54 protein-coding genes, 1 tRNA gene and 1 rRNA gene (2 of these 56 only partly in view) are annotated in these 57,223 nt (G+C 41.1%); 32 read left to right on the forward strand and 24 right to left on the reverse strand.

Going from position 1 to position 57,223, the window contains the following annotated elements; translation table 11 throughout:
- The 10 genes from LEP1GSC192_RS09045 to LEP1GSC192_RS09090 form a co-directional block, all read left to right on the forward strand.
- Nucleotides 1–283 carry the 3' end of a zinc-binding dehydrogenase gene (locus LEP1GSC192_RS09045; RefSeq protein WP_020769488.1) on the forward strand. Its footprint begins 746 nt before the window's first position, so 283 of the gene's 1,029 nt are visible here — the last part of the coding sequence; its start codon lies beyond the left edge, outside the window; its stop codon occupies nt 281–283.
- The gene (locus LEP1GSC192_RS09050; RefSeq protein WP_020769617.1) at nt 283–861 is read left to right on the forward strand and encodes an LEA type 2 family protein; all 579 of its coding nucleotides are present in this window, start codon (nt 283–285) and stop codon (nt 859–861) included. The genes LEP1GSC192_RS09045 and LEP1GSC192_RS09050 overlap by 1 nt, the downstream gene beginning before the upstream one ends.
- Nucleotides 851–1,180: a hypothetical protein gene (locus LEP1GSC192_RS09055; RefSeq protein WP_036089484.1), complete on the forward strand. Its 330-nt coding sequence runs from the start codon at nt 851–853 to the stop codon at nt 1,178–1,180. The genes LEP1GSC192_RS09050 and LEP1GSC192_RS09055 overlap by 11 nt, the downstream gene beginning before the upstream one ends.
- Nucleotides 1,180–1,671 carry a hypothetical protein gene (locus LEP1GSC192_RS09060; RefSeq protein ID WP_020769609.1) on the forward strand — a complete coding sequence of 164 codons (492 nt, stop codon included), beginning with the start codon at nt 1,180–1,182 and terminating at the stop codon, nt 1,669–1,671. Before LEP1GSC192_RS09055 ends, LEP1GSC192_RS09060 begins: the two co-directional genes overlap by 1 nt.
- A 103-nt stretch (nt 1,672–1,774) precedes the next feature.
- Entirely contained in the window at nt 1,775–2,716 is a 942-nt protein-coding gene (locus LEP1GSC192_RS09065; protein ID WP_020769695.1) for a DUF1175 family protein, read from the forward strand.
- A gap of 10 nt (nt 2,717–2,726) precedes the next feature.
- Complete coding sequence (locus tag LEP1GSC192_RS09070) at nt 2,727–7,343, forward strand: alpha-2-macroglobulin (RefSeq protein ID WP_020769832.1); 4,617 nt, start codon at nt 2,727–2,729, stop codon at nt 7,341–7,343.
- The gene (locus LEP1GSC192_RS09075; protein ID WP_369750131.1) at nt 7,333–7,995 is read left to right on the forward strand and encodes a YfaP family protein; all 663 of its coding nucleotides are present in this window, start codon (nt 7,333–7,335) and stop codon (nt 7,993–7,995) included. Before LEP1GSC192_RS09070 ends, LEP1GSC192_RS09075 begins: the two co-directional genes overlap by 11 nt.
- 1 nt (nt 7,996) lies before the next feature.
- Nucleotides 7,997–8,713 carry a DUF2135 domain-containing protein gene (locus LEP1GSC192_RS09080; protein WP_020769601.1) on the forward strand — a complete coding sequence of 239 codons (717 nt, stop codon included), beginning with the start codon at nt 7,997–7,999 and terminating at the stop codon, nt 8,711–8,713.
- 5 nt (nt 8,714–8,718) lie between these two features.
- Nucleotides 8,719–9,813, forward strand: a complete 1,095-nt coding sequence (locus LEP1GSC192_RS09085; protein ID WP_020769688.1) for a penicillin-binding transpeptidase domain-containing protein — start codon at nt 8,719–8,721, stop codon at nt 9,811–9,813.
- 1 nt (nt 9,814) lies between these two features.
- A complete protein-coding gene (locus LEP1GSC192_RS09090) occupies nt 9,815–11,614 on the forward strand; it encodes a hypothetical protein (RefSeq protein WP_020769818.1) in 1,800 nt (599 codons plus the stop codon).
- Between the two features lie 88 nt (nt 11,615–11,702).
- On the opposite strand, the gene LEP1GSC192_RS09095 is transcribed toward LEP1GSC192_RS09090, so the two are convergent.
- From LEP1GSC192_RS09095 to murA, 4 genes are read right to left on the reverse strand one after another with little or no spacing between them, the layout of a single operon-like run.
- Nucleotides 11,703–12,422 carry a hypothetical protein gene (locus tag LEP1GSC192_RS09095; RefSeq protein WP_020769599.1) on the reverse strand — a complete coding sequence of 240 codons (720 nt, stop codon included), beginning with the start codon at nt 12,420–12,422 and terminating at the stop codon, nt 11,703–11,705.
- Nucleotides 12,419–13,597 carry a SpoIID/LytB domain-containing protein gene (locus LEP1GSC192_RS09100; RefSeq protein WP_020769729.1) on the reverse strand — a complete coding sequence of 393 codons (1,179 nt, stop codon included), beginning with the start codon at nt 13,595–13,597 and terminating at the stop codon, nt 12,419–12,421. The genes LEP1GSC192_RS09095 and LEP1GSC192_RS09100 overlap by 4 nt, the downstream gene beginning before the upstream one ends.
- Nucleotides 13,594–14,247 (reverse strand): 4Fe-4S dicluster domain-containing protein, encoded by a 654-nt coding sequence (locus tag LEP1GSC192_RS09105; protein ID WP_020769768.1) that lies wholly within the window; start codon nt 14,245–14,247, stop codon nt 13,594–13,596. The genes LEP1GSC192_RS09100 and LEP1GSC192_RS09105 overlap by 4 nt, the downstream gene beginning before the upstream one ends.
- Nucleotides 14,244–15,542: a UDP-N-acetylglucosamine 1-carboxyvinyltransferase gene (murA, locus tag LEP1GSC192_RS09110; RefSeq protein WP_036089489.1), complete on the reverse strand. Its 1,299-nt coding sequence runs from the start codon at nt 15,540–15,542 to the stop codon at nt 14,244–14,246. The genes LEP1GSC192_RS09105 and murA overlap by 4 nt, the downstream gene beginning before the upstream one ends.
- A gap of 113 nt (nt 15,543–15,655) precedes the next feature.
- Between murA and lnt the strand changes: the two genes are divergently transcribed.
- Nucleotides 15,656–17,437: an apolipoprotein N-acyltransferase gene (lnt, locus tag LEP1GSC192_RS09115; protein ID WP_020769717.1), complete on the forward strand. Its 1,782-nt coding sequence runs from the start codon at nt 15,656–15,658 to the stop codon at nt 17,435–17,437.
- A 94-nt stretch (nt 17,438–17,531) separates the two neighbouring features.
- Here lnt and LEP1GSC192_RS09120 read toward each other — a convergent pair whose 3' ends face one another.
- The 3 genes from LEP1GSC192_RS09120 to LEP1GSC192_RS19945 all read right to left on the reverse strand — a co-directional run bounded on the left by LEP1GSC192_RS09120 (nt 17,532) and on the right by LEP1GSC192_RS19945 (nt 19,641).
- On the reverse strand, nt 17,532–18,683 hold the full coding sequence (locus LEP1GSC192_RS09120) for a hypothetical protein (RefSeq protein WP_020769435.1): 1,152 nt from the start codon (nt 18,681–18,683) through the stop codon (nt 17,532–17,534).
- 113 nt (nt 18,684–18,796) lie between these two features.
- On the reverse strand, nt 18,797–19,231 hold the full coding sequence (locus LEP1GSC192_RS09125; protein WP_020769562.1) for a hypothetical protein: 435 nt from the start codon (nt 19,229–19,231) through the stop codon (nt 18,797–18,799).
- Nucleotides 19,232–19,422: 191 nt separating this feature from the next.
- The gene (locus LEP1GSC192_RS19945) at nt 19,423–19,641 is read right to left on the reverse strand and encodes a hypothetical protein (protein ID WP_036089497.1); all 219 of its coding nucleotides are present in this window, start codon (nt 19,639–19,641) and stop codon (nt 19,423–19,425) included.
- Between LEP1GSC192_RS19945 and LEP1GSC192_RS09135 the strand changes: the two genes are divergently transcribed.
- The 4 genes from LEP1GSC192_RS09135 to LEP1GSC192_RS09150 all read left to right on the forward strand — a co-directional run bounded on the left by LEP1GSC192_RS09135 (nt 19,627) and on the right by LEP1GSC192_RS09150 (nt 22,607).
- Nucleotides 19,627–19,980 (forward strand): VOC family protein, encoded by a 354-nt coding sequence (locus LEP1GSC192_RS09135; RefSeq protein WP_232420994.1) that lies wholly within the window; start codon nt 19,627–19,629, stop codon nt 19,978–19,980. The two genes, LEP1GSC192_RS19945 and LEP1GSC192_RS09135, sit on opposite strands and share 15 nt — an antisense overlap.
- A 135-nt stretch (nt 19,981–20,115) precedes the next feature.
- Entirely contained in the window at nt 20,116–20,691 is a 576-nt protein-coding gene (locus tag LEP1GSC192_RS09140) for a hypothetical protein (RefSeq protein WP_020769567.1), read from the forward strand.
- Between the two features lie 67 nt (nt 20,692–20,758).
- Nucleotides 20,759–21,955, forward strand: a complete 1,197-nt coding sequence (locus LEP1GSC192_RS09145; RefSeq protein WP_020769587.1) for an NADP-dependent isocitrate dehydrogenase — start codon at nt 20,759–20,761, stop codon at nt 21,953–21,955.
- 19 nt (nt 21,956–21,974) lie between these two features.
- Nucleotides 21,975–22,607, forward strand: coding sequence for a hypothetical protein (locus LEP1GSC192_RS09150; RefSeq protein ID WP_020769709.1), 633 nt, complete (start codon nt 21,975–21,977; stop codon nt 22,605–22,607).
- Between the two features lie 49 nt (nt 22,608–22,656).
- On the opposite strand, the gene LEP1GSC192_RS09155 is transcribed toward LEP1GSC192_RS09150, so the two are convergent.
- Complete coding sequence (locus tag LEP1GSC192_RS09155; protein ID WP_020769875.1) at nt 22,657–23,502, reverse strand: response regulator; 846 nt, start codon at nt 23,500–23,502, stop codon at nt 22,657–22,659.
- Nucleotides 23,503–23,726: 224 nt separating this feature from the next.
- Nucleotides 23,727–24,911, reverse strand: coding sequence for a nucleoside triphosphate pyrophosphohydrolase (gene mazG, locus LEP1GSC192_RS09160; RefSeq protein ID WP_020769527.1), 1,185 nt, complete (start codon nt 24,909–24,911; stop codon nt 23,727–23,729).
- A 171-nt stretch (nt 24,912–25,082) separates the two neighbouring features.
- Here mazG and LEP1GSC192_RS09165 point away from each other — a divergent pair, with 171 nt between their 5' ends.
- Nucleotides 25,083–25,601, forward strand: coding sequence for a DUF6580 family putative transport protein (locus tag LEP1GSC192_RS09165; RefSeq protein ID WP_036089631.1), 519 nt, complete (start codon nt 25,083–25,085; stop codon nt 25,599–25,601).
- Between the two features lie 54 nt (nt 25,602–25,655).
- On the opposite strand, the gene LEP1GSC192_RS09170 is transcribed toward LEP1GSC192_RS09165, so the two are convergent.
- Complete coding sequence (locus tag LEP1GSC192_RS09170) at nt 25,656–26,909, reverse strand: LA_2444/LA_4059 family outer membrane protein (RefSeq protein ID WP_020769745.1); 1,254 nt, start codon at nt 26,907–26,909, stop codon at nt 25,656–25,658.
- A gap of 135 nt (nt 26,910–27,044) precedes the next feature.
- Between LEP1GSC192_RS09170 and LEP1GSC192_RS09175 the strand changes: the two genes are divergently transcribed.
- Together LEP1GSC192_RS09175 and LEP1GSC192_RS09180 are read left to right on the forward strand one after the other, a co-directional pair.
- Nucleotides 27,045–27,296: a hypothetical protein gene (locus LEP1GSC192_RS09175; RefSeq protein ID WP_020769563.1), complete on the forward strand. Its 252-nt coding sequence runs from the start codon at nt 27,045–27,047 to the stop codon at nt 27,294–27,296.
- 69 nt (nt 27,297–27,365) lie between these two features.
- On the forward strand, nt 27,366–27,926 hold the full coding sequence (locus tag LEP1GSC192_RS09180; RefSeq protein WP_198289311.1) for a TIGR00730 family Rossman fold protein: 561 nt from the start codon (nt 27,366–27,368) through the stop codon (nt 27,924–27,926).
- 1 nt (nt 27,927) lies between these two features.
- Here the strand turns inward: LEP1GSC192_RS09180 and LEP1GSC192_RS09185 are convergent, their stop codons facing one another.
- The 5 genes from LEP1GSC192_RS09185 to LEP1GSC192_RS09205 form a co-directional block, all read right to left on the reverse strand.
- Nucleotides 27,928–29,025: an ankyrin repeat domain-containing protein gene (locus tag LEP1GSC192_RS09185; protein WP_020769733.1), complete on the reverse strand. Its 1,098-nt coding sequence runs from the start codon at nt 29,023–29,025 to the stop codon at nt 27,928–27,930.
- Nucleotides 28,995–30,017: an AEC family transporter gene (locus tag LEP1GSC192_RS09190; RefSeq protein ID WP_020769650.1), complete on the reverse strand. Its 1,023-nt coding sequence runs from the start codon at nt 30,015–30,017 to the stop codon at nt 28,995–28,997. Before LEP1GSC192_RS09190 ends, LEP1GSC192_RS09185 begins: the two co-directional genes overlap by 31 nt.
- A 34-nt stretch (nt 30,018–30,051) precedes the next feature.
- Nucleotides 30,052–31,239 carry a M23 family metallopeptidase gene (locus LEP1GSC192_RS09195; RefSeq protein WP_020769683.1) on the reverse strand — a complete coding sequence of 396 codons (1,188 nt, stop codon included), beginning with the start codon at nt 31,237–31,239 and terminating at the stop codon, nt 30,052–30,054.
- Between the two features lie 33 nt (nt 31,240–31,272).
- A tRNA-Thr gene (locus tag LEP1GSC192_RS09200) sits at nt 31,273–31,344 on the reverse strand.
- Nucleotides 31,345–31,369: 25 nt separating this feature from the next.
- Nucleotides 31,370–32,002 (reverse strand): DUF2889 domain-containing protein, encoded by a 633-nt coding sequence (locus tag LEP1GSC192_RS09205; RefSeq protein WP_020769789.1) that lies wholly within the window; start codon nt 32,000–32,002, stop codon nt 31,370–31,372.
- A gap of 117 nt (nt 32,003–32,119) precedes the next feature.
- Here LEP1GSC192_RS09205 and LEP1GSC192_RS09210 point away from each other — a divergent pair, with 117 nt between their 5' ends.
- Nucleotides 32,120–32,917: an SDR family NAD(P)-dependent oxidoreductase gene (locus tag LEP1GSC192_RS09210; RefSeq protein ID WP_020769484.1), complete on the forward strand. Its 798-nt coding sequence runs from the start codon at nt 32,120–32,122 to the stop codon at nt 32,915–32,917.
- Between the two features lie 7 nt (nt 32,918–32,924).
- Here LEP1GSC192_RS09210 and LEP1GSC192_RS09215 read toward each other — a convergent pair whose 3' ends face one another.
- Entirely contained in the window at nt 32,925–34,241 is a 1,317-nt protein-coding gene (locus LEP1GSC192_RS09215) for an SUMF1/EgtB/PvdO family nonheme iron enzyme (protein ID WP_020769574.1), read from the reverse strand.
- A 101-nt stretch (nt 34,242–34,342) separates the two neighbouring features.
- The gene (locus tag LEP1GSC192_RS09220; protein ID WP_020769879.1) at nt 34,343–36,937 is read right to left on the reverse strand and encodes a response regulator; all 2,595 of its coding nucleotides are present in this window, start codon (nt 36,935–36,937) and stop codon (nt 34,343–34,345) included.
- Nucleotides 36,938–37,161: 224 nt separating this feature from the next.
- Here LEP1GSC192_RS09220 and LEP1GSC192_RS09225 point away from each other — a divergent pair, with 224 nt between their 5' ends.
- The 5 genes from LEP1GSC192_RS09225 to LEP1GSC192_RS09245 all read left to right on the forward strand — a co-directional run bounded on the left by LEP1GSC192_RS09225 (nt 37,162) and on the right by LEP1GSC192_RS09245 (nt 45,068).
- Nucleotides 37,162–37,866, forward strand: coding sequence for a 7-carboxy-7-deazaguanine synthase QueE (locus LEP1GSC192_RS09225; protein WP_020769454.1), 705 nt, complete (start codon nt 37,162–37,164; stop codon nt 37,864–37,866).
- 2 nt (nt 37,867–37,868) lie between these two features.
- A complete protein-coding gene (locus tag LEP1GSC192_RS09230; RefSeq protein ID WP_036089638.1) occupies nt 37,869–40,706 on the forward strand; it encodes a DEAD/DEAH box helicase in 2,838 nt (945 codons plus the stop codon).
- Nucleotides 40,707–40,826: 120 nt separating this feature from the next.
- Nucleotides 40,827–43,232 carry a phenylalanine--tRNA ligase subunit beta gene (pheT, locus tag LEP1GSC192_RS09235; RefSeq protein ID WP_020769648.1) on the forward strand — a complete coding sequence of 802 codons (2,406 nt, stop codon included), beginning with the start codon at nt 40,827–40,829 and terminating at the stop codon, nt 43,230–43,232.
- Between the two features lie 3 nt (nt 43,233–43,235).
- A complete protein-coding gene (locus tag LEP1GSC192_RS09240; RefSeq protein ID WP_020769824.1) occupies nt 43,236–43,793 on the forward strand; it encodes a gamma carbonic anhydrase family protein in 558 nt (185 codons plus the stop codon).
- A gap of 135 nt (nt 43,794–43,928) precedes the next feature.
- Entirely contained in the window at nt 43,929–45,068 is a 1,140-nt protein-coding gene (locus tag LEP1GSC192_RS09245; RefSeq protein WP_020769535.1) for a bacteriohemerythrin, read from the forward strand.
- 21 nt (nt 45,069–45,089) lie between these two features.
- On the opposite strand, the gene LEP1GSC192_RS09250 is transcribed toward LEP1GSC192_RS09245, so the two are convergent.
- From LEP1GSC192_RS09250 to LEP1GSC192_RS09265, 4 genes are all read right to left on the reverse strand, one after another.
- Nucleotides 45,090–45,728, reverse strand: a complete 639-nt coding sequence (locus LEP1GSC192_RS09250) for a hypothetical protein (RefSeq protein WP_020769639.1) — start codon at nt 45,726–45,728, stop codon at nt 45,090–45,092.
- Between the two features lie 30 nt (nt 45,729–45,758).
- Complete coding sequence (locus LEP1GSC192_RS09255) at nt 45,759–46,157, reverse strand: DUF3052 family protein (protein ID WP_020769686.1); 399 nt, start codon at nt 46,155–46,157, stop codon at nt 45,759–45,761.
- Between the two features lie 111 nt (nt 46,158–46,268).
- The gene (locus LEP1GSC192_RS09260) at nt 46,269–46,853 is read right to left on the reverse strand and encodes a cytochrome C oxidase subunit IV family protein (protein WP_020769881.1); all 585 of its coding nucleotides are present in this window, start codon (nt 46,851–46,853) and stop codon (nt 46,269–46,271) included.
- Nucleotides 46,854–46,948: 95 nt separating this feature from the next.
- Complete coding sequence (locus LEP1GSC192_RS09265) at nt 46,949–48,133, reverse strand: hypothetical protein (RefSeq protein ID WP_020769730.1); 1,185 nt, start codon at nt 48,131–48,133, stop codon at nt 46,949–46,951.
- Between the two features lie 86 nt (nt 48,134–48,219).
- Here LEP1GSC192_RS09265 and LEP1GSC192_RS09270 point away from each other — a divergent pair, with 86 nt between their 5' ends.
- The 3 genes from LEP1GSC192_RS09270 to LEP1GSC192_RS09280 all read left to right on the forward strand — a co-directional run bounded on the left by LEP1GSC192_RS09270 (nt 48,220) and on the right by LEP1GSC192_RS09280 (nt 50,675).
- A complete protein-coding gene (locus LEP1GSC192_RS09270; RefSeq protein WP_020769887.1) occupies nt 48,220–49,014 on the forward strand; it encodes a hypothetical protein in 795 nt (264 codons plus the stop codon).
- Nucleotides 49,015–49,404: 390 nt separating this feature from the next.
- Nucleotides 49,405–49,962 (forward strand): hypothetical protein, encoded by a 558-nt coding sequence (locus LEP1GSC192_RS09275; RefSeq protein WP_036089641.1) that lies wholly within the window; start codon nt 49,405–49,407, stop codon nt 49,960–49,962.
- A 137-nt stretch (nt 49,963–50,099) separates the two neighbouring features.
- Nucleotides 50,100–50,675, forward strand: coding sequence for a hypothetical protein (locus LEP1GSC192_RS09280; protein WP_020769795.1), 576 nt, complete (start codon nt 50,100–50,102; stop codon nt 50,673–50,675).
- Here the strand turns inward: LEP1GSC192_RS09280 and LEP1GSC192_RS09285 are convergent, their stop codons facing one another.
- Nucleotides 50,676–50,906: a hypothetical protein gene (locus LEP1GSC192_RS09285; protein WP_036089500.1), complete on the reverse strand. Its 231-nt coding sequence runs from the start codon at nt 50,904–50,906 to the stop codon at nt 50,676–50,678.
- Nucleotides 50,907–50,964: 58 nt separating this feature from the next.
- Nucleotides 50,965–52,317, reverse strand: a complete 1,353-nt coding sequence (locus LEP1GSC192_RS09290) for an MFS transporter (protein ID WP_036089503.1) — start codon at nt 52,315–52,317, stop codon at nt 50,965–50,967.
- A gap of 243 nt (nt 52,318–52,560) precedes the next feature.
- Here LEP1GSC192_RS09290 and LEP1GSC192_RS19470 point away from each other — a divergent pair, with 243 nt between their 5' ends.
- The 5 genes from LEP1GSC192_RS19470 to LEP1GSC192_RS09310 all read left to right on the forward strand — a co-directional run bounded on the left by LEP1GSC192_RS19470 (nt 52,561) and on the right by LEP1GSC192_RS09310 (nt 55,536).
- On the forward strand, nt 52,561–52,788 hold the full coding sequence (locus LEP1GSC192_RS19470) for a bacterioferritin-associated ferredoxin (protein ID WP_081603584.1): 228 nt from the start codon (nt 52,561–52,563) through the stop codon (nt 52,786–52,788).
- Entirely contained in the window at nt 52,785–53,453 is a 669-nt protein-coding gene (locus LEP1GSC192_RS09295) for a RibD family protein (RefSeq protein WP_020769490.1), read from the forward strand. Before LEP1GSC192_RS19470 ends, LEP1GSC192_RS09295 begins: the two co-directional genes overlap by 4 nt.
- Complete coding sequence (locus LEP1GSC192_RS09300; RefSeq protein WP_020769704.1) at nt 53,450–54,094, forward strand: biosynthetic peptidoglycan transglycosylase; 645 nt, start codon at nt 53,450–53,452, stop codon at nt 54,092–54,094. Before LEP1GSC192_RS09295 ends, LEP1GSC192_RS09300 begins: the two co-directional genes overlap by 4 nt.
- Nucleotides 54,095–54,224: 130 nt before the next feature.
- Nucleotides 54,225–54,341, forward strand: a 5S ribosomal RNA gene (rrf, locus tag LEP1GSC192_RS09305).
- A 655-nt stretch (nt 54,342–54,996) separates the two neighbouring features.
- Nucleotides 54,997–55,536, forward strand: a complete 540-nt coding sequence (locus LEP1GSC192_RS09310) for a hypothetical protein (RefSeq protein WP_020769784.1) — start codon at nt 54,997–54,999, stop codon at nt 55,534–55,536.
- A gap of 84 nt (nt 55,537–55,620) precedes the next feature.
- On the opposite strand, the gene gcvP is transcribed toward LEP1GSC192_RS09310, so the two are convergent.
- On the reverse strand, nt 55,621–57,223 hold the 3' portion of the coding sequence (gcvP, locus tag LEP1GSC192_RS09315) for an aminomethyl-transferring glycine dehydrogenase (protein ID WP_020769690.1). It continues 1,286 nt past the right edge of the window; 1,603 of the gene's 2,889 nt are visible here — the last part of the coding sequence; the start codon falls outside the window, past its right edge; it ends in the stop codon at nt 55,621–55,623.

Genomic DNA, 57,223 nt, shown 5'->3' on the forward strand with positions numbered 1-57,223 from the left:
GGTTTACGGTGCGTTGTCGGAAGAACCTATTTCTTATCATGCGGGGCTTGGGATTTTTCAGGACAAAAAGATAGAAGGTTATTGGCTTTCTTCTTGGATGCCGAAACAAAATCCGTTGAAGATCTGGAAGATCACCTCCGAGATCCGTTCCCTTTTAGGAAAAGAATTCCAGACTCAGATCGCCGCAAAATATCCACTTAAGGAAGCTGATAAAGCGATCCAAGAATATACCAACAACATGACCAGAGGAAAGGTCCTTATTTCCAACGGCTGGGAGCTTTAATGCGAATATTTGTCCAGCAAGCTAAAAGGCCGATATTCTTTCGGCTTTTGGCCTTGGTATTCGGGACCTTCTTCCTTTTCACCTCTTGCTTGGGAGATCTAAGGGAGAACGTCAAAAAACTACAAGCATGCAAGTTTAGGATCTTGGAAACTAAAACGGAACGGGTAGAAATTCTGCCTTTTCCACCTTCTCCCAAGATTTTAATGACTTCTACATTGGAGATAGAGAATCCGAACGATACTTCCGTTAAAATTTATCAGTTCGATCTTGGCGTTATCGCCTCGGGTACCGACGGTAAAGACGCGGAATTAGCCAGAGTCATTTCGGAAGAAGAAACGGAAGTTCCGGCTTTCTCCAAAACTGTGGTCCAACTGAAGATAGAAACAAGCTTTGAAAAAAGAGAGAACCAGGATAAACTATTACTCGGAATTTTAGTAGTCACGAACTTAGTCGCCGGAAAAGATCCGAATTTAAGAATGAAAGGAAGTGTGAGATACAAAACCGTTTTAGGAGAAGTAGATATTCCTTTGGATGAAAAAATACGATTATTACCCAAGAAGCCGGAGCATGAAATTTAGTTTTTTAAGTATTGGAACTGTCTGTAAAAACCTGATTTTACTTACAATTGTCCTATTGGGTTTGTCGAATTGTTCCGACGTAGACGAAGATTTTTATACATTTGGAGAAGCGGCAACTAAGATCATGGTAGCTTATGCCGCGAAAGATGCACAATGCGGATCGAACAGACAGATCACTTCCGTAGTACCCGGAAAACAAAGGAAAAAGGACGTGGATAATTGTGTTACTTCAGTCGCTTTCGAAAATTGTAGTTTTTGGACCCAGGCTGGGGATCCGGTCCCGTTTGCATGCAAGGCTATTGAATTCAGATTGAAGTGATGGGATGGGTAGCCAGACATTTTGATTATCTGATTTTTGCAGCACTGGCTTTGTCCGGTCTGTCTTATCTTTATATACTTCTTACCAGAAATAAAAAGTACGATTCCAAATCCGTTGTACGTTATGATATTCTTCCGGAAGAACCTATGAGTTTCGATCCGAACGAAAAACCCAAAAAAAAAGAACCTAAGGTAAATGTTCTAGAAGTTTTCGATTATAATGGAATTAAGATCATGCATGAGAACGGAATGTACACAGTAAATCATGCCGGAGAGATCCAAGTCTACGGTTCTTGGCAGGCTCTTCCTCCTAGATATCAGGCAATGGTCAAGGAGATGGACAAGTCTTCCGTAGGGCAAAAGAAAAAAGGAAATTATTATATGGAAGTCCTAAATGGAACTTATTATGTGATCTTTCCGGACGGCAAAAAACATAAGTATCCAAAATTCGAGGACATTCCCGAAAAGATCAGAAAAGCATTAGGTTATTGAATTTTTCCGATTCAGATTTGCCAACTAACCGTATTCTTATTTTATCAAAAAATTCTTTTCTATTTTTCTAAACTTGATAAAACGAAACGGTCTGGGCCATTCCTTGAAATTTCGGATCTACTATCTTCTGATATTCGCATTGTTGCATTGTAATTCTTATTTCGAATCCATTTTAGATCCGACCGAATTAAGAATGCCTGCGGATGGTAAATCGGTTGCCGTTTTAAAAATTTCGAATCCAATCTTCGGGGCAGAGGACCATTTTCTTTTGGAAGAGATAGATCCTAATGTACTCAAACTTCTCTCGAACGAAAAAAACAAAAATGAAGACGTCTTACGTGTGCAAGCGGGGAATGTCCCTGCAAATATTATGATCCGAACTAAAAAGGGTAAAACAGTTCAGATTTCCTTGTTCAGCCGAGATGGGGACTTTGACCAGGATGGTTTTCCGGATTCGGCAGAGCTTAGGACCGAATCAGATCGTCAGGCATTTCGGGACTGGTTTGTTAGGATCTCTTTATCCCAATATTTAAAGGAGAATTCCTCCTGGAATCTGAAGGAAAGGGATTGCAGCGGATTGATTCGTTTCGCATATAAGGAGTCTTTAAAGGCTCATACTCAAGACTGGCAGGCAAGGACCGGGATCTTATTGGATAAAAATTTACCGGATGTCCGGGAATTTCAGTACCCGGATATACCCTATATTGGTAAAAATTTATTTCGGATCGGAGAGGGCAAATTCGGAGAATTTGCAGACGCGGAAAGTTTGGAAAAGTTCCATACTTCTTTTGTTTCCAAAGAGTTGGAGTCGGGACTAGCGGGAGATATTCTCTTTTTCAGATCGGATCGTGGGGTCGGAACCAATTTCCATTCTATGATCTTGGTAGAAGGAGAAAGTAAAAATCCCCAGCTTTTATATCATACAGGTTCGGATCGAGGGATCAAATTGATCCGAGCAAAAGAATTGGAAAGAAGTGTGTTGTTTTCCCCGGAAAAGAATAACCGAAATTTTCTCGGGGTATATAGATTTCGGATTTTAGAATAGGAATTTCAGAATGAGAACTCGTGTATCGGATCGTAAAAAGATAATATTCTCTTTTCTTGCAATTTTGATCTCTGCATTAGGATTATTTTATGTGAAACCGAATTTGTTCGGTTCCGCCGCTTTTTATCTAGGAACGGACAGAAGTTTCGGCTCCGGTGAAAATGCGTATGTAAATCTGGAAGGAAATGGAACCGTAAATTACGAATTCAGAGTGTATAAGATTGCGGATCCGAAAGCCTTTCTGACCAAAAAAGTAAAAGAAAGATTGGTCCAAGAGAATAATGACGGAGCATTCGGAAATCCGATCGCACTTTTTACAAGGACCTTGGATAAATTCAGGAACGATTTCCGTAAAGTTGCCAGAAAGGAATTCAATTCCAATACAAGATCCGAGCTGAAAAAAACATTAGGGATCGATTATGAACAACCTACCGAACAAAAACCTCTAGCGATCCCTGCTATTCTAAAAGACCAAGAATTGGTCGCTACCTTCTCGATTCCGACCGTTACTTCCTTTTGGGCATATCGCCGGATACCGGTTCCAATCCGAGATAACGGTGTTTATCTTGTAGAAGGAGTTTCCGGATCTCAGTTGGCTTATACAATTCTGATCAAATCGGGCTTAAACTTTTTAGTTAAACAATCGGATTCGGAGACATTCGTTTATGTGGGCCGCAAAGATAGCGGGGAACCTGTTTCCGATGTGGATCTCACTCTTTTTAATTTGGAGAATGGCCAGGCATTCCAAACTGGAAAAACAAGTTCTGATGGAACGTATTTTTATAAAGGAAGAAGTCCCGTAAAAGGACTAGTCCTTGCTCATAAAAATGGAGAATATTCGGTATCCGATCCTGAATTTTACTCCAGTTCCTTTTATGGAGAAGGCGGGCCGAGAGCTTATATTTATACGGATCGTCCGGTGTATAGACCGGGAGATACGGTTTATTTCAAGGGAATTGTCCGGAATTTCTCCCAAGACGATTATAGGACTATTTCCGGTGCAGGCGTGATTTCTATTGCCAGTGAGCAGGGAGAAACTTCTATCCCAAGCGTTCCGATCAATATCTCCGGAGATAACGGGACTTTTTCGGGAGAATTCATTGTCCCTGAATCGGGGAATACTACTCTCGGAAATTATTCTCTTATATTAAATTTTCGTGATAAAACTTTTCAAACCGAATTTGCGGTAGAAGCGTATAAAAAACCTACCTTCCTTGTATCCGTATCCGTTCCTAAATCCAATTATTTACAAAGGGAAGAAGTAAACGCCCTTGTAAAAGCCAGATATTATTACGGCCAACCGGTTGCAGGACAAGAGGTTGCGTATAGAGTATTCCGCAGACCTAAATTCGATTATTCTCCTGTGGGAACGATCAACTTCGATGCTTCTTCCGATTATTTAGAACAATCGGGACAAAGTGATAAACAAGAATTGGTCTTGGATGGAAAAGGAAAGTTAGATTCCAAAGGACAATATTCTATCAGCTTTAAACCGGATAAATCGGATGCGGATTCCGTTTATACGATTATCGCTTCCGTTCAGTCCGAGGATATGACCTTGGATGGATCTGCTTCTTTCTCCGTGAATCGAAGCGCTTTCTTTGTTCGGATCTCTAAGGATAATTCAGTATACGAACCTGGAAAAGAAGCTAAACTAACGGTAAGTTTGATCGCCTACGATAAAACTTTAAGCGAAGCAGAACGCCAGAAGATGGTGGGAAATCGAAATGTGGATCTTATCCTTTATAATCGGGACATCCAATTCGTAAGAGAAGCAAATCGTTCTAAAATTTCCTCCTTGTCCGTAATGACTTCCGCTTCGGGTGTCGGGACGGCTTCTTTTACAATTCCTAAAAGAGGACAATTCGTTTTGGTCGCAGAGACCAAAGATCCGAATGGGAATTTGACTAAGTCCGAAACATTCTTTTGGGCTTCTTCCGTTTCCGACTCTATCGAAATTCCTTTCAAGGATATCACTCTCAAGCCTGGTAAGGATATTTATTCCGTGGGAGATACTGCGGAAATCCTGGTTTTAAGTCCAGTTTCCAACGGACATATGGTTTTGACCTTAGAAGGAAATCGTATCTTCAAAAAAGAAGTGGTGAAGATGAAAGGGAACGCTTTAAAATATGCGGTCCCGATCACTGCAGAGATGAGCCCGAACTTTACATTATCTGCGGTTCAGTTTTCCGGAAACGATGTTTATAAAAGCCAAGTAAGAGTGGTCGCTCCTCCCGAGCAGAAGTTCCTGAAAGTGGGGCTGGAACCCGGACGTAAGGTATATCGTCCTGGTGATAAAGCGGAGATCCGTCTGAAAACCACAGGCCTCGGAGGCAACGGAGTTTCTGCTGAGGTTTCTCTCGCGATCGTAGACGAGGCGATCTATCAGATCAAAGAGGAGAAGACCCCAAATATAGGGACCTTCTTCTATCATCCAAGAAGAAATAACGTGCAGACAACGTTGGCATCCGCATATAAGTTTTTCGGATATTCGGAAAATAAAAGATTAAAACTGGCCTTGGGTAAAAAAGGGGAATCGGTTTATTCCGCAATGAAAAACGAGGACCAAGCACGGGATCGCTTTAAAGATACGAGTTATTGGAATGCAAAAGTAAAAACCGGACCGGATGGAACTGCGACAGTTAGTTTTAATCTTCCGGATAACTTGACTTCTTGGAGGGTGACTGCGATTGCGATCACTCCTGATACGAAAGTAGGAAAAGGCCAAACCAGTTTTGTTACTAAAAAAGATCTGATGATCTTAGGTGGAATGCCAAGATTCATCATCAAAGGAGAAACCCAAAAAGTTTCTGCTACGATTTCCAACCAATCTCCAAGTAAACTTCCAATCAAAGTTACTATAAAAGCGGAAGGTGCAAAAATTTTAGGGAACTCCGAAACTACGATCCATTTGGAGCCTGGTCAAAACCAATCTTTACATTTCGATGTGCAAACTCTTGCGGACCCTAAGATCAAATCCGCAAAGATCAGTATTCTCGCTGCAGGATCCGGTTACCAAGATCTACTAAAATCCGAGATCCCACTCAAGACTTGGGGATTGCCTAAAACGATTTCGGATAGTTTAGGAATGGAAGAAGGAGAACATTCAGGAGTTCTAAACTTAGAGGCACCTAAGGAATTAGGAGATCCTCGTTTGGAGGTCCGACTCAGTCCCGCTTCCTTACCTGCTTTAAGACAATCCTTAGATTATCTTGCCGATTACCCTTATGGTTGTGTAGAACAAACCATGAGCAGATTCTACCCTCTATTATCCGCTCAGAAAGCCGGCTTCATCAATGAAAGGCTTAGGAAAGAACTTCCTAAGATGATAGATGTCGGATTAAAAAGAGTGTCGGAACTCCAACGCACAGATGGAGGATTTGGTTGGTTTGAAGGTGGGGTAGAAAGTGATGTTCTGATGTCCGCTTATGTTTACAGAGGATTGGCGGTTAGCCAGAAAAACGGTGCCAAGGTTTCTGCTCCGGTATTGAATAGAGCGAGAGCTTATTTGTACGATGTTTTGGGCAAAGGCGATCTTTCTCCGAATGCAAAAGCATATATAATTTTCTCCTTAAGTGAAGGAGGAAATGTTGAAGATTCTATCGTGGATGGTTTGGTGAAGTCTTCCGCCAAACTAAATCAATACGGACAGGCTTTACTTTCATTAATATTAGCTAATAAAGGTAAAAAGGCGGAAGCCTCTACCTGGTTCAAAAAAGGAGTGGAGTCGAGCGGATTCGGTAAAAAACCGTTCTTTAAACTCACTTCTTACGGTAAAAACCCTCGTTGGGAAGAAGATAGGATAGAAACAATCTCCACATTATTGAGTGCAGGAGTTCGCCTCGGAGAAGATAAGGTCATTCTTGCCAATATTGCTTCTTCTCTTTTATCCAATCGTATCGAGTTAGCTTGGAATAATTCAAGAGATACTTCGGCGGCTGTATTGGCATTGTCCGAATTTTTAGTCTCTATCCGTGAGTCAGAAACTCCTGCAAATGTGGAGGTTGTCTTGAACGGAACCAGTTTGAAAACTGTTACTCTTCCTCCGAACTCGGAGCAAGGAGAATTGTATAAGATCCCGATCCCTTCCGAGTTGATCCGTTCCGGACCGAACAAGGTGGAAGTTTTGAAGAAGGACGGGCCCGTTCTTTATGCGACTGCTTCCTTGTATTACACGGATCGAAGTAAAAAGATCCAAGCTTACACCAATGGTATCAAGGTAAAGCGCACCTATTATAAATTAAAAGTGGATTCGAACGATATCACTCCTGTGGAATCCAAAACGTTTCAACCGGGAGATCTGGTAATGGTAGAAGTTTCGGTCCAGAAAGAAGGCGACGCGGATTCTTACTTCCAAGTTGAAGATTCTCTATTGCCTGGATTCTCATTTTTACAAAGAGATGCGGAGTATTATGCGGGCGATCTCAAGATGGAATATCTAAGTCGCCAAGTTTATGACGATAAAGCCGTGTTCTTTGTCGGAGGTCCTACAAAAGAATTTAAGGTCCGATACTTTATTAGAGCAGAAGTAGGCGGGAAGTATAAGGTGATACCAGCCAGAGCGTCCTTAATGTATTATTCGGAAGTAACAGGAGCGAGTTCAGACGATGAAATTAATGTTCAATAATCTACTTTTAAGCGCTCTTTTACTTTTCGGATCCGCTACATTTGCGCAGACCGTGACGATAGATTCTCCTCACGGTGGATTCACGACGGAACGGATCCAAAATGTTTCCGGTTCCGTTAGCGGAAATCTGGAAAAGGCGACTATCGTGATCAACGGAATTCCTCAGTCGATCCGTTTACACGGGGGGAAATTTTCCTTAAGTACTGTGGTTGCTCCGGGAACAAATCTGATTGAAGTCAAAGCAGGCAATGCAAGCGATCGAGTTTCCTTTTTCGCAGCCGTTCCACCTAGAGATATCAAAGTTGTCCTTACCTGGGACACTGCGACAGATGTAGACCTTTGGGTTCTAGATCCTACCGGTGAAAAATGTTTTTATGCAAATCGCTCCACCAAGTCCGGGGGAAATTTGGATGTGGACGTAGTGGATGGATATGGGCCGGAAACCTTTACCATGTCCAAGGCGCTACCGGGGAATTATTCCGTTCAAGTTCAGTACTATGGTTCTTATGATAAGCCGGTAACAAGAGTCAATGTATACGTCGTTCTAAACGAAGGAAAGCCGAACGAAAAAAGAAAACAATTCCAGTTCGTGATGACCCGTTCCCAACAAGTGTACCATATTGCGAATTTTGAGATAGATCCGGAATCTTAAGATGCTATTTTTCGATCGGAATAGTTCTTATGGAAAATCGAGCAGAGGCCTCGGAACAAGTATCCTGGCTTCTCTCGTCTTTATATATTCTTTTTCCATAATGTATTTGGATGCGGAAACCGTTTCGATCGATTCTCCTCACGGAGGTTTTACTACGGAAAGGATCCAAAAAATTTCCGGAACCGTAACAGGGGCAAATCCTGAAAAAGTCACTGTCGTGATCAATGGGATCCCTCAGATGGTGCCATTGTATGCAGGAAAATTTTCTTTTAGCACCGTGGCTTCTCCCGGAGACAATCTAGTGGAGGTTCGTGCGGGTAAGGCTTATGATAAGGTAAGCTTTTTTGCAAAGGTTCCTCCTCGAGATATCAAAGTGGTTTTGACCTGGGATACTGCGAGTTATACGGATCTTTGGGTAATCGATCCTACCGGAGAGAAGTGTTACTGGGCCCACACTTCCACCAAGTCGGGAGGTAATCTTGTATATGATGATGCTACTTTTGCACCTCAGACTTTTACCATGTCCAAGGCCTTGCCCGGCAATTATGCAGTCCAAGCACAGTACTATGCTCCGTTTAACGCTCAGGTTACCAGAGCCAAAGTTTATGTAGTCCTTTATGAAGGGACTCCAAGAGAAAAAAGAAAACAATACCAATTCACAATGACCAAGGCCCAGCAAGTCTATCATCTGGGTAATTTTGAGATAGAGCCGGATTGACCAAAATGTACAGGAAGGTATACTATAAAATCGAGATTTTGTCCGCTTTGTTCCTTCTTTATGGGGCAAGTCTCGAGGCGGCTCCTAAATTTTCTTATTCTCATTTAGATGAGGCCGTAAAAGAATTCGAATCTAAAAATTCCGCATCTTCGGTGGTATTGATGGAAATGGATTCCGGAAAAGTGGAATATATCTATAGACCGGAGATCGCTATTTCTAAAAAATTGCCTCCCGGTTCTTCGGTAAAAACCTTCTCCGCTTTAACGTTATTAAAGTATAAAGACAAACTCGGATTTTCTCCCGAAAAAAAGATCTTATGTAAGGGTAGATTTTATCCTAAAGAAAATTTAACTCCCACTAAATCGGATCTAAACACATTTCATTTGCCTCAGGACGAAAATGGAAAAGAATATTTGAGATGTTCTTTGGCAAAAGGTCATGGAGAAATGGATCTGAGATCCGCTTTGGTGCAATCTTGTAACGTATATTTTCTAACGAGCGCCTCCTCGTATCCTGATCTGTTCTATTCGAAGTTGTACGAGGACTGGAGTTTAGGAAAATCCACAAGGTCCAGATTGGATCCTTATATAGAACCTTCTGATACAAATTTTATATCGATCAGTCCTCTCCGAAAAGTAGCTGCTTCTATCGGAGAAGGAGGGCTTCTCTTAAGTCCTTTAAAAATTTCACAGTTGTATTCTTCGATATGGAAAGAAGGACCGAGACTTTCCCCTTATTGGGGACAAGGAAAAGAACCTCTCCGATCCGAAGAAAATCCTTATGCGGGACAGGATTTGAGATGGATCACCTCCGTTCTATCAGAGGTCCCAAAATCCGGAACTTTAAAAGATTTGAATGTTCCTGAAAAAGGAAACTTGGAGATTCTGGGTGGCAAAACCGGGACTGGAACCAAATTTATGCATAAATATGAGACGCATGGATGGACAGTATTATCTTTTCGTAAAGATCGAAAATCGTATGTGCTGACCGTTTTTGTGGAAAATGGGTCAGGAGGAAATCAAGCTAAATATTTGGCTTCTATTCTTCTGGATAAGATCGATCCTAAAAGTAAAGATTCTGCAATAAAATCAGGTAGATAAAATGAGAACTTGCATCCAAATTTTCAAAACCAAAGTAATTCCTAAGATCAAGGGTCTTTTTTCTAAAGAATCATTGGAAACCTTTAAGACCGGATTTACGGAAAACGTATTGAAAGATCCTAAAGTAGGAGTTCCTACCGGAGCGGGCGTCTTGTTTTTAGCGATCGGCTTCTATCTTTCCTTTAAAGGGTATTCCATAGATTCGGCGATCAAAGATCCTGCTCTTCTCATTCCTAAAAAAGCAAACCTTCTAGTAGAAGTATACCGCCCGGAAGAATTTGTAGAAGATCTGGAAAAAACGAATTTAGGAAGAGAACTTTCCGAAGATGGAACTTTTCAGAAAATTCTCACTGTACCTGAACTTAGAAAGATCAGCTCCGTTTTATATTTATTGGAAGCAAAAGCAGGAGTAATGACGAAACCGTCCAGATTAGCGGCTTTATTCGACGGACCAGTTGCCGTAGCTACTTTTCCAAAATCCAATTTTTTACTCGTGGGTAAGGCAAGTGCAAGTTCCAAATTGGGAGTGAGTCTGATCACAGGATTTAAAGGGGAAAAGATCGTAGTTAAAGAAACTCCTAAAGAGGAGAAACCGCAAACTCCTCCACAAACGGAAGAAGGATACTATACTCCAACCGGTTCTGAGACCACTCATTCTGCGGATGATTTTGCCGATCAATTCGCAGCGGGTTCCGAAAAATTCGGAAACTTAGAAGCGTTTAAATATGAATTCGGTTCCGGAAAAATTTTAGCGATCGTCCTTGGAGATTTTATTATACTCACCGATTCGGAAGATCTATTGGAAAAATCTTTAGACCTAGCTTCTTCCGTAAATAATGATTCTTTGGGTAATCAAAGAGGTTTCGATACTCTTCGAAAGGAAGCTTCTAAAAAAGAAAACAAGGTACTGTTCTTTGCAGGAACTGATTCTTTAATCGCTCCGTTTCTAAAACCTTCCTTTGGGGATTCTGGAGCCGCTTTACTTTTAGGTTGGGAAACCGGAAAAAATCTAGAAGGAAAAGTTTATAAGATCGGTGGAGATAAAAACCAAGTAGTTAGTTCCGGTCCTGGGCTTTCCAAAGTAATCCCTCGAGAAACGAATTTAGTATTTTATTCGGAAGAATTAAAACCGTCCGAAGTTTGGAAATCTTTAGAAACCATTAGTGGAGAATGGGAAGAACTCGGAGAAGGCTTAAATGCATTCGGTAAAAATGCGGGGATCCATGAACAATACTTCGGCTCCGAAAAAGGAATCGCTTTCAGTTTTAACGGACTGGAATACAAGTCCGGAATGGTCTATCCAAGGTTCGGGATCTCTTTACCGGCTTCCGTTCCGGATGATAAACTTTTAAAAGCGATTTTCAAAGTGGGAAATCCGATCAAAGTTTCTTACCAAAATACAAACTTAGAATCTTACCCTTTGAGAAAAGGCGGCTTCTATACTCCTGCATCCTTGAAAGTGGGAAATTGGAAATATTTAGCTTCGGATAGAAAAAGTGCAGAAGAAACTGTTTCCTCCGGAAACGGGAATCGGCCTAACCAAGCAGATCTTTTCTCTTCCGGTCCTGCTAAAGAGTTAGCTTATTATCCTCATCATTTAGTGGTTCGTGTTCCAGGGATTTTGGAAGATCTCAAAAGTTTTTATTTATACGGAGCGGAAGGTTCTCCTGAATATACATCCAAAACGATCGAAAGAGATGTGCAGCCTATTTTAGATAAACTGAAAGTTTTTGAAAGATTGGTAGTCTCATTCGGTTCCGGAAAAGAAGGAGAAGACTGGGGGAAATTGAAGATCTTTTAAAATTTGTTCAGTAAACGCGTGTAGGAACTCCTACACGCGATAAATTTTACTTTGTTGGATTTCTTACAAGACAATCGACTTCCTAAAATTAATACCTGGACTTTACAAATTGTGAATATATATTTTGGATTTCTGGACTTTGAGTTTCCAAAAAGACCCGAAATCTTGCCTCTCCCTTAGTCTTTAAAAGCCACGAGCCCCAGAGAAAAAGTTTCTGGTATAAGATTTTCTTTTTAAATCCGCTTCTTGTGTGGATTTCCCTACTACATTCTTCGTCGAATTTTTCCCAACTCCAAGGAAACTTAAGATCTAAAGATGTGGGTTTAGGATTCGTAGGATACAAAGATTCACAATAAGATTCCTGCATCCAAAAGGAAGTTTCCGATCTGGATTCCGGGGCTAAAAAATGACAAATCTCATGTTTGATCACCGTATCTAAAATTCCCTTTTTCGCTAAACTTTCCGGATTTTGGAAAAAGAATTTATTACTTTCGGGAGAATAGAACGCAGCTAACGTTGAGGGTTGGCCCGAGTATTTTCGAAAAACTTCCGAGTTTTCTGAAACGAAGATCTGGGCGTTTTGCGGGATTCTTCTATCCAATCTTTCCGATTCGGCTCTGATCTCGGTTACGAATTTTTCGGCGAAAGTTTCAAGAAATCTTTCGGGATTTTTTCGTTTGTTCCTGTCGTCTAAAAAGTAAAATTCGAATCCTTCTATTTTTCTTTTTACCGCTTGGGCATTTGCGGGTTCTATTAAGAATATTATAAAAAATAAATATATTGCCGATACGGTAAAAATAGATCTCAAGGGATTTTCCTCAGTTCCGCGCCTGGAAAATAAAAATGAAGTATCTCCTCCGATTTTGCTCCCCGAAACGCCATTTCTCTTGCTCCGTATTGGCAAAGACCGATCCCATGCCCAAAACCTTTTCCTTTGAAATAAAATCCTCGAGCGCTTGTTTCGATCTTAAAATCATTACTCTTGGTTTTATTCCAGCCTAACTTTCTGCCGATCTTAGATAAAAATTCGGAGGCTTGGATATTCTTTTTTCCGGAATAATCCTTATATTCTAAGGATGTTATTCTGAATTCCGAATACTTAGGCTCTAATTCGGTTAACTGTTTCGCTTCCAAGGCGGATCCCATTTCTTCTTTCGAAATAAAAGTTTCCCAGGAGAAGTAAGGAGAATTTTTACATTGAATCTCTCCATTTTTGGTATCGGGACCGGATCTATAATATTGTGGATTTTTGAAATTCTTCCAAAGAACGGAAGGAGAAGACAAATTTCCTCCGCAAGTAGAATGAAAGAATGTCTCTAAAACTTTCCCACCTTTATCTTGCAGAAGTATTTTTTTATATGGAGCGAATTGAATATTCTCCTTTTTTAATTTTCCTGAAAATTGGAGACAATGGGTTAGATCGCAAAGATCGTGACCTTCTTTGGAATGTCTTCCTAAGTTTGCGAGAGCGTAAGAGCGGATCATTGCGGATGCAGCGATAGAATATTCCTGCTTCCAGTTCGGATTTGGATCTTTTTCATTTTTAGGATAAAATAAGTCTCCGAATTCCGAGACCATTCCGATCCCTACGTATTCTTCTAACGGGACGGTAAGTACGAGTTTTAGTTTTCCTTTGGAAGAAGTGATTTCCAGATCTCCAGAATATTTTTTAGGAGTCTGGTCTTTGGGAACTTCAAGTTCGTATTCTCCACCTGAAAAAAGGATATGTTCCGATCTTGAGTTTTTGGTTCCGTCTATTATTCTGATTTCATTTTCTTCCGATCTGACCAAGATCGTTTTATCTTTTTCTAAACTATTTTTCCCTAAGGATTGTATTCTGGCGTTTTTGACGATGATCCGCACACTCTCCGGAGAATATTTAGATAAGATTCCTATTCTGATCTTATTCGGGACCGTATCTGCAAATAGAGAAGTAGATAAGAATAGAAAACCCAAACAAGCAAGTTTGGAAAGGCGATTCATTGTACTTGGATCGCCTTTGGGAACGTGGGACATGAAGAAACACATAAACCGCAACCGACGCAGTCTTGGGAGAAACTCGGTTTATTTCCTTTGAACCGGACTACATTCGGGATCGGACAAGTGATTGCGCAGGTCTCGCAGGTTTTTTCTCCCGTTCTCGAATTGATACAATGTTGGAAGAAACCTTTTGCCTTTCCGAATTTAGGAGATTCATTTTTTTTATAAGGTAAAAGTGCACCCGTCTCACAGGCTGAGATACACGGATAATCTTTGCATAACATACATGCATTCAGATTCACATCCATACGAGGAAAATGTTTGCCTGTTTTATCATCAGGCACCGGAAACAGGACCGAATATGGGCAGGCATAGATACAATCGCTGCAAGCAGTACATTTGGAGAAGAATCGTTTTCCTTTCGCATCTGCTCCGGGAGGGAATTGTAAATTTCGAAATCCTTTAAATTTACTTTTGACTATTTTAGGTTTTGGGACTTTGATCTGGGTTTTTTTAGGCGCGACTTTTTCCGGTTCCGCCTTATTAACTTCCCCTACAGATGATTTCCAAGTTTCGGAAATTTCATTTACACCTTCTTCCATTACGGAAAAAGCTTTTGCTAAGCCTTTCCGGAAGAAGTCTTTTCGGTTCATTCTTCACCTATCCTCTCAATATGAGCGCCTAGAGATCTAAGTCTGGTATCTATGTTTTGGAATCCTCTGTCTATTTGGACGATATTATGGATGGAGCTTGTACCTTCTGCACAAAGAGCTGCAATGATCATTGCCATGCCTGCTCTGATATCGGGACTGGCTACTTTTTGACCATAAAGACGATTCGGTCCGATCACGATCGCTCTATGCGGATCGCAAAGTATAATTTGAGCGCCCATGGAGATGATATTATCCACGAAAAATAATCTGGATTCGAACATTTTTTCATGAATGAGTACTGTTCCTTTACATTGTGTAGCAGTGACTAACGCAACGGAAGTCATATCCGCAGGGAAACCAGGCCAAGGAGAATCGTCTATTTTAGGAGTGGCTCCGTGATAATCCGGAATGATCTCCATTTTCTGGTCGGAAGGAACTAAGATACCTCCGTCTTGCGGACGAACTTCGATCCCCAAGCGAGAATATACCATGCGGATCATTCGGATATCTTCCAGCTCCACATCGCCGATAAAAATTTCTCCGCCGGTGACCGCGGCCAAACTGATAAAACTTCCGATCTCTAAATAATCGGAACCGATCCTATGAGGTTTATCCGGAGTTTTTAAGGAATTTACACCTTCGATCGTAAGAATGTTCGAACCGATCCCTGAAATTTTCGCGCCGGCAGAAACTAAAAATTTACAAAGCCTTTGTACATGGGGCTCGCTTGCCGCATGACGTAAGACGGTGGTGCCTTCGGAAAGTACCGCCGCCATAACCGCGTTTTCTGTGGCAGTAACGGAAGCCTCGTCCATAAGAAGGTCTGTGCCTCTGAGCCTGTCTCCTCTGATTTCGTAACCGTCAGGGAATACTTCTATCTGAGCGCCTAAGGCTTGGAGCGCGAGAAGATGAGTGTCCATTCTTCTTCGTCCGATCTTATCTCCACCCGGTCTTGGTAAAAACACTCTTCCTGTTTTGGCTAGAATGGGACCTGCAAGTGTGACCGCCCCTCTGATCTTGGAACAAAGTTCCGCAGGAAGATCCGACTTTAGATCTCCGTTATTTCTGAATAAATAGGTTCCTTCTCCCTTATCTTCTACTTCCATTCCTAAATGGCGTAGAACGTCCATGAGCATAAGTACGTCCGAGATCTGGGGAATGTTTTCGATAATTACTTCGCCAGGAACTAAACAGACGGCCCCTAAAATAGGTAAGGCCTCGTTTTTATTCCCTTGTGGCATTACAGTTCCATGAAGAGGATTTTTACCGATAATTTTGAAGTATGGAGAGCTCATGATCCGACCAGCTTTATTGGTATACTCATGTCTCCTTCTCCTACGGCAAGCACTTCACCGGGACCTAAATCGATTGACTCAAAAGGTTTTTTTTCCGATCAACGTTGGTATTCATGGATTCTTTTTTACAACGTTTTAGAGATTTTCAAAAAACACTGTTTTTCGACTTCTTCTGTTTTTTCTGGACCGGGGCGTTTGCCTTCTTAGCCTTCGCTCCATTTTATCTCAGCCATTTAGTTTGGATTGCCCCTTTCGGTCTGTTTTGGATCACTCATAAATATTCCGGAAGATATTGGAGATTGGTAGGATACGGTTTCTTATTCGGGGTATTTTTCTATGCCATCGCATTTCATTGGATCCATCATATGGCAATGGTCTTCGGGAATTTCCCTTGGCCGGTTGCGTTTATCATTCTTCTTTTAGCCGGAGTTTTGTTTGGAGCTAAGTTCCCAATCTTTTTAGTTTCGTATTCCTTTCTTTCCAGAAGAGTCGGAAAGCATAGCGTTTGGGTAGCGGGGGTTTGCGGAATGGCGGCGGACATGATCGGTTACCAACTGTTTCCTTGGTACTGGGGAAATCTTGCGGCTGGAAATATCATACTCGCTCAAACAGTGGAGATCTCGGGAGTTTATGGACTTTCCTTCTTAGTATTCGTGATCTCTTACACGATCTTTGAAACAAATCCGTTACATCTTCCGGAAATTTTAAAGTCCAAAGAAAAAAGATCCCATTTTATAAAATTCTGGACCTTGCCGTTAGCGTTACTTCTTCTTTTTGTGATCGTAGGCTCTTCATTGTATGTAAAATGGAAGAACGTAACACCAAGTAAAACCTTAGAAATCTTAGTCGTCCAACCGGATGCTCCAATGAGTATACGCGACGAGAGGGGAAGGTCTCCTCGAGAAGTGATCGAAGATCTGATGGGTAGAATGGACAAAATGGTGGAGAATGCCGTCCAAAGAGCCGGTAAAAATCCGGACCTGATCGTTTTACCGGAGGCCGGTATCCCGTATTTCTCTGCGAATCGTGAACTGTTAAAGATCAGAATGGGAGATCGGATCTATTGGCCTAGATTCGACTCTTTGATGGTTTCTTTCGCTAACAGATACAAAGCATCAGTATTCTTTAATGAAATAGATGCGGCTTATAAGATCAAAAGTTCCGGAAGAGAATATCTCAGATATTTTAATAATAATGTAGTCTATGATCCGAACGGTGTCAGAAGACAGGCTTATCAAAAACAATATTTGGTAATGTTCGGTGAGACCATGCCTTTCGAGTTCATGTATGACCTGAGCCCGCAAACGGGAAGGTTTGATCCGGGAGAATCTTTCGATCTTCTACACTATTATTCCGCCGTCCCTAAGGAAAATCCTCAAACTGTTTTGCCGGTTACTTGGGAAAAAACGGAAGGAATAGATGCTGATTTCGTAAGAAATTATTATTCTCCAACTCATACCGAATTGAAGGACGAGGGTTCTTTTCTTCCTTTAATCTGTTATGAAGTGATCGTTCCGGAATTCGTAAGAAAGTTCAAAGACTCGGGGAATCCTCAGTTCATTGCAAATCTCACCAATGATAAATGGTATGGAACGACGACGGAAAGCGACCAACATTTCGAGTTGGGAAGACTTCGAGCTATAGAATGGAGAAGATGGCTAGTCCGTTCTACAAACTCAGGTATCTCAGGATATGTGGATCATTTGGGGAATTTTATAGAAGGTAAGTCGACTTCTCTTATGAAAGCCGAGACTAGCTGGCAACAGATCCAAGTGATCGATTCTCCTCCCGGATTTTACGTTCTCTACGGGAACTTGATCCCTTGGATCATGATCATTCTGACCGCAATCTATTACGGAAATCTATTGCTTAGAGTCTATCGTAAAAAAGATTAACGGAACGGTTACTTTGAGTAAATTTTTGTCTGAAAGTGAGCGAAGCCGGAAAGTATTTTTGAAATCGACTCTTGCAAAAGAAATCATTTCTAGTTTAAGGATTGATCAGATAATAGGAAAAAATTCCCCGAAAGTTTTTATCTTTCGGAAGAATTCCTTCCGGAACTTGAGCGCAATCCAATTTGGAATCGGTTATATAATAGAGCTGGTAAGGTTTCGTAAAAAATAAACGGACAAAGAATCGAAGTACCGCGGATATATTGGAAAGAACATAGATCTGTCCGATCGTATGTTTTCGAGAGATTGTTAAACTACAGGAACCGCTTTCATCTAAATAAAACTTTTCTTTAATAGGGAGATGGTATCCTGAAAAAGGTTCCGTCTCGGATTCTAATACTTCCGACTTCAAAACTTTTGCGGAGAATAACATTTTTCCGGAAGGGTCCAAAGCGCTTACGGTTCGTATCTCTTCTTCCGGAAAGTTTTCGTTCCCGATAAAACCGCCCGCAAATAATCTTTCTCCTGCACTGTTGATGGAGCGGTACAATTCCCAACGTTTACTGTACTTATATACTTCATAGTTGGTAAGAAGATGTTCCATTCCGCCTTTTCCATTCAGCTCTATTCTATTTCCGTTCAAAATTAAATATCCTTTTGCAGGAACGGAGGAGAATGCCATGTCTGCTTGCACGAAACTATCTTTTTCGGGTAAGCGGATCTTCCCGCCAGAAAGAGAAACAGCTTTGGACCAACCGGTTTTATAGCTGATAAAAAGCTCCGCAGTGTCGGTGATCATTTTGATTTCGGGACCGCCTATTCCTTTTGAAACGGAACTATCATAAATTTCTAATTCTAGATTTCCACTCTCCGCTTTGAGTTCGTCACTAGAATATTCTCTTGTGGAAAATTGAGTACCGGTTTGTTTATCGTAAACTACAAGACTAACTCCGCAATTTTTGGTACCGGGACCCAGATTACTTACGATGAACGTTGCAAAGATCCAGGTCTGGTCATCCGTAAAGGAATAGTTCCAGGCTTGGAAATAACCTTCCTGAGCATAGGGATGAAATCCCATTTCGTATTTGCTTGTTTTTCTGGCCTGGATCTTTGTTTCGTCTGCCTCTAGTCTCCATTCTCCTAAACTGCTAAATAGGATTAAAATGACTAGAACAGATTTGAAAATAATTGTTTTGGATCGGTTAAAAGAACAATCGTTCGCCGAAGAATTTTCGGATAGAAAAATCATGGGGATCAATTCCTAACTCTGGTTTTATTCTCCGGCAAGCAATTCTTGTCCGTCGGAAGTAAATTTTCCAGATTTGTTTGGAATTTGAAACGAATCGGATCCCCTTTTTTGAATTAACCGCAATCCGAATCTATTTTGTCTTCTTCCGACTTGGATGCCGGGACACAAGAGGATTCGAAAATATCGCTAAGACATCTGATCTCATACGAGGGGTGATCCTTGACTCCTTTTGCCTTCATTTCGTCCCTCTCCATTTTGATCCCGTCCACATGGATCCAAGAATCGGATTCCGATTTTCCCTGGGTTTCGATCCGTGCATAGATCAGATATTCATAATCTCCGAACTTCTTCATAAAAATTTTAGAATATCTAAAATCCGTTTTTACCAATTTTCTTCGGAAGTAACGTAGTTCTTTGGATTGGGAGCCTTGGAGAGAATCGTAGAATCTATTTACGGAATGTATAATTCCTAAAAAACCCAGTTGATCGGTTTTCAATTTCATCCAACCGAAATGATCCTCTATATCTTTGTTTTTTCTCGCCTTCATAAAAATCCTCCGGAGAAACGGGTTCTTTTCGAAGGAAATGGCTGAAAAAAATTTAGAGTTTTAGAAAAAAACGGGACCCAAGGTATAAACTTACCTTTCTCATTTGGGACCTTTGTATCGAACTTCAGGAGTTTTTATGCGGAGCATTTTAAATTCGAGTGGGTTCTGGTCCGGAATTTTTCCTTTTTGGATCATTTTTTTTCCGTTTCAAACCAATTCTTATTAAAGAAATCCAAGGAAAATCCCATAGCAACAACTTCGGTTTGGCCCAGGCCACCATCACGGTCATCGAGAAAGAGCGCATTGGAAACGTAGGATGAAAGAGAAGATGAGACTGAAACTTCAACAGAAGTTAGATCAAATCGATCGCGAATTAAGGGAGTAAAATTATGTTTATGGAAGTGAATCATATCGGCATCACCTCCCGTGATCCGGAAGTAAGTGCGAATTTTTATCGTGAAATTTTCGGTCTCCCCCAAGAGGAGGAGACCGAAAAAGCGGCAAAAGTCCTTGGCATCGGAAAATCGAATATTGCGATTTATGGGGAGAAGAATGATCCTTCTTCTCCCGTATTCGGGTCCGGATGTGATTTTGCGATCAGGGTAGATCCAAAAAGTTTCCGTGAGATCGAAGAAAGATTGTTCTCTCAAAGATTGGAATATGGTGTTCGTAAATCTTCTAAGACACTTTTTCTGAATTTCCAAGATCCGGACGGTTACTTGGTGGAATTGATGTGTGAAGAGGAATAGATCCTATCGTTCGTAATAGGACCTATTCCTTGGGTGCCATCCATTTCCCAGTAAGTGGTATAGTCCAAACAGGATTCGAAGTTCAAGATAGAGATTGCCAAAAAAGGCCAAGTAAAAAATGTACTCTTTACCTACATGGAAACGGAATTACTGGGCCTGTTCTGGACGGAAAAGATCAAGCTCAGCCAGTACACTATCCAAATCGTAAAGGATCTAAGCGATTCACAGCTGGATCATACCGACGCGTTGGGTGAAACAATTCGAAGGTATCTGAATTCTATTGTCGCTTCGGACTTTTTATTTCGTCTTTCCCTTCCGGTTTCATTAGGGATCAGTTCTATTCTTCCGATACCAAGACAAACAGAATCCGAGGTCGAAAAAGACTTGGTCAAAGTAAGAGATCTGTTCGGTTCTCCGGCTCTTCCCAGTAATTTAAAAGATATAATTGTTAGCTCCGCAGAAGGTCTATATTTCGAAGGATGTAATCCTTCTCTTCTTCCTACCTTACAACGCTGGAAAAAGATACTTTTACGTTTAGAAAAGTCCATCACCGGTCTGAATGGAAAAGATTCTTTAAAATATCGTTATTTTTCGGTCCTGGGTATTGTTTCCCTTCCGGTCGCCATTAATTATTTTTCCACCCAAAACCTATACTACCTCCGAAACGGAATCTTAAAAATAAAGGAGAATCCTTCTTTCCCGAAGTCCTAAGTCCTTAGAAAATGGAAAAACCTAAGGTTTAAACCTGCATCCATTTGACATTCTAAGGAGCATTCCAATGGCTAAAATTAAGGTGAAAACTCCTCTCGTCGAACTCGACGGGGACGAGATGACACGCATAATTTGGAAAGAAATTAAGGATCGTTTTATTCATCCTTATCTTGATATTGAATTAGATTATTATGATCTAGGCGTAGAATACCGCGATAAAACGGAAGATAAGGTCACTGTAGATTCCGCTAATGCTATTTTAAAATACGGAGTGGGCGTTAAGTGCGCTACCATCACCCCGAACCAAGATCGAGTCGTTGAATACAAACTCAAAAAAGAATGGAAGTCCCCGAACGGTACCATTCGTTCCATTTTGGACGGAACCGTATTCCGTAAACCGATCATCGTAAATAATATCCCTTCCGGAGTTAGGTCCTGGCAAAAACCGATCGTTGTCGGTCGTCACGCATTCGGTGACCTTTATAAAGACACCGAGCTATATATTCCGGAAGCTGGAAAAGTTGAGATCGTATTTACTACAAAAGACGGAAAAGAAAAAGAAAGAGTAACTATCAACGACTTCGACGGACCTGGAGTTGTGATGGGACAGTTCAACTTGGACAAGTCCATCTATAGCTTTGCAGAAGCTTGTTTCAATTACGCGATTTCCGAAAAGATCAATGTTTGGTTCGCTACAAAAGATACTATTTCCAAAAAATATCATGCTCGTTTCCGTGCGATCTTCGACGAAGTTTCCACTAAAAGAGCGGCGGAACTCAAAGCTGCAGGTATCGAATACTGGTATTACCTAATCGACGACGCGGTCGCTCAGATCGTTAAGAATCCTGGCGGAATGCTTTGGGCCCTTATGAATTACGACGGAGATGTGATGTCCGATATGGTTGCTTCCGGATTCGGATCGTTAGGACTTATGACTTCCGTTCTTGTTTCTCCTGACGGAAAATTCGAATACGAAGCGGCTCACGGAACTGTGACTCGTCACTATCGTCAGTATCAAAAGGGGGAAACCACTTCTACCAACTCTGTAGCTTCTATCTTTGCATGGACTGGAGCTCTTGCTAAGAGAGGAGAATTGGATGGAACTCCTGACGTAGTCGCTTTCGCTCAAAAATTAGAGAAGGCGGTAATCGATACGATCGAAGCGGGAGAGATGACCAAGGACTTGGTATTACTTACTACTACAAAAGGCCCGAAACAATTGGATACCTTCCAGTTTATGGAGGCGATCCAAAAACGCCTCTAAGTGGATGGGATTTTTACCCGTGAAATTTAAAGACACAATCAGAAGAAGGAGCCAATTATGGCTCCTTCTTTTTTTGTTTTCGGTCACAGCGATTTTCGGCCAAAAACTTAGTTTACCTAAGGACCCGACTCTTCCGACCGAACCAAGTTTGGATGCAAGAGGAGATGCGCCTAGTTCTTCCAATTCTTCGAATAACCAGAATTCAGGTCCGACTGTGAAGGCATTTTTTTGTGACGGTAGGACGATCACCGGGACTTGGAAATCCGCACCTAAAGAATTCTCATTTAAACATACGAGAGAGAATGTACAATATTCAAAAACATTAAAGTCGGAAGAAGTAGCCAGAATTCTTCTCAAGGCTTGGAAACTGGTTCCAGGAAAACCGAATTCTCAAGGTATTCCTTATAAGGCCGAACCTTGGGAGATACATTATAAAACCAAAAACGGGGAAACGTTCGAAAGGATAGGAGAGATCAAAAAAGATTTCGGAGAACTCAAGATCCAAAACGAATTGGGAGAAGCGAATTTGTTTTTTTACTGGATCGATCTACAATTCGAAAACAAAACCTGGTTCTCCAAATTGCCTAAAATAGAAGGTGATATCCGGCGGGAATGTCATCCGGACGTGATTGTCGGTATCGAGTTTCTTTAACCTGAAACGCAGACTTCAGGAAGGAAGCGAATAAATTTCCGCTGTGTACTTATTTCAAAAATTTACAGATCTCTTGTATATCGTACGGTTTGGAGAATAACTCTACACCGCTCGGTATCTTATCCAAAGCAAAAGAGGATTCCTCAGCGGCTGAAGTGATCCCCAATCGGATATGAGAATATGCGGGATTTTTTTGGACAATACTACAGAATTCGTTCCCGTTCATATCGGGCATATACATATCCGTAAAGATCGCTTCGAATTCCTGTGGATTTTTTTCCAAAATCTGGAGTGCATGTTTTCCTGAAATTGCGGTTTGGACCTCCGCTCCTTTAGATTCCAGTAATCTCCTGAATAACATCAGGTTCAATTCGGAATCGTCTATGATCAGTAATTTGCGTTTTGTTAAACTAGGATTTTTTTGAGAAGGATCCTTTTTCTCTTCCACTAGATCTTTTATGATTTCGTCGATCGTGCATTGAAAGGATTTCAGGTCTTGGGTTTTTTCAATAAAACCGTCTGCACCTACATTGTGAGCGATCATCCGATTTTCTTCCGTAAAATCGGATGTCACGAATATGATCCTGGCTCCCGAGGATGCGAATTTTTCCTTCTTATTCTTGCTTCTAATTTTTCTGCAAAGATCGAATCCGGTCCCTCCTTCTAAATAGATTCCTAAAGTGATCAGATCGAATTTTTTTTCTTTAGCAAGTAGTGCGGCTTCTTCTATAAGAGATATTTTTTGGACCTCGAATAAAGATGAGGAGAATTCGGAGGAGATAATTTCAAGGATGACCTTGCTTGCATCTACGATAAGTACTTTAAGTTTTTCCGCAGGCAAACCGGAGCCCTCTCTTAGGCTGTCTTGCTGAGGTATTTCCCGGTTCGCGTTCATGGTATTGGAGACGAATAGAACTTTTGATCTAGATTGGAAAATCCGTGTCTTTATTAAGGAAATTTATTATATGATTTATTAACGTTATATCCCATAACGGATCACCCTTCTTTCCCGAAAACCGACTTTCTATAGTCCGCAACGCGGGCTTCAGGAGCAAAGCGATCTATAGTCCGCAACGCGGGCTTCAGGAGCAAAGCGATCTATAGTCCGCAACGCGGGCTTCAGGAGTGAAGATTATAATCACGGATCGATCCTAATATAGCCTCATATATATCTTCCTGGGTTTTATAAAAATTTCCAGACAAATCTTCCCAGGTTCCGGGAATCTTTTCGGATACATTTAGATAGAAGATCGGCTGGGCCTTTCTCCCCCAAGGATCCGTACTAGGCAATACTGTCATAGATCCGAATGCCGAGAATATCAAAGAATACTCAGCTGATTGATGAGAAAAACGATACGTTTTTGGCCAATCCGTTTCAGGATCTTGTTTCCATATCAAAAAAGAAGAAAGTCCTCGGATCAATTCCGAAACGATTGCCTGCTTTTCTTCCAAAGGATTTTGAGTTTGTTTTCGGATTCCGTTCTTAGCTTGGTTCCAAAGTTTTTCTAGTTCGTCCAGAGGTGTTTCCGAAAACTTGCGATCCGATTCTCCTAAGCGTGCTTCCATATATTCTATTCTATGTTTAAACTTTGTATTGGTTCGCGTAAGAGAAGATTCAGCGGATACTCCCAGCTTTCTTGCTAGGTTCACTATAGTAAAAAGAAGATCTCCCAATTCTTCTTCTATCCTGATTTGATTAGAAGAAGGATCCGAAATGCCTCTGATCTCCTCCAAGAATTCCTGAAGTTCTTCATTCAACTTTTCTTCTACACCTTTTATGTCTTCCCAATCGAAACCGGCGTTAGCTGCCTTCTTCTGGAATTTTTCCGCCTTTAATAGGGAAGGGAATGTTTCAGGGACTTCGGATAAGATGGATTTCGGTTTGGAAGTTTTTTGTCTGAGCTGTTTTTCTTTTTCTTTGAAAAGATCCCAGTTGGCGACGACCTCGTTAGCCGAAGAGATATCCTTTGTTTCCGGATCGAATACATGGGGGTGCCGTAATACAAGTTTTTCGGCAACATCCTTTGCGACTTCTTCCAAATCGAATGCACCTCTTTCGGATGCAATTTGGGAATGAAGTACCACTTGAAATAATAGATCCCCCAGCTCCTCCTTGGTATGCTCGTCGTTCCCTTGAAGTATTGCTTCTACAACTTCCTGAGATTCTTCGATTAAATAAGGCACTAGGGTAGAATGTGTCTGCTCTCTATCCCAAGGACAACCTTCCGGACTTCTGAGTTTAGAAGTTATGTCTTGGAGAAATGCCATCGAGTTCGGATAGTCTTTCGGGTCGGGAGCTTTCATTAAATACTAGGCTCGATTTTCGATTCCGAATTCCCAGCCTTTTTCCCGGAAATGAAGATTGACTGGTGGATTTATCCTCCCATCCTATCCGAAAATCCCTGTTTAAACCTAAGTACTTTCCAATCTGAAAGGTTTATGGTAAGATCGGGTAAAAAGGATACCAGAAAGAACATGTCACTATCTAAAAATTTGGTAGCTTTCGCATTACTAGTACTTGCGGTTCTCAGTCGTTTTCTTCCTCACTTGCCGAACTTCACTCCGGTTTTGGCGATTTCCATTTTCGGCGGAGTTTATTTCTCTAACCGTTGGTTGGCGATCGCTCTTCCTTTAGGAATTATGCTGATTAGCGACTTGTTGATCGGTCTTCACGATATGATCCCGGTGGTCTACGGATTATTCGTAGTGTATGCAATCGTAGGAATGAAGATTAAAGATCGTTTGGGTCTTGGATCTTTGGCGATTGTCGGTCTTGCTGGTTCCGTTTCTTTCTTCCTGATCACCAACTTTTTCGTTTGGTTGACATCCGGAATGTATACTTTGAACGGACAAGGATTGGTAGAATGTTATATCGCTGCGATCCCGTTCTTCAAATATAGCTTGCTCGGAGACTTTACTTACGTTTCCGTTCTGTTCGGTTCCTATTATTTATTGGAAAAGAACGGATTTGTCGCTTCCACCCAAGCAGCTTAATTTTTCCAGCTTGAAGCGCCGCAGCCATAAGCGGCGCTTTTCATTCTTCTTTCCTTAAATCGTTAAAGTTAAACTTAAGTAAATTCCGTAGAATTTATCATGTACTTCTTTTTGTAAGGCGGATCCTGTAGAGATCTGATCTAAAGGTTTGGAAACCTGATTTAAGAATAATACATCTCCAGGTGATCCGGGAATAACATTCGGATTATAATTGTAACCGGAAACCTTCGAGATCAATTCCGTGTATTGGAACCCTAAAGTATATTTTAACCAACGGCTTCTGAGTAAAGAAAGTCCCACATCGATCTCATATCCGGTCCTACTGAGTACATTCTCCTTTAGTCCACCTGGAGGAGCTGTATCTAAAATATAAGGTCCTCCTATTCCATTTAGAATACCTTGCGTGTTTCTATTATAATGTCCTAAAGTTCTAAAATAATCCGCTTTAAAATGTCCTAATAAGAATGCGTTAAAATTTTTGAAGATCCGAACTCCAATCTGAGGACCTAATCCGCCCGCTTTTTCTTCCGACTTTCCGAATCCATAATTCCCGGGGATCACTCCGTATTCGCTGGAAATGATATCCAAATTCCTTGCTCCGACAGCAATACCTATCCTTCCGGTTGCGGTTTGCATGTACCAAGCAAAGTTCAAAGAATAATCCAATCTTCTGTATTGAACTGAATGAAATTGTACCGGAGCAAGAGCGGACAATGCTGACGCGGTATCCACTGTCGTATAGGAAGGTTTGATCTTTAGATCCAAATAATTGAATTCTATTCCGAAAGTTTTGGCCGTATTCAAATAAGAAAGTTTAATAGGAAAGGCGGTCTTAGTATTTCCTTGGGGGCTGGAATAACTAGTGATACTATCGTTTAATAAGTTCGGATTTACGCCGGCATTTGCCGCGGCTGTTTGCGCATTTTCATAAGCGCCCGAAGCGGACAGTATCGTATTAAAATTATTAACACCGATATTCTTTTGTCTGGCTAGTACTTCCGATTCCCAGGTGGATTGTAATGCAGCGAATTGGATATCCAATGTAGGTCTATTGTAGGGTTTGGACAATTCCCTATCATGAAGTTCGTTCCGAACGTCTGCCGCTTGCTTTCGTTTTTCTGCTGCGAGTAATGCGAGCCTTCTTCTTTCGGCTTGGACCTGCGATTTACCTGCTTGGTATTCCAGCTCGTCTGCTTCTTTTTCTAAGGTTTCCGGATCCGGTAATTTCCCCTGGGAAAGTACGGGACTGGAAACGAATAAAAATATACCTAAAAATATGGATGCGGAAAGTTTCAGGAAAGTCTGCAAGGTTTACCTCTAAGTATTTCGCGTAGCTTTGTAATCGGAAAGACTAAGTATCTTTGACGCAAGACTCCAATTCTTTTTTATAGAAAGAATGAAAAAAGGGAGGAAGTATTTTCTTAAAATTCCAAGTTTTGAGGTATGGGTTTCGACTTTTCGGACGAATACAAAGAGATTGTCCAAAACATCCTTTCGGATCGGTTTTCCCAGGTTTCTAAGGTTTACGATCTAAAGGCCAGATCCAAAGGAGAAAGGAAATTTCTTGAGTTCCGATTGGAATTTAAAAAGGATGTTCAGCCTTTGGATTACCCTAAGATCTTGGGATCTTTACTAGACGATTTAAAACAGGAATTTCCTTATACGGAGATCATCATATATCCGAACCAAGGTTAGGTCCGAAATCTTTCTTCAGATCTGCTTCTTCTCTCAAATCAGGTTGCCAAACCTACTTCAAAATCGATCCTGACCCAGATGAAACCAGCCATTTGTGTATTCTGCGGTTCTAGACCTGGTAAGGAACCACGTTACCACCAAGCCGCAGTGTTCTTAGGTCATCTAATGGCCACTGAGGGAATTGGGCTGGTGTATGGAGGAGCAACCTCCGGATTGATGGGAGCCGTTGCCGATTCCGTTTTAGAAAAAGGCGGATCAGTAATCGGAGTTCTTCCCGAGTTCCTAACGAATAAAGAAATTGCTCATAAAGGAATTACGGAACTTATCTTAGTTCCAACCATGCATGAAAGAAAACTTCTCATGTACGAAAAATCCATAGCTTTTATCGCTTTGCCCGGCGGGATCGGAACCTTAGAAGAATTGGTCGAAGTAACTTCTTGGAATCAACTCGGAGTTCTTTCCAAACCGATCGGGATATTGAATGTAAACGGATTTTTCGATCCCTTATTGCAACAATTGGATCATATGGTCGAGGAAGGTTTCTTAGATTCTCAGACCAGAGAATGGATAGAAGTCAGCGCTGATCCCGAAGAACTTTTCGAAAAGATCATAAAAAGAAGTAGGATCTAAATTACTTTCCTTCTTCCGGATTCAGGAATTGTTTAAATATCTGCTGGAGGGCCGGACTTTCGGAAACTTCGGCTAACGCTAAAGGAGAATTTCCTTCCTTGTCTGTGGAATAAGGAGAAGCCCCATTTTTTACTAATAACTCGATCAGGTCCGTTTTTCCCGATTTTACGGCAAGTAGCAAAGGAGTCCGGCCAAGAATGTCCCGGACTTCTGCTTCGTAACCGTTGCTTAAGATCTTTTCTACTATATCCGTTTTTCCTTCGGAAGCAGCTCTAAACAATAAGGAGATTGTGGCCTTGTCAATGACCTTCAAAGTATGATGGAATTTCATTCTATAAGCTTCTTCTTTGGCTGTTTTACCGCTTAGATTTTTGGCCAAAGGATCTGCTCCTAAGTTCAGCAATCTTTCCAGACACTCTACGCTATCGTATAATGCAGAAAGAAGAAGAGGAGTATTTCCGTCTTGGTCCTTATTCTCTAATAAAGAACGTACTTCTTTATTCTCCGAAAATAGATCCAAGATTTCATAATCATTATGTAACGCGGTGAGATGAAGAATGGTCCGGCCTTCCGAATTTTTCTTTTTAGGATCCGCACCTTTGGAGACAAGATATTCCGCGATCTCTAAATGACCCATATCCACCGCGAGTAGAAGAGGGGAATAACCTTCTCCGTTTCTAGATTCTATATCCGGAGGATGATTGGGTAGATCGAATAATATCTCTACTAATTCTAATTTTCCGGAACTGATCGCTCTGGTTAAGGGAGTGTTGCCATCCATATCCCTGAGTTCGGGATCCGCTCCATAATCCAGTAGGATTGTTGTGAGCTCCGGATTCTCCGATTCCAATGCGAGAAGAAGTGCTGTTTCTCCCCTAGAGCTAGTCTCATTCGGATCGGAGCCGTATTCGACTAAAAGACCGGTAGCCTCTTTATTTCCTTCTTTGATAGCCCAGTACAATAGTCCGCAGCCGTATGAATCTCTTAGTTCAGGAAATTCTTCTGCGAAACCGTCTCTTGTCGCTGCCTCGGATAATAAGGCGCGAAGGGTTCCGTTATTGCTTGTCTTTACTGCCCGAAAAAGATCGTTCCAGTCCACGCCTGATTCTCCAGGAGGTAATACAATCCCAAGGTCGTTAGAAAAGAAAGCGGTATTCCGATTCCAACTAAGGAAACAGCAAGTCTAGGTGCAAGTCCCCATTCCGCTGCGAGAAGACTTCCGGTGATCATGGGAGCCATAGCGGATTCCATGATGAGTATCTTAAAATTTCTGAGAAAATTAGAGTCTAGATTCTTTTCTGAATAATGGAAGAATGTTCCGAAACAAAGCCAGACCAAGATGGGACCTATGATCAATTTGAATATTAAACCGAATAACAAAGGAATTCTCATCCTAAAAGAATTATCTGATTCTCTTTTGGGATTTTCGGCATTTGGTTCTTCGGAATTGACGCGAATGGTCCCAGGAAGTTGGAATCCGACTGAAAAAAGAGCAAGTGGGATGAGGGTGTCTCCGATCCTTGCAATCGCTGATTCAAGCTCAGGAGGAACAGAAATCGGACGAGAAACTAAAGATACCAATAACGCGATGAAGGGAGGGAAGGTGAATAATGTCTTCCAAATAGAGGATTTTGTTTCGGAAGATTGGAGCGCGTGCCTTGCCCTTGTCCCTAAATAAGTCCCGGGAATGGCAAGAGTGAGAAAAGTTCCAAGCTGGTCTATAATGAGTACTGTAGGAAGTCCCTCTTTCGAATAATAGGATTCTATTAGCGGTATTCCCAAAAAGGAAGTGTTTCCTAATCCCGCAGAAAGGCAAAGGCATACTACCGTACTTTCTTTCCAATGTAAAAGTTTTCCAACTAAGCTGAAGAATAAAAATCCGAATCCGAACAGAACCCAAGGCATGGAAGCAAAAGTTAAAAAGTTCCCATCCAGAGAAGCATGACGCAGAGGTCCGAATTCCATACAAGGAAGCGAAACGGAAATGATAAATGAATTGATAACCTTATGTGAATCGGAAGGAAATTTTCCTTTGCTGCGGATCAGTATCCCGAATAGAAAACAAAGTCCGATTACTATAAAATTAGACATGGATCGATCCTTTTCACACGAAAGCGTATTTAGGTCAAGGAAGGATTTGTAGCGATCTTTCTCCGATCTCTTTTTCTTCTAGATAGAATTTGATCTTATACTTTCCGGGAATTAAGATCTGCATTATTTCCCAGGCCTCGAAGTTGATCCCACCCGGGATCTTTTCCTGAAACGTAAAACTTGTTTTTTTCGTTTTTAGAGAGATGAACTCCGCCTTAAAAGTATAAGGCCCGGATTTATAGATCGGTATCGAAAGATAAAATTTCCGTTTTGTTTGGATTTTATCAATACAGGAAGATGTTTTATCAGGATCCGGAATGGATTGGCTGAAACAAAATTCTTCCACATTTGTGATCGGAAATCCTGGAGGAGTTTTTCCGTCCGGTGTCCAGTAAGCATTCTCCTCGCTTAAATATTCTTTTTCTTCCGATTCCGTTTTGAAAATCGTCGCAAAACTTTTTTTCTTTCGATTCTCTTCCGGTTTATAAACTTCGAAATGTAAATGAGGTCCTGTGCTGAATCCGGTATTTCCGGAGAGCCCGATTTTTTGCCCTGCGCTAACTTTATCTCCGGGTTTTACGAATACACCTTTGGATTGTAAATGTCCATAAATTGCGACTGTTCCGTCGGAATGTTCTATCACGATCCGGTTCGCTTTATCTATGAGTTTTGGGTCCCTTCTTCCTTCCGTAAATTTATCTTCCGTTTCGACTACAATCCCGTCTCTTGCGGCCAAAAGTGGAGTGCCTTCCGGAAGGACAAAGTCCAAAGAATAAGCTCCTCCGCCTTTATGTTCTTCTCCGCTATTATAACCTACCGAGATCCAAGATTTACCTTCATAAGGAAGCGTGTATACATAAGCATCATCGTGGATTGCGGATAAGTTTCCATAATATGCAACTGCTAATACTGATACCGGGCCAGAGGCTTCCGCATTCTCTTTCTTTTTGAAGGTCAGGACCTTCTTCTTTTCCGGATCGTTTAATACGAATGAGATCGGGCTTTGAGGTTCCGTTTCTATATTAGAACCTTCGATTGCAGTATAGACGGTGATATGAGTTCCGGGGATCAGGTTTTTGGCTTGGAGATAGACGGACGTTTGATCATTTTCCGTTTCGATGGAAGAACAGATATTTTTTTTATCACAATTCTGAATGCTGTCCGCAAATAAAGGGCAAACAAAAAAGGATAAAATTAAGGCCGCAAATCTTCGGATCATCATGTTATAAGATCGGAATTTAGGGGGAAATAAAACAGCCCGCTGCCGGAATTGAACCGGCGACCTTTTCATTACGAGGGAAATGCTCTACCCCTGAGCTAAGCGGGCAAAATTGAGGCTCAATAAAGGAACTCTAACGATCCCCTCTGGCGCTTCGGAATTCTTTTACCATCAAAGATGTGATACTGTCAAGAGCTTTCACCTGCTGCTTCAATTCGGAAGTTTCATGTCTGTCTGAAAAACTATAACAGGAATTTCGGACACCTTTATCCTTCATCCACCAATGTCTTCCGATCTCTCTTCTGGATTTAGGGTCCAAGTCTCCTTGGTACATTCTATACTCGTCCCATTCAGGTGGGAAATTTCTTTCTTTTAAGAAGAACGCATAAGCGGAAGAAAAACTTTGAGCTGCGTTTTGTAAAAGTTCGTTGATATGAAGGCAGCCCATCGTTTTGTCTTCGGGAAATTTTCTCATAATTTTGTTATAAGATATATCTTCTCCGATCAGATAAGAATACGTTTTGATCGCATGTGGACAGGTTTCGTAAGGAACTCGATCTTCTTCCACATCCAAGTCCATAATTTTCATCGTAGCTAAGTTCACGAGCATATATAAGGTCATGTCATGATACGGATCTCTTTGGCTGACTTCTATCAGGCAACTCGGAGGACTTTCTTCCGGAAACCAATAATATCTACTCTCGTATCTACGCTGGAAACCGCAGTCTTTGTATCTGATCTTTTGTTTTAATTGGGAAAGCGCCATACATTCTCCTGGTTCCTTTTTTTTCCCGAGCGATAGACCTGAAAGGATTTTACAACGTTTTGATTTGCTTTTTTAACATTCTTATCTATTCTACTCCCTACTTTACGGATTTTAGGGATGGCGTCGTTTTTTCAGGATAAGGTTTTTTTAGTCACAGGAGCAAGCTCGGGTATTGGCAGGGCTCTCGCATTAGAGTTGGAAAAGCAAGGAGCATACGTGGCGGCTATTGCCAGAAGGAAAGAAGCCCTTAAGGAATTGAAAAATTCCGCTTCTCATCCGGATAAAATTTTAGTTCTACAAGCGGATGTGATGTCCGAATCCGATTTAAAAAAAGCGGTGGAAGAATTTCGGAAAAAATTCAAGAGAGTGGACGGCTTCGTTCATTGTGCGGGAGTTTCCATGAGAGGAACCGCCGCTGAAACCGAGCTTAAGGTTTTTTACACGTTAATGGATACGAATTATTTCCCATTAGTGATCTTATACGGTCTATTGGAATCCGATCTTAGGCAAAGCGAAGGACATGTGGTAGCCGTTTCTTCGTTATTGGGAAAGTTTTCCACCCAGTTTAGATCCGGTTATGCTGCCAGTAAACATGCGGTCCAAGCCTTTATGGATAGTATTCGGCTGGAAAACGATAAGACGGGCATACACGTTATGACTGTTTTTCCAGGTATCGTTAAAACGGATATTTCGATTAAAGCGCTTTCCGAAGACGGTTCTCCTCACGGGATAATGGATGAAAAACAAAAGAAGGGATTGGATCCACATGCCGTCGCTAAAAAGATATTGAAAGGTATTGAACAAAGAAAAAGGGAAATTTTTCCTTCGAAGTTTGGAGAAAAGATCGATCTTATATTGAGCAAAATTGCCCCTAAGACCTTGGATAAAAAACTCCTAAAAACAAAAGTGAATTAAAAACTTTTTAATTTTTCACTTCCGTGATCAATCTGAGACCTGCTTTTCGATCATTCAATAGATTGGGAATTCCTCCGAAGTCTCTGGCGTATACTTTAGCTTCTTCTTTGGTGCTTGAATAAGAACCGCCTCGGATCACTTTTAGATGTTTTCCGAATCTTCCCGAATTCGGTCGATGTCCCGGATAAGGGATATAAGGTGAGCTGGTCCATTCCGCAACGTTTCCGCACATTCCGATCGCACCATAGGGACTTTGGCCTTTGGAAGGAAGTTCATAAACGGAGATCGTTCCTCTGCTTCCGCTTTCTCTTGTATTACAAAGTGCGGAATCGAATTCATTGCCGAAAGGGTAATCTTGGGGTTGGGAGATAAATTCGTAACTCTCGTCCTTCAATAATCTCCAAACAAGTCCTGTTCCTCTGGCGGCTTTCTCCCATTGCCATTCGCTCGGGATCTTTTTCCCGGCCCATTTAGAATATGCTTCCGCTTCTCTATACGTAAGGTTGGTTACCGGATGGTATTCCTTTCCTTTTGGGAATATTCCGTTTTCCCAATGAGGAGGAGGAGGAGTGCCGGTCTCTTTTAAGAATTTATTATATTCTTTATTGGTGACTTCGTACTTATCTATATAAAAGGAAGGAATTTCTTCTAAGCTGGATCTGTCGGGTGTTACGAATTTAGGATTATAACTATCGTCTCCCGGATCGGAACCTTGTCCGTATAGGAAATATCCCATATGCTCGTATAAAATCTTTCCGTTGGATTCATAACCGGTGTGAACGAGTACCATTTCTTTTCCGTCTTTCGGATGGAGAATATTTTTAGCTAAACGATTTCGGACCACATCTGTGGCATCAAATCTAGCAGGGTCTTGGTAGAATGTTTCTTCTCCATACGCCCCGATCAAAAGTCCCACGCCGATCAATTTAGCAGGTTTACCTTCTGCAATTGTAAAACTTCCTCTTAGTTCTATGGAAACCGGTTTAGTGAGTTTTCCTACTTTTCCGAATTCTACTTCTATATTCTCTATTTGGAAAGCGCCTATCTCTTCCATTTTCGGTTTTCTGAATAAAGGTAGATTCGATCTTTCGCTGAGAATTCCTCTGATCTCCTCTTCGGAACGTTCCGAGAAGTAGGAATTCCTACCTATTTTGATCTTAGCTTTTCCTTTGTTCCTATAAACGGAAAGAAGTTCTCCCGTCCAAAGGATCGCCTTCCTGGTATCGGAGGAAGCAGTTTCCTTTTCTTCTTGGCTTGTCCCGGTTTCCGAAAAAAGAAAAAGAAAACAGAATGAGATGAGTATAATAGCACTGGTCCTGGACATAGAAGAGTGAGGTCCTCTAAATTTAAAGATCGGCAGAATTCATCGATTTTTGGACGGTTTTTTATGACTTGGTGCCGATGTAAAATCCGGCGTTTAGGACTTTATGCCTTAGACTTTGGAAAGAGTGCATTCCCAGCTTTTCTCATCACATGGACCAGCTCTTCGAAAACGATCGGTTTCGAGATATAATCGTTCATTCCGGCACGCAGACAAAGGTCCCTATCTCCTTGCATTGCGGCCGCAGTCATAGCAATGATATACGGTTGCGACTCCAGGGGCCAAGTATTTCGAATGACTTGAGTTGCTTGTAGTCCGTCCATCTCGGGCATATGAACGTCCATAAAGATCAGATTGATCTTCTTTTCTCTCAGAGCGATCAAAGCTTCTTTTCCATTCGGAACGATAAACGGTTCGTATCCTAATTTTTGGATAATTCTTTTCGCCAGAGTTTGGTTGATCTCATTGTCTTCAGCCACCATGATCTTAAAGGGGAATTGGGAACTTAACATTTCTTTTTGGCTGGCAAGATACGAGGATCTTGTATTTGCTTTAGCTTTACTTCCACCTTCCGCTAAAATTTCCGTCACAATCCTTTCTATATCTTTTTTCTTTACCGGTTTACTCAGTTCTCCCGCAAATAATTCGACCGCGAGTTCTTTGTCCTTAGGGTCCAGGAAAGAAGAAGATAGGAGCACTAATGGGAAATGAAAATTCTTTTTGCGGATTTCTTGAGCTATCTCTATCCCCGTATTTCCGGGAAGATTAAAATCTAAGATCCCTATGTCAGGCATAATGTCCAGATCGAGTAGGTTTAATGCCTCTTCCTTGGATTTGGCGGAGAATGTAATAAGACCTAATATCTGCAATTGATACGCGAGTATCTTGAGGTTGGTAGGATTATCATCTAGTATGAGTACTTTTTTATTTTCTAATTCCGAGTTTGTCGCTTTTGATTCGATTTTCGTTTGGTTGTTTCCTTCTACCTGAATATAAAAGGAGAAGGTCGTGCCTACGTTCAATTCACTTTCTACCCAAATTACTCCCCCCATCATTTCTATTAAACGGGAAGATATGGAAAGCCCAAGTCCTGTTCCTCCATACTTTCTAGTGGAAGATGTGTCCACTTGGTAGAATGGTTGGAATAGTTCCTTTTGTTTTTCAGCAGGAATTCCGATCCCTGTATCTCTGATCGCAAATAAGATCGTATACAGTTTCCCTTCTAATTTGGAAACCTCGGCTGATAAAAAAATCTCGCCTTGTTCGGTGAATTTTAACGCGTTCCCGATCAAATTGATCAGGATCTGTTTTAGTCGTAAACTATCGCAAAAGATCCTGTCGGGCACATTCGGGTCCAGATAATAGACAAGATCGATCTGTTTTTGAGCGGCGCGAGATCTGAATAAGTCCAAAACCTCCTCGATCGTTTCGATAACCGAAAATTCTCTGATCTCCAAAGACAAGGTTCCGGATTCAATTTTAGAATAATCTAAAATATCGTTGATGATATTAAGCAGACTTTCTCCGCTTTTTTGAATGATCTCTGCGTATTCTTTTTGTTCGGTATTTAGATTGGAATCGATCAGAAGTTCCGTCATTCCGACCACTCCGTTCATAGGAGTCCTGATCTCATGGCTCATCATCGCCAAAAATTCAGACTTAGCACGGTTGGCCTTTTCAGCTTCTTCTTTGGCTTTTTTGAGATCGTGTTCGTAGTTTTTGCGAACAGAAATATCCGTGAATAACCCGCAGACGGAATATACCTCTCCTTCTAAGTCTACTAAGGGAACGATCACACAATAGAATGTTTTTTCTTCTTCGGAAACGACTAGGTCTAGTTCGAAATCCAAGGAACCTTGTTTTTCCAAGGATTTCGCTATTATCGTTGAAATGAACTGGGCTTTCTCATTTCCAAAAAGATTTTCCAGCCCCATATCCTGTCTTTTGTCTTTGTTAGCTAAGAAACGATTTGCGAATACTTGGTTGTGAAATAGAGTTCTTCCGTCCAGATCCATCATACAAAATGCGGAGGGCAGATTGTCCAAAATGGAAAGAAGCCTGGATTCACTTTCGATCAATCTATCAGTGATCCTTCTCTTTTCTTTGATATCTTTTTGGACGGTATAGGAACCGTAACCTACAACCAGAAAGGAAACTATGACTAAAGTAAGCAGGGAATAAGCGACTCTGGTCCCTCTCAAAGAATTGGTGGCATTCCTTTTGTTTAGGAGCTTAAATTCCTCCTCCTGCATATGGTTCAGAAGTTCCGTTATCTCTATCAGTATAATTCCCTTTTTGGATTCGAAGGACCTGGGTTGTTTTTCCGCAGTTGCGATCAGGTTGGAAATTCCTTGGAGCCTCACTTGTTGGATCTGATTGTCTTTGATCAAATTCTGTAAGATCTTAATTTCGCTTTTCAAGTTGGAGAATAACGATCTTGTATTTTCGAAAGCGGAGTTACCCTTATATGCTTGGGCCAGACCGATCTCTCTAGTAATACTCTTACATTGGTCGATTTCTTCGATGACAGTAAATGTATGTTTTATTAAAACTCCGGAGTTCTTTAACTCTATCATTCCGTACAAACTGATCAAACTCGCTATGATCAATAGTAAGGTAAGGGAGAAAAAGCCGATCAGCACTTTCCATTGTAAGAATTGGGATTTTTCTTTGATTTTTTCTAAAAAGGAAAATTTCATGAAAGACGTTCTGTGACTTTTTAAACGCGAAAATGATTTCAAAAAGGCTTCCAAATTTATTACACGTACAAAGGTCTTTGAACAAGCTTTTTTCGCGATTTTGATAGCCCCATCTTGACTGGATCGGGCCAAAAATCATTCTGGTATTCTAATAAACGGTTTTTTCTGGATTCTGGTAAAGAAAGCAGGTAAAAATCTTGTACCTTGGAGAGCTATTCCTTACTATGAAATCCGTCGTTCATGAAATTTATCTCTCCGTTTCCGGAGAAGGAATTTCAACAGGTTTGCCTACCATTTTTGTCCGATTTGCGGGATGTTCTCTCAGATGCGGAATGGATGGAAATCGCAAATTATGGTGCGACACTCCGTACGCACTTTCTCCGAATGCGGGAAAACAAATGGAGTTGGAAGATGTGATCTCGGAGATAGGATCCATTACTTCTTCTCCTACACAAATACTTTTGACGGGCGGAGAACCATTAGAAAATTCGAATAGGATTTTCAGCCAGGCATTGGCGAAAAAATTGAAACAGTCGAGGCAAGTTTCGGGGCTTTATACGAGGGTGAGGGTGGAGACAAACGGTGCAGAGCCTATCTCCGGTTTAGAAAATATGGTATTTACTCTGGATTACAAACTCCCCGGTTCCGGAATGGAAAACAAAATGATCTTGGATAATTTGGAATTTGTCCGGGATAGAAACGATAATCTGGACGAGATTAAATTCGTAATTAGAGATAGAAAGGATTTCGATAGGACTTTGGAAGTGATAGATCGTTTTAAGTTAAAGGGAAATCTTCTGGCTTCTCCCGTATTCGGAGAGCTAGCTCCCGAAATCCTTGTAGATTGGATCAAAGAAAATAATAGAACGGATCTGCGTCTTTCTTTGCAGACCCATAAATATATCTGGGGAGAAAAAAGGGGAGTTTGATCTTGGACTCTACTTTGCAGCTCAGTCTAGATTTCGAATCCGACTCTTCCAGCGGATTCAGAGGGGATTCCTGTTATCTCAAGGATGAACCGGAATTAGGGATTGGAAGGATAGAAAGTTCCGACTCGGGAAAATTCCAGATCTATTTTCCATCTTCAAATACCAGAAAAACGGTTTCTGAAAACTCAAACAGACTCAAAATTATAGGAGCGTATCCGACCGCATTTACGGAATCTTTCGCAGATCCTGAGCTACTCGATCTAAGTCTACAAGCATTCGAGTTAAAACTCACACACGCATACGATAAACTTTCCGCTTTATCTAATTCCAGAACTAGGCTTCTTCCTCACCAAATAGAATCCACTTTCGTGGTAGTGAACTCACTTAGACCAAGATTTATTTTGGCGGACGAGGTAGGATTAGGCAAAACGATAGAGGCGGCTCTGGTTATGAAAGAGCTGATCTTTCGGAGAGGTTATAAAAAGGTTTTGGTTGTGGCTCCTTCTCCTCTTTTGGTCCAATGGAAACAGGAGTTAAAGAATAAATTTAACGAAGACTTTGAGATCGTTAAAAGAAAGAACTTCTTAGCCACGGGCGAGAAAAATTGGAAGAATTTCAAACATGTAATCACTTCCGTAGACTTTATCAAAAACCCTAAATATGCCGAAGAGATCCTGAAAACAAAATGGGATATCGTAGTCTTTGACGAGGCACATCGTTTACGAAGGGATTATCATAAGGTCACTAGAGCTTATCTATTCGCGGAGAAGATCGCCAAAAAATGCGAATGTTTGCTTCTTCTTACCGCTACACCTTTTAGAGGAAAATTAGAAGAGCTGTATTATCTGGTCCACTTAGTGGATCCGAATTTGCTCGGACCATATCATACTTTTATAAACGATTATGTTCTTGGAAATAAAAACGGATTAAAAGAAAAGATCTCGAAAGTTCTTTTAAGAAGAAGAAAGGTAGAAGTGGGCGGATTTACCAAACGATTCGCCAAAACCGTAAAGATAGAATTGTCCAACGCAGAGAGACAATTTTACGACGAGACCACCGAATACGTTCGTAGAGAATACAATCTAGCGATGAGAACCCAAAATCGGGCGATCGGGTTCGTGATGATCGTATTCCAGAAATTATTGGATTCATCCGTATTCGCACTTCTTTCCGCATTGTCCAAGCGTAAGTTCATGCTGGAGAATAGGCTCCATCGTTTACAAGCAGTCGGAAACAAATTAGAGGAATGGGACTTGGATGAAACGGAAGGAGTGGAAGATTTCGTTTCCGATCTGGACGAATCCGCTCCCTCCGATCTGGCAAATCTTAGAAGGGAATTATTGTCCTTAAACAGGTTGATCCTTTTGGGTAAAAAGATCAAAGAAGATCGCAAAAGCCAGAAGCTGAAAGAAACGATCGCAAAGCTCAAAAAAGAAGGGCATCCTAAATTTATAATATTCACGCAATTCAGAAGTACACAGGACTTCTTAGCTTCTACTTTATCGGAATACAAGGTCACATTATTCCACGGATCTTTAAGTGCGGATGCAAAAGAAGACGCAATCTCCGAATTCAGAAAAACTTCAGAGATATTGATCTGTACGGAAGCCGGCGGAGAAGGTCGTAACCTTCAGTTTGCAAACGTTCTCTTCAATTACGATCTACCGTGGAGCCCTTTAAAGATCGAACAAAGGATCGGAAGAATTCACAGGTTCGGTCAGAAGGACAATGTATTTATTTTTAACTTTGCTTCTAAAGACACAGTTGCGGAAAGAATTTTAGAAGTACTCTCCAATAAGATCAAACTTTTCGAAGAATCGATCGGAAACTCCGACGAGTTACTCGGAGCTATCGAAGACGAATTGGATTTTCATTCCAGCTTCATGAGATTCGTCACGGGAAACAAAAAGTTAAGGGAAGTGGAAGAGGAGATCGACCAAAGGATCAAGATCGCCAAAAAGGGTTTCGAAAAACTGGGATCTTTGGTAACTCCTAAATTATTGGATTTTAATTTAGAAGATTATTATAAAACTACTCTACAAGAAAGATCTTTTACAAACCAACACTTAGAGACATTTTTTGTCCGATACGCTAAAAAGTATTCGGATCGATTGAATTTTAAACTCAAAACTCTAAAGCCTCAGATCTATGAGTTGGATGGAGTGAACTATAAAGGAAAGAAGGCCACATTTAATTCCGAACTTGCACTCGCAGACGACGGTTTGGAATTTTTAGCATTCGGACATCCTTTGGTCGAAGAGGCTGTCCAATCCTTTCTGAAAGATAGATCCGGTTGGAAAGTTGGATTCTATAGGACTTCCGGCAATTTTTTATACTTCGTATTTATAGTAGAATTCAAATTTTCTTTGGACAGAAAAGAATTGTTCGTTGTGGAAGTGAACCGACGCAGCGGGAATGCCAAGGTATTGGAAAGCCTTCCCGAGATCGTAAGAGAGAACCGATTCAGATCCTCTGAAACACAACTACCGCAAGATACGGAAAAACATTTCGTGATCGCCTGCGAGACCTTAGAGTTTGCATTAGAAGATAGAAAAAAAGAATTATACGAACAAACCAAGGATCTATTCCAAAAAGAAGAATACAAGATCCGGAACAGCAACCAAAACACACTGCGCCAACTCGAAGAAAAACTGATGAGGCAAGAGGCTGCTTTTAAATGGGAAGGAAGACCCGAAAAAAAATCCGCAATGAATCGAACTAAGAACGAGATCCAAAAAGTAAAAGAGGATTTCGAAGTGGAGTTGCGAAAGGTAAAAGTTGGAAAAGAGATCCACCATCGTTTTGAACTTTTCCAAGCATATCTTCCGGGTTCGGATTAAGTTAAATTAGGGACCGTCTTAAACCTTTTATATTCCGGTTTTTACTGCTGGACATTGGCACCCGCTATCCGCTTTTGTTAAACTACTCCGCCAAATATTCGGCCTTAGGAGACAGTTTACGTGAAATTATCCCTGGATTGGATCAACGATTTTACCCCGATTAAGGATGTGTCCCTCGAAGATATCCTGAAAAAAATTGCGGCTTCAATATGTGAAGTAGATGGGGTCGAAGATTATTTTTCTCATTTAGAGAAGGTAGTTTTAGTAAAGATCGATTCCTTAGAAAAACACCCGCAGGCAGACAAACTCCAAGTCGCGCAGGTTACGGACGGTAAAAATAAGATCCAAATCGTTTCAGGCGCTCCGAATTTAAAAGTAGGGGACTTGGTTCCATTGGCAGTTCCAGGCGCAGAACTAGGAGATAAAAAGATCCTAGAGTCCGAACTGAGAGGAGTAAAAAGCTCCGGTATGCTTTGTTCCGAAAAAGAACTGGGCCTTTCCGAGGAAGATGCGGGAGTCATGGTCTTGGATGATCCGGATGCAAAACCCGGTTTGAATCTGAGAGAGCTTTTTGGGTTCAGAGATACTATTTTAGATATTGATAATAAATCGATCACACATCGCCCGGACCTATGGAGCCATTTCGGATTTGCAAGAGAACTTGCCGCTCAATTAAATCTACCGATCAAGTTTAATCCTTTGGAAACAGACTGGGAATTTTCCAAAAACTTGACTTCTCCGAAAGTAAAAGAAACGGATTACGCGCATTCTTACTATTCTTCTGCTATCGAAGGGATCCAGATCAAACCTTCTAATAAAACCGTTCGTTCCCGTTTGAAAAAATGCGGAGTGAGGGTGATCAATAATGTGGTGGATGTTTCCAATTATCTCTTATTGGAAGCGGGGCAGCCGACTCACTTCTTCGATTCGGATAAATTATTCGCTCAAGGCGGGATCGAACTAGAAGTGGATTATGCAAAGAAGGACGAAAGTTTTTTACTTCTAGACGAAACTTCTCCCAAACTTGATCCCGAAATTTTGATCATCCGTAACGCTAAAAAGGGAGTAGCGATTGCAGGTGTGATGGGTGGTGCGGATACCGCAGTGGATTCTAATTCTAAAAAAGTTATTTTAGAATCCGCGGTTTTTCCGAGAGAGTTTGTTCGTAAGTCTATTCGAAAAACGGGAATTCGTTCGGAGTCTTCCATTCGTTACGAAAAAGGTCTGGAAGCGACGACCGCTCTTCCTATCCTCAAAAGAGCCTTAAATCTTCTGAAAGAGAACGGTTGTCCGGATCTGGAGGCAAGTCTTCCTGCCGGATACATTCATACTGCGGATAAAAAAGTAGAAATAGAAGTCAGTTTAAATTTCTTAAATAAGAAATTAGGAACGGAAATCGATCAATCGACTTCGGATAAGATCCTAAAACAACTTTCCTTCTCCACGGAATGGAAAGGAGATACCGTTAAGGTGCTTGTTCCTAAATACAGGCATAATTACGATATCACTATTCCCGAAGATATTGTAGAAGAGATAGGCCGCACATTGGGATACGCTTCTATTCCGGTCCGTCCATTGGCTTCGGATGTAAAACCTCCTGCTCGTAATTTCTCCAGAGAGTTGGAAAAACATCTAAAAAGAGCATTCTCCCAAATCTTAGGATACAACGAAGTATTCAATTATTCTTACGCCTCTTCTAAAGATAATTCTTTCGAAGGAGAAGTAAAAGATTCTATCAAGATCCTGAATGCAATGCCGGATGAGCAGGCATATTTAAGAACTTCTTTATATCCTTCTCTTTTGAAAAATATCAGGCTCAATGGCGATCGTTTCGAAAAACTGAAAATTTTCGAATTCGGCCGCACTTATAAAAAAGCAGAGGAGCCTTTTAACGAATCCAAATGGTTTGTTTGGGCGGTTTCTTTCGGTAGGAAGTCCAACGAAAAGGATTTAAACGTATTAGAGTCCGATTTCTTGGACGTTAGAACAGGTATCGAAAAAGTATTAAGACATTTAAATTTAAGAGAGATCGAATGGAAGATAGAAGAAAGAAGCTATTTTCATCCTAAGGCTTCTCTTTGCTTATTCGTTTCCGGAAAAAGAATAGGGGAGTTAGGATACGCTCATCCTGCAGCCTTGGATAATGCCGATATCAAAAAGAGAGTCATTTTAGGAAGATTCGAATTCGCTTCATTGCTGGAAGTATGGACCGTGGATCGGAACACAAATTATTTTGCCGCTCCGTCTCATTTCCCTCAAACGGAGATCGATCTATCTTTGGTGATGGATCTGAATGAATCCTCTTCCAAGTTCAGTGATGCTGCTGTCCGAGAAAAATTCCCGGAGCTGCAGGATGTAAAAGTTACAGTCGTATTTACGGGTGGAAATCTTCCTGAAAACAAAAAGTCCGTTTCTTATAGATTTAAACTTTTGAGCCAAGACAAAAACTTGACCCAAGACAGGATCAAAGAGATCACGGATCGCCTCATCCAAATTGCGAATTCTTCCGGTTATCCTCTTCGTTAAACTATGAAAATCCACGAGACGGCATTTATCCATCCGGCTGCAACTGCATTCGGAATGTTGGAGATGGGACCTTTATCTTCTCTCTGGCCGGGTGCCGTTGTTCGTGCGGATCTAAATGAGATCAAATTGGGAGAAGGTGTAAATATCCAGGATAATAGTACACTTCATACCGATTCCACCGGAAGTTTATTTATAGACGATTATACATTAGTAGGTCATAATACAATGCTTCACGGCTGTAAGATCGGTAAGGGTTGTCTGATCGGAATAGGTGCGATCATTTTGGATGAGGCGGAGATCGGAGATGGAGCGATGATACTCGCAGGTTCAATGATCCGCGGTGGTAAAAAAATCCCGCCTAGAGCGATGGTGATCCCGAAAAACGGGGACATCGTTATCTACGAAAAAAAAGCAAAACCTGAGATGAGTATCGCAGGTTGTTTGGAATACATACAATTGGCAAAAAGATTCCAAGAGAACGTATTCAAACCTTTCACAAAAGAAGAAGAGAATTCGTTTATAGAAGAAGCAAAGTCCATCATCAAAAGATACGGCATATAATTCTTATCTAAACTTCTCCTCTACTTTCGATTTGATATAAATCAATTTTTCCTAACTCGATTTCTGATTCGTCCTGAACCTTGCCTGCTAATCCTTGTTATAGTTTTCCGCAAAACGACTTATAAGGATGATCTCATGTATGACGAAAGGGTTATAGAAAAAATCAGAGGTATTTGGAAGACCTTCGATCTTTCTTTAGGAATTCCTGAAATAGATAAACAACATCTTTGGTTGATCGGGATCCTTGCGGATTTAGAAGATAAACTGGAGTCGGGAACCAGATCCGCACTGGAAACTACGTTTACGAATGCACTTTCTAAAACCTTGGATTATGCATCCGAACATTTCGCTTTAGAAGAGAAACTTCTGGAGAGTATAGGTTACACAAAACTAGGACAACATAGATTGCAGCATATGCGGTTTCTCACTGCCTTAAAGAATCGGGTCCGAAAGAATTTCGAGGGAAACTTCGAACAAGCAGTGATGGAACTGCTGAAAAACCTGAAAAAGTGGTTATTCAGACATATTCTCAGCGAAGACAGACAGTATGTCGATCTTGCGGACATTAATATCACTCAGGAAATTTCTTCTTCGCTGAACGAACAGCTGAGAACTTCTCCTCATGCCAAGGAAATCGAAAATTTGTATGCTGCGGTGGTATATTCCGCTAAACAGACGGTCTCGAAGGAATTTAACGTTATAGGAGAGGATAATTTAAAGCTGATCTCCGACCTTTGGTATCGTTATAAACTCAAAACAGGGATTGCGATCGTGGATATCCAACATCTATGGCTTTTGCAATTATTGGTGAAAACGGATAAGTTATACAAGCAGAAGTTGAAACAAGAGATCGGTAGCGAGTATTTGAGTCTTGAACTGAAAAAAGCGATCCAAGAAACGATAGAATATATTAGGGAACATTTCAGCACGGAAGAAGCGATTATGCATAATTTTCGCTATATCGGAGAAAGGAACCATCAAAAACAACACGAGAATTTTAATATACTCATCAACGATATGATTGAAAGAAGTGAAAAAGAGGAATTAGAGTCATTGGCAATCTTGATCCAGGATCTAAAGGATTGGTTAGTGAGTCATATCGCCATTGAGGATAAAAAATTATTCTATTTTTTCAGGTCCAGGCTCCCGGAAGTCAACGAATATGTTAGAAATTTGAATCGTGAAGGAAAGATCCATATCTGGAAGGAAGCGGTCATGATCTACAAACTATTGGTAGAATACGAGGATATTACTAGGGAAAAGACACCCGTTTAAGAACGACGAAGTTCGTAATCGTTAATTGGAATTCTCCTTTTTTTCGCTAAGCGTTTGGATCGTATTTAGGATCTTTTTATTTTTCTCGGAAAACTCTGACTCCGGTACGGTCCCCGTAAAAATGTACACAAAACTTTCCTTTAAAAAGATCCATTGTAAAGTGCGGACCTGTTTTTTTACCTCGGTATTGGGGAGAACGAACTTAGATTCTAAAAAGATACATTTTTCCTTTCCGAAACTGCATTTTTGAGGAACGGAAAGTATTTCATATTCTTTGTATACATTCGAATACAGCCCTCCTATCGAAGCTACGTAATCCTCGAGGGTTGCCCAAGAATATTTAGGAGGAATCGGCTCCGACACAAAATTAATATTGGTCCTGATTTCGGAAGTTTTGTTTTGTTCCGGTTCAAAAAGATAGAACATCACCTTAACTTGTTTATCATTTTGGGATTCTCTTTTGTTTTTGGAACGATTCGGTTCGGAACCGTCACGATTCGGATCATATTCCTCATAGATCCAACCTTCATAATTCAAGACTAAGCCAAGCTCAGGGATCTCGATTGTTTTTTTGACTTCCGGAACTTTTTCAAAACAGGCAAAACATAAAATGATCCCTGGTAATAAGAAGGCCAGACTGTAACGTTCTAAGAAGTTCATGTTCACGTTTTTGAAATTTTGATTTTATGTTTAACTTTTTCTTCTTCTGAAAAGTAAACCGGACCAAACCGAATCGATTGCGCAGACTTTAACGTCTACCAATCCTGTCTTCAAGCCTATTTCTCGGATCATATCTTCTTTTAAGTCGGTTTTCACGCCGGAACTCATCTTCGGCCAAGAGATCCAAACCATACCTTTGTCCGCTAAGTAATCCGGGAACTTGGGAAAGTTTTTAGAAAGTTCGTCTTTGGTCTTACAGAAAAAATGAATATAATCGAAACTTCCCGCTAACTTCTTCTTGAATGTAATATTAGGAGGAAGTTCTTCCAATAAACCTTTAAATTCTTTTGGCTCATTGATTATGATCGCGTTCTGGCCTTCTTTAAATCCTAACTTTTTGGCCAAGGGGGTGCCTGAATATCCTGCCATAGTTCCTCTGTTCGAATTCGGATACGAAAGCCGAAAAGAAAATCTCAGGCTACAAAAAAACCGGCGTGGAAGCCGGTTCTTTTGAAATACAAAGGAAGTGTTGTGCTATTCTTAGTAAGGGAAACCTGCGAAAATTTTCGCTCTTGTGTAGATGTCCGCTACGGAGAATCCGAAAAGAAGAAGTAAGAACAAGAAGCCGGATCCGAAGATCACTCTGTTCATTACATTATCATACTTTAGGTGCATAAAGTAAGCTAATACTAAGGAAGCTTTGATGGTCGCTACAAGCATAGCGATCACAGTGTTCATTGCTCCGAAGTCAACTTGGGCTACTAATACTGTGATGATAGTTCCAACGATCAGTGCGGCAAACACTAAAGAATACGTTTGAACGGAGATCAGATGATGCCCGCCATGTCCATGCTCTTCTGCATGAGAAACAACTGAGCCGGGTTGAAGTTTGGTCTTACCTGCTTCGACTGCTTTTAGTAAAGCCTGACCAATCAAAGTAGACTTATTCTTTTCAAGATAAGCCTTCAGTCTATCCTCTTCTACGATTTGAGCCAACAAGTTAACGGCAAATCCGGCAACGGTAGCGTTTACGATCGCTCCCGCTCCGATAACAAATCCGGTGAAGGGAATCATGAATCCGATACTTACGATAATATACAGCGCGTAATTGAGAAACAGTTCCATCTCTTTTCCTGAAACCTGAGTAATATCTGCAGGCAGAGTTCCCCGAAGGGGATTGGAACCAGTCTCGGAGGCAGGTAAAGAATCACAAGTACATTTCAGGCGCCCAGAACTCGGTTACCGCTATCCGAAACAATTTTGGCCTCTTCCCAAGGATCTTGAGATTTTTGAGCCGGTAAGCGGACCCAAATTAGATTTCTCTGGTTCGGTCTTTTGTAAGGGGAGAAGAATGCGGAAAGTGGATAAATTTCCCAGCCTGTTTCCTTCTCCCAAACTTTTAATTTAGAATACGGGTCTTGGCTATGGACTTTAGGGAAGAAAAGAAGAAGGTCATTTCCCTTCTTTGGAAATTTTCGCCGGAGTTCCAATAACAAACAGCCCATGGTCCATCTAAAATTAATCTCCGAAATCGTGCGTAAAACTTCCGTTCCTTCGGATCTATAGAAAAAAGAATCCACGGAACCGAATCCTTCGTAGGTCGGATGGAATTTACAGATCCTTGAAAAAGGTTCAGACATTTCGGAAAGGTAATTTTCAATTTCTGAAAATTCTCCCATCCAAGTCCCTGAATATTTTCCTTTTTGATCGTTGAGTAGAATGGTAGCTTCTTCTATCTTAAATTTTCCGTTTTTCGCGGAGAATAATAAACTGAAATCTTTCGTTCGATCCACCCATGTCTCGATCCGAAAAGGTTCTTTTTTTACTTTTAAGAACATATCCGCCAGGTCTTTTAGTCCCGAGACATCTCTAAATTTCTGAGAACCTGCAAATCCGAACTCGGTCTTAAAAACGAATTTTTGCTCGGAAGAGAAGCGATCTTTTTCATTACGGAGAAACTTCTCCCAATCTTGCCGATTACGAATAGAGTAAGAAAAAAAATTCGGATTGTTCTCTTGGTTCCAATCATTTTGGTTCAATTTAGATCCGTATTCCCTTGCCGTTTCAAGAATAACCGGATCTATCTCTAAATCATTCTTTTCGGAATTCCAACGGGAGATTTTCCCCCATTCTTCCAACTGGATCTCTTTTTTATTTTGCAAAGATTGTTTTCGATTTCTGAGGAGAATAGGTTTTGGGATCTGTACACCCTTCTCCTTCCAGTATTCGATCCAATTTTCCTCCGGTGGTGAATGAGCTAAAACTTTTGCGGAGTCCGGAAATGAATTCAGAACTAAAAAAGAGGATTCTAAAACGGAATTCCTGGCTTCCAATTCTCTCGGAAATAATTTTCCAAGTCGGAGTTCCTCTTCGAAATAGGCATTCGGACGGAAGATTCGAGGCATAATCAGGAAAGAACCCTGGAAAAAATCCTTTTTAGGATCAAGATTAGGGTATAGTCTTTTCGATATTTAGAAGGAAGGCAGTTCTAATGAAAACCCTTATCTTTCTCATAATTTCCCTTTTGGCCGTATTCGTACAAATAGATGCGGCTCCTAAAATCCTGACTATGGAAGAAAGAGAGATCGAACGTCAGATCGAAGCCATCCGTAAGGCTGGGTTTTCGGACATTGAGATAGACAACTTGCACGCTTCTATCTCTCAGAATATCCATCAGATCAATAAGATCCTTCAGATGGATACCACCAAAAAAGCGTTAAGATATATCGGTGACGAGCCGCAGGAATTACCTCAATTCTTAAAAACGGATCGGGATAATAAACCGTATCTAGAATTAGACATGGGTTCCGGAGAATCTTTCTGGGACTTCCCTAAAACTTATCTTTTTAACGCTCGTATATTTATATATCCTGGCAGCAATCCTGAAAAACTAGAAAAAATTATTATGCAATTCAAGCGTACAAACTCGAACGGAGAAATTTTCGTCAGAGAAATGCGTAGAGTGATCAATATAGATCCTAAAGGACCTCAGATCGGAAGTGAAGGAAAAAGAACTCCGAACAACAATAAAGAGATCAAATTAGAATATTATTCCAGCTATGATACCGAATTGATCTGGCCGGATACTCCTGTCCAATCTATTGCACCTAGTGTGGAGACCAAACTACATGAGGAAACCAATCCTCTACCTTATAATAAACAAAAACAGATTATCGTAACGTACAAGAAATACCTTCGTAAGGTGGACAAGAATGTTCGCCATAAGTTGAGAGATCTGGAACTCAACCAAAAGAGACTTGTTTCTAAGATGTTGGAATTCCAATAAGAAAAAAGATTAGAACTTTAGAATAAGGGAAAAGGCGAGCCGATCGGTTCGGTTCGCCTTTTGATTATTGAGAAATATCATAGTATACTGCGGTTTCTACGAGAACTAGAAGAAGGAAAATCTGTGGCAAAATTAGCCGGATCTCTTGTCCTATTTGGACCAGGACCTTTTCGGGAAGTTAATAAACTTCTTAAACGATTATCTTCTATTGCATGACGTTAGTTTTCACTGGTTGGATAACGATTGTTATCCACCTGGGTGAAGTAATGTATCCCATAAACAGGGGTAAGGTCCCTAATTTAAGAATATCCAATGGATCTGAAAACGGATCAAAAAAATGTTTTCGGTTTCTCGCTTGCCTTTTCTTGGCGAAAAGGATTCTATTTACCGATGGCTATCCATTCCGTTTTCGGTAAATTACAATTCAAACCTGGCGAAGGGGAGATTTGTGTTTTATCTTCTCCTTATGAATTCGAACCTGCACTTTCCAGTTTAGGGGCTCCTGTAGATCGAGCGCTAAGGTCCGGAAAAAGATACAGACTCATTCTTGCCTTCGTTCAAACCGAAGTCGAGATACGTAATATCGCCTCAATGGTACCGACTACCTTGGTGGACGACGGGCTTTTATGGTTGGCCTATCCAAAGAAGACCTCCCGAAAATATAATGTATCCATTCATAGGGATGCGGGGTGGGATCCGCTCGGAAAGATCAGTTTCGAAGGGGTTAGATTGATCTCTATAGACGATGATTGGTCCGCACTTAGATTCAGGCATACTTCTCATATTAAGAATACGGAAAAAGATCCGAGCCTTACCGCAAGCGAAGACGGTAAGAAAAGGGTAGCACCGAAGAAAAAACCCTCCAAGAAGAAGGCCGTTCCTAAAAAATCTTCACCCAAGAAAAAAGCAGCATCCAAGTCTCCTAAGAAAAAGGTTAAAAAGAAATAAGAAGGATTTGATTTTTTCAGATCCAGGAATTTTTCTTAGGTTCTCTTACTTCTTTTTGCAAAAAGAAGTCTTTCCTGATATCTATCGGGATAGGTTCTCCAAAGGATCTCTTTTGGAGAACAAAGCGGTATACTTGCATGTCAGAAAAGTTTTCGGGCCTTTTAACCAAATTTATTTTTTATAATATAATCGGTATATTGCTGGTCCTTACTTATTGTACTCCGTCCGTCGATAAAACGCCTTATAAGGAATTAAGGGAACTCGCATTCGAAACGGAATACGATGATATAGGTATCAAAAATCCGAACGGAAAAACGGTCGTCTACGGGATCATTATGGATTGGCCCACCCAAAGAGAGATTGTCACTTTAGTCACATTCCTTTCCGGAGACGCTAGCTTATTTTTAACTTCGGGAGCTTCCTTTATTGGCGGTGGGGGAAGGGAAAGTATCCAAAAAAGTTCCATACGTTTGATCCACAAATATGCTTATCTTTGGAAAGAGGGAAAGAAGGTTCGCTGGACCCCGAATCCTGACTTGGATCAGGTAAGATTCTTTTTTTTAACCACACAAGGTACTTATTATCTGGAAGATACGGTCAGCGAAATAGATTCGGATACTTCTACCCTAACGCCAATGTTTGATGAGGCGCAAGCCGTGATCTCTGAAATAAGAATAGAAGCGGAAAAAGAAAAGGATGATGAGGACGAGTAATCAACTCGCGGAGTCCCTTCTTACGATCAGGTCACTGATCACTTTTTCTTCCGTGAGATATTTGCGATTCAAATACGAGATCGCGTAGTTCAGAAATTTAGGAATTTCTTTACCGGCATCCAATAGGTCCAATTTTGTTTGGGTCAATTCGTCCATCGTCGCCAGAGCCAATTTTCTTTGGCTCTGGTGGGTTTCAAATTCGTCCTCTGTATGGAATTCAGTGCCAGCCACAAACTAAGTATAAGAGTATAGTTTCGTATTTTCAAGCAAAAGCTTGGAAGAAGGAGAACTATTGCCCTCCGTTTTTCTCCCATTCCTTGGCTTTTTCGACCCCTCTTTTTTCGTTCACAAACATGTTGATGATCAAGGAAATAAAGAAGAATACGGCGACTACTAAGAACGCATTTCGTAGATCGAAAATTTTCTGTAATATACCGATCGCAAAAACTCCGATGGCGGCCGCCAATTTTCCGGAAAGACCCCAGAGCCCGAAAAATTCTCCCGATTTGGATTCAGGGGAGAAGATCCCAACAATCGCCCTACTTGCAGATTGGGTGGAACCGACTCCCGAACCTGCTAGAGTTCCAAAGATCACGAACACCCATTGTACGGATATATCCACACCTAGTCCGTTCACAAATCCAGTAATCTCTCTTACAAAATAAATTCCGATCAGACATAGTATCCAAAAGACCAAAGTGATATTAAAAGTTTTTTTGGCTCCGATCCTATCCTGAACGAATCCGAAGAAGATCGCTCCTATCATCGCAAAAAATTGGAGTAAGATAAATAACGCGGTTTCTTGTTCCGATGTGATCTTAATTTCCTGATTTCCGTATAGGAACGCAAACGCGATTACGATTGCAAGAGCAGCCATGGAGAAGAAAAGAGATATCAAATATATGACTAAATCTCTGAAGTAACCGATCGATTTAAGGGTTTCTATCAATTGACTGAATCCGATCGTAAGATAACTTTTTCCTTCCGGTCTTTCTGCATGCGGTCTATATTCTTTCAAAAGTAAGAATGTCGGAATTCCAGCTAGTAAAAAGAAGAATGCGGTCAGAGGTCCTACGTATCTTAAGGAACCGTAGATGGCAGGATCAATGGAAGGCGCCACGAAAGTTTGGACCAAGAATACGGAAAGTAAACCTCCCATATACCCGACACCCCAAGCATAACCGGAAATTTTTCCTAATTCTTCCTTTGGACCTAAATGTGGTAAGAAGGAAGAAGCAAAGTTTTCTCCGGATGCAAAGAAGAAGTTAGAAAGAATGATCAGAGCAAAACCTAATTCCCAAGAACCAGGAGTGGAAACTAACCAAAGAGCGGCAGTGCTGATTATACAGCTTATATAACTCCAAAAGAGAAACGCTTTCTTTTTCGCGGAGAAGTCGGAGATAGCGCCGAATAAAGGACCGGTTGCCACCACTAATAAATAAGAAAAAAATAAAGCTAAACCAAAAAGGAAATTCCCATCTTCATAAGGATTTGCCGGATTGGAGGAGATTGGGACAATTACTTCCGCGAAAACTCTGCAATAGATAACTGTTATAATTACAGTGGTATAACTAGAATTGGCGAAATCGAACATGCACCATCCGAAAATTTCCCGTAGGGGAGCGCGTTTGGTTACTTGCATTCTGTAGGTTTCCTTTATGGAATTTTCCGCATGAGGATGAGCTTGAAAGTCCAGCTGTCAACGAGAAATATCCCTCCTGGAATCCGTTATACGAACCTTTCTCCAAGGTTCAGGTTCTTGAGACCAGGATGTCAGGAGTATAATTCGTGTACCGAATGGAAAAAAAATTCTCTTGATCCGGGCCTTCTTATGTTTAGCTTGAGTGATGGTTTTGCTTTCGGCGTCCAATAATTAGAAGGCCTAATGAATTCTTCCGACTTTAGTCAAATAGACCTAAACGCCCTGATGCGACCCAGAAAGGTCTGCGTATGCAACCAGGTATCCGAAGAGGATATAACAAATTCTATTCGTCGAGGGAATGACACATTAGGTAAATTGATGAGAGACACGAATTGTTGTACCGGCTGTGGTACCTGTAGAGGAAGAGTTCTCAAATTGCTTTCCGAAACCCTCGCTTCTAAACCTCAATGAGCGGTCGTTTTGTATCCGTAAATATGGCTATGACCTTGGACGGAAAGGTATGCCGCCCCGATGGTAAATGGTACGGTCTTTCTTCCAGAAATGATAAAAGAAGAATGGACCAGATCCGCTCCGAAGCGGACGCTCTTATCCTCGGAAAAAACAGCATACTCAACGATGATCCTGTAACTCACCTCAGATATGTGGAATCGGAGAAGGAACCTAGAGCCATTCTTCTTGTCAGAACAGGAACAATTCCTTCCGATAAAAAAGTATTCCATTTTTCTAAAGTAAAACCGCTGCTATTTTGCACTTCTAATAACGAATCCCAGGTTAGGTCCGAATTATCCGAGTTTGCAGAAATAGTCACACTACAGGGGGAAGATCTGGCCCCGGAGATCATCCTGAACGAATTGGAAAAAAGGGGATATACCAAAATTCTTTTAGAGGGCGGTCCCAGACTGAACGATTCCTTTTTCAGATCGGGACTAGTGGATAGACTTTATCTTACGATTGTTCCATTTTTAATAGGGCAATTCGGATTACCTTCGATCACGGGAGGAGAATTCGCATACCGTAACTTTGATCAAGAGATTTGGAAATTGGTATCTTCCGAACAGAAAGAGCAGGAAGTATTTTTGATATACGACAAACAAAACAGCCCGGAAGTCCGATGAACGAGGGAAATCATTTTTTGCATAGATGGTTTTTTTTCGGGATCAGAAGTGTCCTGGTATTGGTATTCCTTCTTCTAATCTATTACCAAACCTTTCCGGAAAAAAGGATCTTATTCAGAGAGAACAAACTCATATACCTACCGGAGAATTTAGAATCCGTCCCGCTTGAAAACGATTGGGTAAGATTGGAAGAATTGCCACCCGGAAGTTTGGAATATTTGGTAGAAGTAGAAGATTATAGATTCTATAGACATAGAGGATATTCTTTAGCGGATATTCAATCTTCCATCCTACAGGCTGTATTTTTGTTCAGGAGGTTGAGAGGTGCAAGTACTTTGGATCAACAACTTGCCAGGACATTATTTTTATCCCGAGATAAAACATTAACCCGCAAATTGAAAGAGATCCGGATCGCGCAAGCATTGGATGAAGAGCTAGGCAAAAAGGGAGTTTTGGAATATTATTTGAATTTGGTATATTGGGGAAGAGGGCTGAACGGGATCTATAGATCTTCCAAATATTATTTTAATAAACATCCGGGAAATCTACTTCCCAGAGAATTTAAAGCCTTGGTCCAAATATTAAAAAAACCGGATGCGTATACCAGAGAAGAAGTCAGGGAACTTTCTTTAGGGTTTTGAAACTCGAAATCCGAATTTGCGCCTAGGTAAAAACCCGAAAATTCGGCTCTTTTCTACTTACTAAAAACTTCTATTTTTCTTTGAAAAAAAGTGGACTTCCGAGATTGGTCCGAAATACTGGCTATAGATTCTCGGTGGTTATAGAGAGAGGGTCACACCCGTTCCCATCCCGAACACGGAAGTTAAGCCTCTCATCGCTGATGGTACTGCATGGTTCGCTGTGTGGGAGAGTAGGACGTTGCCGGGTTTCTACCGCAATCATATAGGCCGGATTCATCTCCGGCCTTTTTTATTTCTCCAAACATTTTCCGTAAAATCAAAGCTTACAATTCTCGATGGGTCGATATCATTACGGTTTATTTCGTATCTATCGAATTCTGAACAGGGAGTATAAAGTTTGGAACCCGGCCGATCTACCTAAAGACTATTAGAAATAGTGAATATGATCAATGTAATGTGATCCATGGAATATCGACCGTTCGAAAAAAGATATTTCCAAATGAAATTTTTTTCCAAAATTTGGACCGTATTTATTTTGTAAGCTTGACGATTTAAAGACTCGATAGTAGAATGCGGACCGCTCTGAAGGTATGGACCCGGGGAGTTGATGTTAGATTAGATGGGCATTTTATATCCTAAATTCGGGTTCCAGTTGATGTACTATGGCGGTTGATTCCTGACTGTGCTTGGTCGGGAGGAATTCCCCTCCCGACCCACCTTTTTAAAACGATTCTAATATAATTTTTTTGAAATATAGGAAATTTATTTCGTTTTATTGAACTTACTTGTCCGGTTGAGATCGAACGGACTAAAAAATATTTTTCAGTCGGCGATAATTCAGGATCGCAAATTCTTTTTCGATATAGATCCTTGTCGAACCATTCGATTTAGGAGTCGATAGAATGTATCGTAAACCGATATATCTTTTAAAATTTATAACTAGTATTCTCTTTACAGGTGTACTTCTCATAGGTGGAACTTCTCTTTCTGCCGAGTCCCAATGCCAAGGTTTATCCAAAGGCCAATGTGAATCCGATTCTGATTGTACCTGGGTATCCGGCTATTCCAAACAAGACGGTACGAATGTTGATGCTTATTGCAGGGCGAAACCTGGAAAGGCATCCGATTCAGGAGATTCAGTAAAGAAATCTAAGGCTAAAAAGTCCGAAGATAAGGACGATGACGACGATCAAGACGAGCCTAAAAAGAAAAAATCTAAAAAAGACAAGGATGAGGATAAGGAATCCAAGAAATCTAAAAAAGATAAGGATGAGGACGATTCCGATTCTAAGAAATCCAAAAAATCCAAGAAGGACAAAGACGATGACGATGAGGGCGATTCCAAAAAACCTAAAAAGTCAAAGAAGTCTAAAAAAGACAAGGATGATGATGGAGACTCAAAGAAGTCTAAAAAATCCAAAAAGAAAAAGAAAGACGACTAATTCTGAACTTTCAATCTTTTGAAAATGAAAAGACCGGAGCGAAAACCCCGGTCTTTTTTATTATCTACGGACTTTAAGAAAAAATTAAAGATACGCCTCCGGAGGAAGGCAGGAACAAACCAGGTTTCGATCTCCATATACGTTATCTATTCTTCCTACATAAGGCCAGAACTTATGTTCTTTAGTCCAAGGTGCAGGATATGCTGCCTGTTCTCTGGAATATGCGTGGTTCCAATTATCAGAGATGACCATCGCGGAAGTATGAGGCGCATTCTTTAATGGGTTATCTTTAAGGTCCGCTTTGCCTTGTTCGATTTCTTGGATCTCAGCGTGAATGGAGATCATTGCTTCACAGAAACGATCCAATTCTTCTTGGGACTCCGATTCCGTCGGTTCTATCATCAAAGTTCCAGGTACAGGGAAGGACATAGTAGGAGCGTGGAATCCGTAATCCATCAGACGTTTTGCGATATCTTCTACTTCTACCCCGCTGGTCTTTTTAAAAGGTCTTACGTCCAGGATACATTCGTGTGCAACGAATCCGTTCTTTCCTTTGTAAAGCACTGGGAAATAATTCTCTAAACGTTTTGCAATATAGTTGGCGTTTAGGATTGCGGCCTTGGTTGCCTGCTCCAATCCTTCCGTTCCTAAGAGCGCGATGTAAACCCAAGAGATCAGCACGATGCTAGCGCTTCCCCAAGGAGCCGCGGATACCGCCCCATGTTCGTTGCCCGTTCCATTATCTACCAGAGGATGGCCAGGTAAGAAAGGTTTCAGATGTTCTGCAACACCGATCGGTCCGACTCCGGGGCCTCCTCCTCCGTGAGGAATACAGAAAGTTTTGTGCAAGTTCAGGTGGCAAACATCAGCGCCAATATTCGCAGGTCTTGTGATCCCTACTTGCGCGTTCATATTCGCTCCGTCCATATAGACCTGTCCTCCATTCTCGTGGATAATGGAACAGATTTCTTTGATCGGTTCCTCGTACACTCCATGTGTAGAAGGGTAGGTGATCATTAATGCAGCCAGGTTTTTAGAATGTTCTTTTGCTTTTGCTTTCAGATCTTCTAAGTCTACGTTTCCTTCGGAATCGCAGGCAACCACGACCACTTTAAATCCAACCATCGCAGCCGAAGCAGGATTGGTCCCGTGCGCGGAAATCGGGATCAGACAAATATCTCTGTTCTTATCTCCTCTGCTAATGTGATAGTTTCGGATCGCGAGTAATCCTGCATATTCTCCCTGAGAGCCTGCGTTTGGCTGGAGAGAAATTCCCGGGAATCCGGTCACTTGAGAAAGCCAGGATTCCAATTGAGAAAATACAGTTCTATATCCTTCTGTTTGGCTGGCCGGTGCGAACGGATGTATATTGGAGAACTCAGGCCAGGTTACAGGGAACATCTCCACTGTAGCGTTGAGTTTCATTGTGCAAGAACCCAGAGGGATCATGGAAGTCGTAAGAGAAAGATCTCTGGATTCCAATTTTCTAATATATCTCAACATCTTCGTTTCTGTGTGATGAGAGTTGAACACCGGATGTGTCAGATATTTAGAAGTTCGGACAAATTCGTTCGGGATGGAAATTCCTTCTAGCGAAAGATCTATCTTAGAGATCCCGAATACGGAAAGAATATCTTCTAGATCGGAAAATTCTACAGTTTCGTCTAGAGCGATGGCAATTCTACCA

The sequence above is a fragment of the Leptospira sp. B5-022 genome, assembly GCF_000347035.1.
Lineage (GTDB): Bacteria > Spirochaetota > Leptospiria > Leptospirales > Leptospiraceae > Leptospira_B > Leptospira_B cinconiae.

What these genes read in the sequence shown, in the direction of transcription:
- mazG (WP_020769527.1), bottom strand. Translation starts at nt 24,911, where the DNA reads ATGAAAGCTCCCGACCCGAAAGACTATCCGAACTCGATGGCATTTCTC.
- LEP1GSC192_RS09260 (WP_020769881.1), bottom strand. Translation starts at nt 46,853, where the DNA reads ATGGAACTGTTTCTCAATTACGCGCTGTATATTATCGTAAGTATCGGA.
- LEP1GSC192_RS09265 (WP_020769730.1), bottom strand. Translation starts at nt 48,133, where the DNA reads ATGCCTCGAATCTTCCGTCCGAATGCCTATTTCGAAGAGGAACTCCGA.
- LEP1GSC192_RS09290 (WP_036089503.1), bottom strand. Translation starts at nt 52,317, where the DNA reads ATGCAAGTAACCAAACGCGCTCCCCTACGGGAAATTTTCGGATGGTGC.
- LEP1GSC192_RS09210 (WP_020769484.1), top strand. Translation starts at nt 32,120, where the DNA reads ATGGCGTCGTTTTTTCAGGATAAGGTTTTTTTAGTCACAGGAGCAAGC.
- LEP1GSC192_RS09255 (WP_020769686.1), bottom strand. Translation starts at nt 46,157, where the DNA reads ATGGCAGGATATTCAGGCACCCCCTTGGCCAAAAAGTTAGGATTTAAA.
- LEP1GSC192_RS09070 (WP_020769832.1), top strand. Translation starts at nt 2,727, where the DNA reads ATGAGAACTCGTGTATCGGATCGTAAAAAGATAATATTCTCTTTTCTT.
- LEP1GSC192_RS09120 (WP_020769435.1), bottom strand. Translation starts at nt 18,683, where the DNA reads ATGATTTTTCTATCCGAAAATTCTTCGGCGAACGATTGTTCTTTTAAC.
- murA (WP_036089489.1), bottom strand. Translation starts at nt 15,542, where the DNA reads ATGAGCTCTCCATACTTCAAAATTATCGGTAAAAATCCTCTTCATGGA.
- LEP1GSC192_RS09165 (WP_036089631.1), top strand. Translation starts at nt 25,083, where the DNA reads ATGTCACTATCTAAAAATTTGGTAGCTTTCGCATTACTAGTACTTGCG.
- LEP1GSC192_RS09295 (WP_020769490.1), top strand. Translation starts at nt 52,785, where the DNA reads ATGAGCGGTCGTTTTGTATCCGTAAATATGGCTATGACCTTGGACGGA.
- LEP1GSC192_RS09240 (WP_020769824.1), top strand. Translation starts at nt 43,236, where the DNA reads ATGAAAATCCACGAGACGGCATTTATCCATCCGGCTGCAACTGCATTC.
- LEP1GSC192_RS09075 (WP_369750131.1), top strand. Translation starts at nt 7,333, where the DNA reads ATGTTCAATAATCTACTTTTAAGCGCTCTTTTACTTTTCGGATCCGCT.
- LEP1GSC192_RS09275 (WP_036089641.1), top strand. Translation starts at nt 49,405, where the DNA reads ATGGCTATCCATTCCGTTTTCGGTAAATTACAATTCAAACCTGGCGAA.
- lnt (WP_020769717.1), top strand. Translation starts at nt 15,656, where the DNA reads ATGGATTCTTTTTTACAACGTTTTAGAGATTTTCAAAAAACACTGTTT.
- LEP1GSC192_RS09310 (WP_020769784.1), top strand. Translation starts at nt 54,997, where the DNA reads ATGTATCGTAAACCGATATATCTTTTAAAATTTATAACTAGTATTCTC.
- LEP1GSC192_RS09245 (WP_020769535.1), top strand. Translation starts at nt 43,929, where the DNA reads ATGTATGACGAAAGGGTTATAGAAAAAATCAGAGGTATTTGGAAGACC.
- LEP1GSC192_RS09080 (WP_020769601.1), top strand. Translation starts at nt 7,997, where the DNA reads ATGCTATTTTTCGATCGGAATAGTTCTTATGGAAAATCGAGCAGAGGC.
- LEP1GSC192_RS09225 (WP_020769454.1), top strand. Translation starts at nt 37,162, where the DNA reads ATGAAATCCGTCGTTCATGAAATTTATCTCTCCGTTTCCGGAGAAGGA.
- LEP1GSC192_RS09135 (WP_232420994.1), top strand. Translation starts at nt 19,627, where the DNA reads ATGGAAGTGAATCATATCGGCATCACCTCCCGTGATCCGGAAGTAAGT.
- LEP1GSC192_RS09175 (WP_020769563.1), top strand. Translation starts at nt 27,045, where the DNA reads ATGGGTTTCGACTTTTCGGACGAATACAAAGAGATTGTCCAAAACATC.
- LEP1GSC192_RS09195 (WP_020769683.1), bottom strand. Translation starts at nt 31,239, where the DNA reads ATGATGATCCGAAGATTTGCGGCCTTAATTTTATCCTTTTTTGTTTGC.
- LEP1GSC192_RS09050 (WP_020769617.1), top strand. Translation starts at nt 283, where the DNA reads ATGCGAATATTTGTCCAGCAAGCTAAAAGGCCGATATTCTTTCGGCTT.
- LEP1GSC192_RS09105 (WP_020769768.1), bottom strand. Translation starts at nt 14,247, where the DNA reads ATGAACCGAAAAGACTTCTTCCGGAAAGGCTTAGCAAAAGCTTTTTCC.
- LEP1GSC192_RS09300 (WP_020769704.1), top strand. Translation starts at nt 53,450, where the DNA reads ATGAACGAGGGAAATCATTTTTTGCATAGATGGTTTTTTTTCGGGATC.
- LEP1GSC192_RS09250 (WP_020769639.1), bottom strand. Translation starts at nt 45,728, where the DNA reads ATGAACTTCTTAGAACGTTACAGTCTGGCCTTCTTATTACCAGGGATC.
- LEP1GSC192_RS19945 (WP_036089497.1), bottom strand. Translation starts at nt 19,641, where the DNA reads ATGATTCACTTCCATAAACATAATTTTACTCCCTTAATTCGCGATCGA.
- LEP1GSC192_RS09090 (WP_020769818.1), top strand. Translation starts at nt 9,815, where the DNA reads ATGAGAACTTGCATCCAAATTTTCAAAACCAAAGTAATTCCTAAGATC.
- LEP1GSC192_RS09270 (WP_020769887.1), top strand. Translation starts at nt 48,220, where the DNA reads ATGAAAACCCTTATCTTTCTCATAATTTCCCTTTTGGCCGTATTCGTA.
- LEP1GSC192_RS09205 (WP_020769789.1), bottom strand. Translation starts at nt 32,002, where the DNA reads ATGGCGCTTTCCCAATTAAAACAAAAGATCAGATACAAAGACTGCGGT.
- LEP1GSC192_RS09060 (WP_020769609.1), top strand. Translation starts at nt 1,180, where the DNA reads ATGGGATGGGTAGCCAGACATTTTGATTATCTGATTTTTGCAGCACTG.
- LEP1GSC192_RS09055 (WP_036089484.1), top strand. Translation starts at nt 851, where the DNA reads ATGAAATTTAGTTTTTTAAGTATTGGAACTGTCTGTAAAAACCTGATT.
- LEP1GSC192_RS09140 (WP_020769567.1), top strand. Translation starts at nt 20,116, where the DNA reads ATGGAAACGGAATTACTGGGCCTGTTCTGGACGGAAAAGATCAAGCTC.
- LEP1GSC192_RS09145 (WP_020769587.1), top strand. Translation starts at nt 20,759, where the DNA reads ATGGCTAAAATTAAGGTGAAAACTCCTCTCGTCGAACTCGACGGGGAC.
- LEP1GSC192_RS19470 (WP_081603584.1), top strand. Translation starts at nt 52,561, where the DNA reads ATGAATTCTTCCGACTTTAGTCAAATAGACCTAAACGCCCTGATGCGA.
- LEP1GSC192_RS09215 (WP_020769574.1), bottom strand. Translation starts at nt 34,241, where the DNA reads ATGTCCAGGACCAGTGCTATTATACTCATCTCATTCTGTTTTCTTTTT.
- LEP1GSC192_RS09125 (WP_020769562.1), bottom strand. Translation starts at nt 19,231, where the DNA reads ATGAAGGCGAGAAAAAACAAAGATATAGAGGATCATTTCGGTTGGATG.
- LEP1GSC192_RS09190 (WP_020769650.1), bottom strand. Translation starts at nt 30,017, where the DNA reads ATGTCTAATTTTATAGTAATCGGACTTTGTTTTCTATTCGGGATACTG.
- LEP1GSC192_RS09085 (WP_020769688.1), top strand. Translation starts at nt 8,719, where the DNA reads ATGTACAGGAAGGTATACTATAAAATCGAGATTTTGTCCGCTTTGTTC.
- LEP1GSC192_RS09220 (WP_020769879.1), bottom strand. Translation starts at nt 36,937, where the DNA reads ATGAAATTTTCCTTTTTAGAAAAAATCAAAGAAAAATCCCAATTCTTA.
- LEP1GSC192_RS09155 (WP_020769875.1), bottom strand. Translation starts at nt 23,502, where the DNA reads ATGAACGCGAACCGGGAAATACCTCAGCAAGACAGCCTAAGAGAGGGC.
- LEP1GSC192_RS09280 (WP_020769795.1), top strand. Translation starts at nt 50,100, where the DNA reads ATGTCAGAAAAGTTTTCGGGCCTTTTAACCAAATTTATTTTTTATAAT.
- LEP1GSC192_RS09100 (WP_020769729.1), bottom strand. Translation starts at nt 13,597, where the DNA reads ATGAATCGCCTTTCCAAACTTGCTTGTTTGGGTTTTCTATTCTTATCT.